44 protein-coding genes (1 of these 44 running past the window's edge) are annotated in these 57,671 nt (G+C 38.6%); 19 read left to right on the forward strand and 25 right to left on the reverse strand.

Translation table 11 applies throughout. The features are described 5' to 3' along the window. Positions 1-93 precede the first annotated feature (93 nt). From SanaruYs_RS05705 to SanaruYs_RS05715, 3 genes are all read left to right on the forward strand, one after another. Complete coding sequence (locus SanaruYs_RS05705; protein WP_127121569.1) at positions 94-870, forward strand: alpha/beta fold hydrolase; 777 nt, start codon at positions 94-96, stop codon at positions 868-870. Then, on the forward strand, positions 870-1,580 hold the full coding sequence (locus tag SanaruYs_RS05710; protein WP_127121570.1) for an SAM-dependent methyltransferase: 711 nt from the start codon (positions 870-872) through the stop codon (positions 1,578-1,580). The genes SanaruYs_RS05705 and SanaruYs_RS05710 overlap by 1 nt, the downstream gene beginning before the upstream one ends. Positions 1,581-1,828: 248 nt before the next feature. Then, positions 1,829-2,194, forward strand: a complete 366-nt coding sequence (locus SanaruYs_RS05715) for a DUF1801 domain-containing protein (protein WP_127121571.1) — start codon at positions 1,829-1,831, stop codon at positions 2,192-2,194. A gap of 123 nt (positions 2,195-2,317) precedes the next feature. Here the strand turns inward: SanaruYs_RS05715 and SanaruYs_RS05720 are convergent, their stop codons facing one another. The 21 genes from SanaruYs_RS05720 to SanaruYs_RS05820 all read right to left on the reverse strand — a co-directional run bounded on the left by SanaruYs_RS05720 (position 2,318) and on the right by SanaruYs_RS05820 (position 35,512). After that, the gene (locus tag SanaruYs_RS05720) at positions 2,318-2,782 is read right to left on the reverse strand and encodes a hypothetical protein (RefSeq protein WP_127121572.1); all 465 of its coding nucleotides are present in this window, start codon (positions 2,780-2,782) and stop codon (positions 2,318-2,320) included. A gap of 24 nt (positions 2,783-2,806) precedes the next feature. Beyond that, the gene (locus SanaruYs_RS05725) at positions 2,807-3,994 is read right to left on the reverse strand and encodes a M20 metallopeptidase family protein (protein ID WP_127121573.1); all 1,188 of its coding nucleotides are present in this window, start codon (positions 3,992-3,994) and stop codon (positions 2,807-2,809) included. A 23-nt stretch (positions 3,995-4,017) separates the two neighbouring features. Then, on the reverse strand, positions 4,018-5,406 hold the full coding sequence (gene hutF, locus SanaruYs_RS05730; RefSeq protein WP_127121574.1) for a formimidoylglutamate deiminase: 1,389 nt from the start codon (positions 5,404-5,406) through the stop codon (positions 4,018-4,020). After that, positions 5,406-6,227, reverse strand: a complete 822-nt coding sequence (locus SanaruYs_RS05735; RefSeq protein ID WP_246011853.1) for an N-formylglutamate amidohydrolase — start codon at positions 6,225-6,227, stop codon at positions 5,406-5,408. Before SanaruYs_RS05735 ends, hutF begins: the two co-directional genes overlap by 1 nt. Then, positions 6,206-6,508: a hypothetical protein gene (locus SanaruYs_RS05740; RefSeq protein ID WP_127121575.1), complete on the reverse strand. Its 303-nt coding sequence runs from the start codon at positions 6,506-6,508 to the stop codon at positions 6,206-6,208. The genes SanaruYs_RS05735 and SanaruYs_RS05740 overlap by 22 nt, the downstream gene beginning before the upstream one ends. Before the next feature lie 6 nt (positions 6,509-6,514). Then, on the reverse strand, positions 6,515-6,784 hold the full coding sequence (locus SanaruYs_RS05745) for a hypothetical protein (RefSeq protein ID WP_127121576.1): 270 nt from the start codon (positions 6,782-6,784) through the stop codon (positions 6,515-6,517). Continuing rightward, positions 6,784-8,043: a glycoside hydrolase family 3 protein gene (locus SanaruYs_RS05750; RefSeq protein ID WP_127121577.1), complete on the reverse strand. Its 1,260-nt coding sequence runs from the start codon at positions 8,041-8,043 to the stop codon at positions 6,784-6,786. Before SanaruYs_RS05750 ends, SanaruYs_RS05745 begins: the two co-directional genes overlap by 1 nt. Next, positions 8,043-9,335: a D-alanyl-D-alanine carboxypeptidase/D-alanyl-D-alanine-endopeptidase gene (locus tag SanaruYs_RS05755; RefSeq protein WP_127121578.1), complete on the reverse strand. Its 1,293-nt coding sequence runs from the start codon at positions 9,333-9,335 to the stop codon at positions 8,043-8,045. The genes SanaruYs_RS05750 and SanaruYs_RS05755 overlap by 1 nt, the downstream gene beginning before the upstream one ends. Further along, positions 9,332-9,853: a DinB family protein gene (locus tag SanaruYs_RS05760; RefSeq protein WP_127121579.1), complete on the reverse strand. Its 522-nt coding sequence runs from the start codon at positions 9,851-9,853 to the stop codon at positions 9,332-9,334. Before SanaruYs_RS05760 ends, SanaruYs_RS05755 begins: the two co-directional genes overlap by 4 nt. An 8-nt stretch (positions 9,854-9,861) precedes the next feature. Beyond that, complete coding sequence (locus SanaruYs_RS05765; protein WP_127121580.1) at positions 9,862-12,516, reverse strand: PAS domain S-box protein; 2,655 nt, start codon at positions 12,514-12,516, stop codon at positions 9,862-9,864. Between the two features lie 3 nt (positions 12,517-12,519). Continuing rightward, positions 12,520-13,287 carry a hypothetical protein gene (locus SanaruYs_RS05770; protein ID WP_246011854.1) on the reverse strand — a complete coding sequence of 256 codons (768 nt, stop codon included), beginning with the start codon at positions 13,285-13,287 and terminating at the stop codon, positions 12,520-12,522. A gap of 137 nt (positions 13,288-13,424) precedes the next feature. Continuing rightward, a complete protein-coding gene (locus SanaruYs_RS05775) occupies positions 13,425-16,070 on the reverse strand; it encodes a two-component regulator propeller domain-containing protein (RefSeq protein WP_127121581.1) in 2,646 nt (881 codons plus the stop codon). An 86-nt stretch (positions 16,071-16,156) separates the two neighbouring features. After that, positions 16,157-17,350 (reverse strand): caspase family protein, encoded by a 1,194-nt coding sequence (locus SanaruYs_RS05780; RefSeq protein WP_127121582.1) that lies wholly within the window; start codon positions 17,348-17,350, stop codon positions 16,157-16,159. A gap of 2 nt (positions 17,351-17,352) precedes the next feature. Then, positions 17,353-23,937: an FG-GAP-like repeat-containing protein gene (locus tag SanaruYs_RS05785; protein ID WP_160118593.1), complete on the reverse strand. Its 6,585-nt coding sequence runs from the start codon at positions 23,935-23,937 to the stop codon at positions 17,353-17,355. A gap of 34 nt (positions 23,938-23,971) precedes the next feature. Continuing rightward, entirely contained in the window at positions 23,972-24,715 is a 744-nt protein-coding gene (locus tag SanaruYs_RS05790; RefSeq protein ID WP_127121584.1) for a Ser-Thr-rich GPI-anchored membrane family protein, read from the reverse strand. A gap of 314 nt (positions 24,716-25,029) precedes the next feature. After that, positions 25,030-26,223, reverse strand: coding sequence for a caspase family protein (locus SanaruYs_RS05795; protein WP_127121585.1), 1,194 nt, complete (start codon positions 26,221-26,223; stop codon positions 25,030-25,032). Positions 26,224-26,226: 3 nt separating this feature from the next. After that, positions 26,227-32,796 (reverse strand): FG-GAP-like repeat-containing protein, encoded by a 6,570-nt coding sequence (locus SanaruYs_RS05800; RefSeq protein WP_160118594.1) that lies wholly within the window; start codon positions 32,794-32,796, stop codon positions 26,227-26,229. Between the two features lie 26 nt (positions 32,797-32,822). After that, positions 32,823-33,560, reverse strand: a complete 738-nt coding sequence (locus SanaruYs_RS05805; RefSeq protein ID WP_160118595.1) for a Ser-Thr-rich GPI-anchored membrane family protein — start codon at positions 33,558-33,560, stop codon at positions 32,823-32,825. Between the two features lie 93 nt (positions 33,561-33,653). Beyond that, the gene (locus SanaruYs_RS05810) at positions 33,654-34,046 is read right to left on the reverse strand and encodes a hypothetical protein (RefSeq protein ID WP_127121588.1); all 393 of its coding nucleotides are present in this window, start codon (positions 34,044-34,046) and stop codon (positions 33,654-33,656) included. Between the two features lie 45 nt (positions 34,047-34,091). Continuing rightward, entirely contained in the window at positions 34,092-35,048 is a 957-nt protein-coding gene (locus SanaruYs_RS05815; protein WP_127121589.1) for a hypothetical protein, read from the reverse strand. 140 nt (positions 35,049-35,188) lie between these two features. Beyond that, entirely contained in the window at positions 35,189-35,512 is a 324-nt protein-coding gene (locus SanaruYs_RS05820; RefSeq protein WP_127121590.1) for a Rieske (2Fe-2S) protein, read from the reverse strand. A gap of 64 nt (positions 35,513-35,576) precedes the next feature. Here SanaruYs_RS05820 and SanaruYs_RS05825 point away from each other — a divergent pair, with 64 nt between their 5' ends. From SanaruYs_RS05825 to SanaruYs_RS05860, 8 genes are all read left to right on the forward strand, one after another. Further along, on the forward strand, positions 35,577-36,881 hold the full coding sequence (locus SanaruYs_RS05825; RefSeq protein ID WP_127121591.1) for an amidohydrolase: 1,305 nt from the start codon (positions 35,577-35,579) through the stop codon (positions 36,879-36,881). 58 nt (positions 36,882-36,939) lie between these two features. Continuing rightward, the gene (tpx, locus tag SanaruYs_RS05830) at positions 36,940-37,440 is read left to right on the forward strand and encodes a thiol peroxidase (protein ID WP_127121592.1); all 501 of its coding nucleotides are present in this window, start codon (positions 36,940-36,942) and stop codon (positions 37,438-37,440) included. 185 nt (positions 37,441-37,625) lie between these two features. Next, the gene (locus SanaruYs_RS05835) at positions 37,626-38,147 is read left to right on the forward strand and encodes an RNA polymerase sigma-70 factor (protein WP_127121593.1); all 522 of its coding nucleotides are present in this window, start codon (positions 37,626-37,628) and stop codon (positions 38,145-38,147) included. Positions 38,148-38,328: 181 nt separating this feature from the next. After that, complete coding sequence (locus SanaruYs_RS05840; RefSeq protein ID WP_127121594.1) at positions 38,329-39,303, forward strand: FecR family protein; 975 nt, start codon at positions 38,329-38,331, stop codon at positions 39,301-39,303. Between the two features lie 123 nt (positions 39,304-39,426). Beyond that, positions 39,427-42,507: a TonB-dependent receptor gene (locus SanaruYs_RS05845; RefSeq protein ID WP_127121595.1), complete on the forward strand. Its 3,081-nt coding sequence runs from the start codon at positions 39,427-39,429 to the stop codon at positions 42,505-42,507. Between the two features lie 11 nt (positions 42,508-42,518). After that, a complete protein-coding gene (locus SanaruYs_RS05850) occupies positions 42,519-43,538 on the forward strand; it encodes a hypothetical protein (protein WP_127121596.1) in 1,020 nt (339 codons plus the stop codon). Positions 43,539-43,601: 63 nt separating this feature from the next. Continuing rightward, positions 43,602-44,489, forward strand: a complete 888-nt coding sequence (locus SanaruYs_RS05855) for a hypothetical protein (protein ID WP_127121597.1) — start codon at positions 43,602-43,604, stop codon at positions 44,487-44,489. A 4-nt stretch (positions 44,490-44,493) separates the two neighbouring features. Continuing rightward, entirely contained in the window at positions 44,494-45,573 is a 1,080-nt protein-coding gene (locus SanaruYs_RS05860; protein WP_127121598.1) for a phytase, read from the forward strand. Between the two features lie 35 nt (positions 45,574-45,608). On the opposite strand, the gene SanaruYs_RS05865 is transcribed toward SanaruYs_RS05860, so the two are convergent. Further along, positions 45,609-45,752 carry a DUF2256 domain-containing protein gene (locus tag SanaruYs_RS05865; protein WP_127121599.1) on the reverse strand — a complete coding sequence of 48 codons (144 nt, stop codon included), beginning with the start codon at positions 45,750-45,752 and terminating at the stop codon, positions 45,609-45,611. 78 nt (positions 45,753-45,830) lie between these two features. Between SanaruYs_RS05865 and SanaruYs_RS05870 the strand changes: the two genes are divergently transcribed. The 7 genes from SanaruYs_RS05870 to SanaruYs_RS05900 all read left to right on the forward strand — a co-directional run bounded on the left by SanaruYs_RS05870 (position 45,831) and on the right by SanaruYs_RS05900 (position 53,952). Then, the gene (locus SanaruYs_RS05870; protein ID WP_246011855.1) at positions 45,831-46,649 is read left to right on the forward strand and encodes a toxin-antitoxin system YwqK family antitoxin; all 819 of its coding nucleotides are present in this window, start codon (positions 45,831-45,833) and stop codon (positions 46,647-46,649) included. Positions 46,650-47,159: 510 nt separating this feature from the next. After that, positions 47,160-48,743: a hypothetical protein gene (locus SanaruYs_RS05875; protein WP_127121600.1), complete on the forward strand. Its 1,584-nt coding sequence runs from the start codon at positions 47,160-47,162 to the stop codon at positions 48,741-48,743. 6 nt (positions 48,744-48,749) lie between these two features. After that, positions 48,750-49,193 (forward strand): hypothetical protein, encoded by a 444-nt coding sequence (locus tag SanaruYs_RS05880; RefSeq protein ID WP_127121601.1) that lies wholly within the window; start codon positions 48,750-48,752, stop codon positions 49,191-49,193. Positions 49,194-49,590: 397 nt separating this feature from the next. After that, positions 49,591-51,153, forward strand: a complete 1,563-nt coding sequence (locus tag SanaruYs_RS05885; protein ID WP_127121602.1) for a hypothetical protein — start codon at positions 49,591-49,593, stop codon at positions 51,151-51,153. Continuing rightward, entirely contained in the window at positions 51,128-51,766 is a 639-nt protein-coding gene (locus tag SanaruYs_RS05890) for a hypothetical protein (protein ID WP_127121603.1), read from the forward strand. Before SanaruYs_RS05885 ends, SanaruYs_RS05890 begins: the two co-directional genes overlap by 26 nt. Positions 51,767-51,987: 221 nt before the next feature. Then, positions 51,988-53,502, forward strand: a complete 1,515-nt coding sequence (locus SanaruYs_RS05895; protein WP_127121604.1) for a hypothetical protein — start codon at positions 51,988-51,990, stop codon at positions 53,500-53,502. Between the two features lie 6 nt (positions 53,503-53,508). Further along, positions 53,509-53,952 carry a hypothetical protein gene (locus SanaruYs_RS05900; protein WP_127121605.1) on the forward strand — a complete coding sequence of 148 codons (444 nt, stop codon included), beginning with the start codon at positions 53,509-53,511 and terminating at the stop codon, positions 53,950-53,952. 155 nt (positions 53,953-54,107) lie between these two features. Here SanaruYs_RS05900 and SanaruYs_RS05905 read toward each other — a convergent pair whose 3' ends face one another. Next, positions 54,108-55,010 (reverse strand): DUF2279 domain-containing protein, encoded by a 903-nt coding sequence (locus tag SanaruYs_RS05905; protein ID WP_127121606.1) that lies wholly within the window; start codon positions 55,008-55,010, stop codon positions 54,108-54,110. Positions 55,011-55,242: 232 nt separating this feature from the next. Here SanaruYs_RS05905 and SanaruYs_RS05910 point away from each other — a divergent pair, with 232 nt between their 5' ends. Continuing rightward, entirely contained in the window at positions 55,243-55,704 is a 462-nt protein-coding gene (locus SanaruYs_RS05910) for a hypothetical protein (RefSeq protein WP_127121607.1), read from the forward strand. Here the strand turns inward: SanaruYs_RS05910 and SanaruYs_RS05915 are convergent. Next, complete coding sequence (locus SanaruYs_RS05915) at positions 55,672-56,613, reverse strand: hypothetical protein (protein WP_127121608.1); 942 nt, start codon at positions 56,611-56,613, stop codon at positions 55,672-55,674. The two genes, SanaruYs_RS05910 and SanaruYs_RS05915, sit on opposite strands and share 33 nt — an antisense overlap. A gap of 19 nt (positions 56,614-56,632) precedes the next feature. Next, positions 56,633-57,671: the final stretch of an excinuclease ABC subunit UvrA gene (gene uvrA, locus SanaruYs_RS05920; RefSeq protein WP_127121609.1), read on the reverse strand. The gene runs 1,826 nt beyond the window's last position; only the last 1,039 of its 2,865 coding nucleotides appear in the window; its start codon lies beyond the right edge, outside the window; the stop codon is at positions 56,633-56,635.

The raw sequence follows: 57,671 nt of genomic DNA on the forward strand, positions 1-57,671 counted from the left end.
ACATAGACGAAAACGAGAGAGAGCCCGGGATTACCCGGGCTTTTTCATTGACTACACCTTCAAGGTCTTATTTTGTTTTTGCATCTTTACAGTATGAAATTATTCTTTCGCGAATACCCATCTGCTAAACCGAATGCGCCTGTGATGATTATCATGCATGGTTTGTTTGGCTCTTGTGATAATTGGCTTACTCAGGCCAAATTGTTTAATCAGGATTATCAAGTTTACACAATTGATATACGCAACCACGGTCTTTCACCACACAGCGATGACTTTGACTATACTTTTATGGTTAAGGATTTAGTTGAATTCATTGACGATCATCAGATACAAAATCCGATTATTATCGGCCACTCCATGGGCGGTAAAGCGGCCATGAATTTTGCTATTGCGCATCCTGATAAACTTGCTTGTTTGATTGTCGTAGATATTGCACCGCGCGCCTACAACCTTGAACATTATACCATTGCTGAAGGACTTAAAGCCATTACCATTGATACGCTCACTTCTCGCAACGAAGCAGATGAACAACTTGCACGTTTTGTGCCTGAATCAGATGTGCGCCAGTTTCTACTTAAAAATTTACAACGCAAATCTGAAGGTGGTTTTAGCTGGAAATTTAATTTAAAAGTAATTACAGAGAAGCTCAGTAATGTAGGTGTTGAATTACAATACAAAGGTACTTTCGATAAAGCAACGTTGTTTGTAAAGGGTAATCGTTCCAATTACGTAAAAGATGAAGACACCAATATCATCCGTCAATATTTTCCTCAAGCTAAGATAGAGGGAATGGATACAAGCCACTGGGTACAAGCTGAAAAACCGCAGGAGTTTGTAACACTGGTTCATAACTACCTTCAATCGTTGTAATGGGTAAAGGCAAACTATACTTAATTCCTGTTGTGATTGCTGACGCAACTCAAGGCAGTGTTATTCCAACACAGGTGAGAGAGGTTTTGCCTTCTATTCAATATTTTCTTGCTGAAGAAATCAGAACAGCTCGCAGGTATTTAAGCAGCTTAAAAGTGTATGAATCTATCGAGCCGCTTCAATTCCAGGTGTTAAATAAAAAAACGAAACCGGCTGAGCTCAAAGAATTATTCAAACCAATTGAAGATGGGAAAAATTTAGGTGTTCTTTCTGAATCGGGTTGCCCTGGTGTAGCAGACCCTGGGGCTATTGCAGTTGCTTATGCGCACAAACACAACATTGTTGTTGTGCCTTTGGTTGGTCCTTCATCGCTTTTACTTTCTTTAATGGCCAGCGGATTAAACGGTCAGAAGTTTGCGTTTCATGGTTATCTGCCTATTGACTCCAAAGATCGTTTACAAGCAATACGTGAACTGGAAAAAGAATCAAAACAAAAAAATCAAACGCAGCTTTTCATTGAAACCCCTTACCGCAATCAAGCTGTCTACAACGATTTGGTAAAAGGTTTAAGCAACACAACATTATTAACCGTAGCCTACGACATAACCGGAAGTGCCGAATTGATCAAAACAAAATCAGTGGCTGAGTGGAAAAAAGAAAAACTAATACTTGATAAACTACCTTGCGTTTTCTTACTCCTCGCTGAATAACAAACACCTGCCGGCTTACTGACATAAATCATTGAATCTTCTACGCAACGCTAGTAGTTTTACTCTATGGCATTGCTGTTCCAAATGTTCCGAAGGGCATCTGGAACTCGTGATATGCCGGATTTAAATCCGGCATTATAGCTAGTTCGACATGCGCTACGCTAACATGTCGAACAGCGTAAGTAACAAATAATGACTTACTGATATAAATCATTAAATCCATTACGCTTTACTTGTACCTTTACTGCATGACGGTACAAGGCTTTATCTCTACCCTTCCTAAAAAGCAGAAAGACATAATGACCATGATGCGATTGTGGATTTTAGATTTAGGTCCCAATGTTACTGAAGAACTCATCAATAATATTCCATCCTTCCAATTAAATGGTGCCCTCTGTTATATTAGCCATGATGAAGATAGCGTAAGTCTTTGTTTCAATCGTGGTTTTGAATTACCTAAAGAATATAATTTTCTGGAAAGTAAGGGCAGGAAGCAAGTAATGTCAGCTACCTTTTATGGGCTGACTGAATTAGATGAATACGAAGACGAGGTAAAAGAATTGTTAAATGAGGCTGCAGCTTTAAATGGTTTTCTGGCGAAGAAAAGAAAATGATGAATAAATTTAGAATTTAGAATTGTTTACAAAGATGAAAAGGAACAATCTCAAATTTAAAACTTCTTTCAATTGAAATGCTGTTCTGTGAGGACACAGATCAGGGGTAAGGATAAGGATAAATTACCTTAGTTCTCTCAAGTCAAGTGAAAGTAATTCCTTAATAAAGTCAGGACGGGATTGCATAGAAGGAATTGCTTTTAGCGGCTCATAAATAATTACAACACCTTTCTGTTCATTTTTTCCATAACTCATTGTTTTCACTATTTTAGAATCATGCTTAAACAATAAAGTTGAGAATTGAGAATTACTTTCCACTTCACGAACTGTATCAACTCTCAGTAAACTATTCTCATGAATAATTCTCTGAGAAAATAAATCTATTAGCGCTTCATATTGTGCTGGCTCAGCGTAATGCCAATGAACCATATATTCCTCACACTGCATGCTTGATTCTGTATTTGATTTGCAACCCTTAGGAACAGCCTTCTTATAGTTAAAGAATGTTACCCTCCATCGCTGACTCAAAAAACCCAATACGATTAGCGTAGCAAATGCGCCAAGTATAATAATTGATCGAGAAGTCATAGCCTTGCTACTTAGTTTTGATATCTAAATCATTAACTCCTTCACCGCCATCCACGCCATTAATCCACTACTTATCTTTAGCGCATCTTCATCTATATCAAAGGTGGGGTTGTGTACATAAGACGTTATCCCTTTAGCTTCATTTCTTGTGCCCAGTCGATAGAAAGATGCGGGTATAATTTGTGAGTAGTAAGAAAAATCTTCGGCTCCAAGTGTAATATCAATATCAACCACATTTTCCTTACCCACATATTCTGTGGCAGCTGCTTTTATTCGCTTGGTTACTTGTGGGTCGTTTTGAAGAAAGGGATAGCCACGTGATATATTAACTTCACATTTACCGCCCATGCCTTCTGCTAAACTCTCTGCCATTTTCTTAATTCTCCGTAAACCTTCTTCTCTCCACTCTTCATTCATCGCACGGAAAGTACCCGCTATGTTTACTTCCATCGGAATAACATTGGTTGTAGCACCACCTTCAATTTTTCCAAAGGTTAAAACCGTAGGTTGCTTAGGGCTTGCGTTGCGACTGATAATTTGCTGCAAGGAAACAATAATATTACAGGCAATTACAATTGGATCAATGGTGAGGTCAGGCGCAGCGCCATGCCCACCTTTACCAAGTACTTTCATGTAGATTTCATCTGCGCTGGCCATGTACATTCCCTCACGAAAACCAATTTTGCCAGCAGGCAATAATGGAAATACATGCTGACCAATAATGGTAGCGGGTTGTGGATTCTGCAGCGCTCCATCACGGATCATATAAGATGCACCACCAGGATTTTTCTCTTCACCTGGTTGAAATAAAAAACGAATTGTTCCCTCAAATTCCTCTCGCAAATCATGCAGAATTTTCACTGTGCCCAACAAAGATGAAGTATGTACATCATGACCACAGGCGTGCATCACACCTGGATTTGTAGATTTATACGAAACATCGTTTGCTTCAACAATCGGCAAGGCGTCCATGTCGGCACGAAGTGCCACCATCTTTTTTGTTGGATTTTTTCCCTGTACTTCAACAATTAGTCCTGTGCCCGCTACTGCCTTTGGCGTTAGACCGAACGATCTTAATTGCTTATCAACATATTTTACTGTTTCAAATTCCTGATAGGATAGCTCCGGATGTGCATGCAAATGGCGTCTCCATGTAATTACATCTGTAGTGTATTGATTGGCGAGTACTTTAATTTTATCTAAAAGATTCATTTCTCCTTACAACTTAAAATTATCTATCTGTTCTTTATGCTTTGCATTGCCTTTGCAAAAGCACTTTGAATTACCTCATTTCTTACATGTCTATTCTCCTTAACAATCCACCTACCGTGCATGATTGTTCCCAACACCATGGCACTATCAGCAGCATATACAATGCTGGCCATTAGTTTTTCATTTGATGTATTGGCTAACAGTGGAGATGCTGCATTATATACCACTGCATGAAAGGCTTGATCAATCTCAAATGGAGATGCATCACCCAAGCCCATAGCAACTCTTCCATTGGTAGTTTCTGTTTGGACTAAATAGGCTGCTGCATTCCCTTCAAAAGTATTGCGTTGGTTTGTTATTAATCTTTGCCGGTAGTCGATCATGCGAAACTCTTCTAACGGGTTTATGCCTATATGACTATCTGTGCCAATACACCATTTTCCGCCATATCTAACATAATCTTTCATTCTGAAAATGCCATCTCCAAGATTTCCTTCGGTAGACGGACATAATACTACATCTGCTTTTGCCTGTGCTAAATTTTTTACTTCTTCATCAGATAAATGCGTAGCATGCACCAAATGAAATCGTTCATTAACAGGAAGATTATTTAACAACCACTCCACTGGTCGTTGTTGGGTATAGGCAAGGCAATCTTCAATCTCTTTTTTCTGCTCCGCTATATGCAAATGAAAGGGAATATTTTTGGGCCCCTGTTGATAGGTGCTTTTAATGTCTTCCAAATCAACTGCACGCAATGAATGTACACTAAAACCAAGCTTGGCGTGTTGATGCTGTTTAACTATTTCTGCTGAATCATCAAGCAGATGAAAATAATCTTCAATGGTTCTGGAAATAAATCTTCTTTGTCGTGCTTGTGGCTCTGCACCAAACCCGCCTTTCTGATAAAACACAGGAATAAGTGTGATATTAATACCAGCTGTTACTGCCGCTGCCACCATTCTTTCACCCATCTCTCCTAAATTATTATAAGGCTTGCCATCCTTATCGTGATGCAGATAATGGAATTCTACTACATGACTATAACCGTGTCTTACCATTTCGGCATATAACATGGCTGCTATAGCTTCCACTTCATCCGGGTTTACAGCAAGTGCACATTGGTACATGGCTTCGCGCCAAGTCCAGAAGTCATCACTAGTGCCGGGTGCATGTTGCTCTGCTAAACCAGCCATAGCGTATTGAAAAGCATGTGAATGTGCATTCTGAAATCCGGGTAGAGCAATGCCATTTACATACTCAATAGCTGCTGCCTCTGTGGGTGTTTCAGAGGAAATAGAGAGAATACAACCACGCTCGTCCAAACAAACAAAGGCTGGTGCAAGCCAAGCTTGATTATACCAAAGTTGGTTAAAGCGAAATGTTTTATATGGTATAGGTTGTGTTTCCATTATTTCAACGCTATAATCAATTTGGTTAATACTGCTTTTAAAAGGTCTCTCATCTTATTGGCTCTTGCTTCGCTATACCGTTGCTCCTGATCATCCATATACATCGTCTTGCTCATTTCTAATTGCAATGCATGTACTTGATGAGCAGGCTTTCCAAAATTTCTGGTAATATAACCACCTTTAAAAGGATGATTGTGAAAAACTGAGTAATCACCTTGTTGTAGAGAGTTCAACGTAATATTAATAATTTCTTCTGAAGCAGAAGTACCATCAGCATTTCCCAAAATCAAATCTGGAAATTTTTCTTTGTAGATGGTCGGTACATGTTGACGAATGGAATGGCAGTCCCATAACAGTACCTTGCCAAATTTTTCTTTCTTCTCTTCAATCAGTTCTGCCAGTTTGCTATGATATGGTTTGTAGTATTGTTGCACCCGCCTGTTTACTTCTTGTTGCTCTACTTCTTTTCTTTCATCATTGTAAATCGGAGCGCCAAAAAAGGTTGTTGTTGGACAAAGGGCAGTAATAATTCGGCCGTCATTATACAGCGGTTTACTTTCCGGATCGCGATTTAAGTCAATTACCCAACGACTATAATTAGCGTGAATCATAGTAATACCTAAGGCTGGCGCAAAATCATAGAGCTTGTGCACAAACCAATCTGTATCGTCAGGTGCATGGGTTAGTTCTTTCTTAAAATCATTCTTTAATTCATGCGGAAAGGCTGTACCGCAGTGAGGCACACTCAATATTATAGGGACTTCAGGAGCAGTGGTTTGCTCTATAAAATAAGTTTTGTTCATTTCCTTTTTTGCTGGCATGCTTGCAATGCCTGGTTGCACATCGTTTCACTTTTTGCTGCCAAGTCTCTCTGCATCATAGCCTCAAGTTGAGCTTTTTCAGCCACAGCTCTTACTTGTTGCAAATCTTCCATTAGCTTTTCACTTAACACTTTTTGAAGCTTGGCTTCACGTCTTTGTAAATAAGCAAATACAGTTGAGCACAACAACAATACAAACAGTGACAGCAGTATTATTTTGTTCCGTTTAGCAGAAATCTTCTGTTGTTGGTTTCCATTAAGCAAACTTTGTGACCTGTTCATAAATACTTATTTAGTGTTTGCTTTTTTACATTCATCCAAAGCTTTTAGTGCAGTGGCAAGTCTCATGTTAGCTTCTGCTGCAATCTGCTCGGCTTCTAGTCTATACTTTGCTGCCAGCGTTACCACCTTATCTGCATCCTTTGAAATTCTTTCAACCTCTTTTTTGCTTGTAAATGCATAAACAATGGAGATAACAGAAATTACTATTGAAGATGCTAATATGATGGCCGTGATTCTGGCTCTTCTTACTTGTTGTTTATCAAATGATTTCTCCATTATTGTTTCTTCTTTGAGCGTTTTTTCTTCTTCTCATTTTCCGGTGCCGCTTCGGGTATGGTTGTCTTATTTATCTTATTGTAGTTTTCTTGCGCTTGTTTGAATTGCTTTTCCGCTCTTCTTAAATTTTGTAAAGCATAATGTTTCTGGCTTAGCACTTCACGTTGATAGTAGGCCTTATCATAAGCAAATGATTTTTTCAAAGTAAGAATGCGCTGATACGATTCATTAATCCGCTCCTCGCTTATAGTACCATTCTGAACAAGTTTTTTGATAATGCCATGTACTTTATCAACAGTTCGTTCTTCACTGCCTGATATATTATTAGAAAAAGTCATAACATCAACACCTGCTAGAATAGCCAGCTTAATGGCCTCCTCTAATCCATAGTGTTTAGTGATAGCGTGCATTTGCATATCGTCTGAAAAAACAACACCTGTGTAACCAATTTCCTTTCTAAGTATATTCCCAAGAATACTGTCTGACAAAGTTCCCGGTAGGCCTCTTGCATCCAATTTTTTATTCACGATATGTGCACTCATTATGCCGTCAACGTAGCCGGCTTGCAATAACTTTTTATACGGTATCAATTCTTTTTCATGCCAAGTGTTAGTAACATCTGCAATACCCAAATGTGTATCGGCTTTGGAGCTACCATGACCAGGAAAATGTTTTAGCACAGTGATAACACCCAGTTTACGGTGCTCTTCAATAAAAGCTTTAGCCATTATACTTACTGTATCGGCATCTGCTGAATAGGAACGCTCCACTTTAGCAATAATAGGATTGTCAGGGTTACTGGCCAGATCCACTGTAGGTGCAAAATTTACATTAATACCCAACCCTGCGAGTGTTGCCGCTGTGGCTTGTGCATAGAAACGAACTGTGTCGAGTGATTTACTTTTACCAGCATAAGCAGCCGAAACAGATCTGGGAAATCCATACTTCTCTTTCAACCTATTAACACGACCTCCTTCCTGATCAATAGCAATAAAAAGTGGGGTTATTGCTGCCTGCTGATAAGTCCAGATAATCTTTTTCAAAGCCATGTATGAGTTTGACCTTGGTATATTTTTTTCAAATATGATAATGGAGCCAACCTTTCCATCTCTAATCTCCTTTAAAACTTTCTCATCAACTTTTGTATCGGCAAAGCCAATTAAAAGCATTTGACCTATTTTGATAGATAGACTATCAATCTGTGAGTATGATGTACTGATAACACCAATACTTAAAAGGCATGTAAAAAATAATTTCATTACTTATAATTGTCGCGAATGTATTCTAATATGCTTTGCATATTTCTCCGGATATCCGAAGTGGATGCAAGATAGTGACTGTTCATAAAAGAAAAGATCAGGGTTTTGCCAGAACGTGTAATTAAATAGCCACTCAAGCTGTGGTTATTAGCTAAAGTGCCCGTCTTGCCATAAAAATAGGGCTGTTCCGACTTATACCAGTTTGCAACTGTACCATTTACTCCCCCTGTTGCCAGTAAAGGGAACAATCTTTCTCTTGGCACTTTCTGATATATTTTCTTCCAAACAGCAACTATACTTCTAGGTGTAAATAAATTGTAGCGCGAAAGTCCTGAGCCGTCAACCCAGCGAAGCTTGTCAGGCAAATCACTCAAATAACTTTGCTGCATTAAGCGCATTGCCGGCCCAACACTTAATGAATCACTAATTGTTGCTGAGCACATTAATAAAAGTTGTTCAGCTAGAAAATTATCACTTTCCTGCATCATCACTTTGTAAACACTATCTACTGGTGTATTGAAGAAAGTTTGTACATCGAAAGGCATCGCTGCATTTATATATGCCACTGGTTTTTTTAAGGTATCCTGCAAAAGCAGTCTCGTCAGGCTGTCGCTGGTGCGAAAGGGTGTTTCGAAGGTTTTGCTTATAATCCGTTGTGAGGGGTGAAAGGTAAAATGATTAGTATCTTTTTCACGAATAAATTCAGGATTTCTCTTCTCTTCTGCGATGCTTACGCTATTAGCAAAGTAAGCTGGCTCAATGAGTAATATTGAAGAATCGAAAGTTGCAGTTACTAAATTACTGTAAATTGGAAATGCGGATTTCTCTGGCTGGTAAGAACCATTGAAATCATCCCACGCCCAACCACTACCAAAAGCTTCTTCATAAAAATTAGTTGATGACAAATATAGACTGCCTTCGGTGTTCTTTAAAAAATCAAAAGATGCAGGATTGTTGTAAATCTTATTGTTTAGAAATGTAGGATCGCCCATTGTCCAAACAATTAATGAATCAGTTGATTGCTTATATTTAAATGCTGGCAATGAATCATTCAGTATAGTAAGGCAGGTATAAAAGGTAAGAATTTTAGTGTTAGAGGCCGGAGTAAAATATCGATCTGCTTTATATTCAAAAACGGTTTTACCCGCATCAATATCATACAATGAAAAACCAGTATGATCCTGAAATTTTATTTCAGTATCGCTAAAATTCCGCTCGAGTGTATTTTGGAAACGCGGAGAACATGAAAAGAGTAATGTGGTAATGAAAAAAAGAGCGATGACTTTTATCATATTCCATCCGAGAGATATCGTTCCTGAAGTACAATGCGGTGATGTGTTTCGTGGCCCGCTACAATATAACCCAAAGCTACTACAGATATTTGAGTGTTGTTAGCTTTGCCGATTCGGTTAAGCATTTCAGGTGTTAAATTTCTAAATAAGTCGAGGGTAACAATTCTAAGGTTATGTACTTCTCTGGCAAGCTGAGCAATACTTCTACCGTGCGCATTCGCTTCAGGGGCGTAGGTATTTTCATCGAAGCCATGCAATTCCGTACTATCATTTCTCGAAAAACGAAGTGCTCTGTAGCAAAAAATTCTTTCTGTATCCATCATGTGACAAAGTAATTCCTTGATGCTCCACTTACCTTTATCGTAACGGAACTCACCTTTTGTTTCAGGGATGGAAGTCAATAGCTCTTGTAACAGCTGCTGACTTTTCTGGAGGGCATCCATTAGCGGAGCATCACAAACATGTTTCACATATGTTTGATAGAATGAAGGGACTGAATCAAGGTTAATATACTGCATATCTCTGCCTAAAGATTAGGTATTACTAATTTTATAGTTGTGCCTTTCCCGTATTTACTTTTAATATCAATTTTACCATTCAACTTATCAACCGCTTGTTTAACAATGTACATTCCCAATCCAGATCCTTCAGACTTCTCAGTTGCGCGGAAAAACATATCAAAAATTTTGTCAAGATACTCTTTCTGAATACCTATTCCATTGTCTTCAAAAGTAACCGAAGCCCTAAGCGTATTGACATCAATTGTTACTTTAAGGTAGCTCTTCGAGTTGATATTATAGTATTTAAATGCGTTAGAAATAATATTGCCAAATATCAGTTTCAGTGTCATTTCATCTGAGTGAAACTTTGCTTTGCTTTTACATTTAATAGCAATTTTAAGTTTCTTGAAATTTTCAAGGTACTCTAACTCTTTAATATTTGCAGCAATGAGTTCATCTAATACTACTTCACTAGTGCTAATTTCAGCCCTACTTACTTTTGCATAGCTAAGCATGGAGCGAACAAATTCATCTAATTTTCTTACACGTCCCTCAATTTTCTCTAAGTAGTCATTTACTCGTTCCTTCTCGCTATCAAACTTTGCGAGATTAATAAGGCCTAACACAGAACTAAGTGGAGACCGGAGGTCGTGTGAGGTTTTATACATAAACTGGTCGAGTTCGAAGTTACGTTCCGACAACTCTTCCATGGTCATTTTTAAATCTTGTTCACGTGCTTCCAGCTTCCAATTCTGGTTTATCAACTCTTCATTAAGCGCCTTGATTTTTTGTTCATTTTGTTTTCTAAGTGTAACATCTCTTATAAAAGCTGCCGCGCCTGTTATATTGCCGTCTATATCTTTTACCGGGCTATAGGAAACTTCCACGGCTCCTTTTGAGGGTAGGATCATTTCGATGTTAAAGTATTCACCCTTAAGTGAACGTATTAGATTTCCCTCCAGGTTTGGATAATCAGACTTAGGGAAAACTTTAAGAACATTATCACCCACCTTAATTTTTTTTCCCGTTGATTTAAGAGCCCGTTCCTCATGCGACTTATTAAAAATCAGGTATCTTAGGTTTTGGTCTACTGCAAAAATTCTGTCTTTGGTGCTTTCTAGCACTGCTGTCAGATTAGAAAGCAGTTGCTTAGCCTTTTGCTCTGTTCGCTTTTGCTCAGTTATATCCACCACAAACATTGCGGCCCCCTGAAGTTCATTCTTTTTACCTTTAATCGGATTAAAAGTTATTTGGATAATTCTGTTTGGATAGTTCTCATAATTAACCTTATATTCTTTAATAAAGCGATCTCCTTTGATGGCGCGTTTTATTTCTTCAGGGTACCAGTTCTCGTCAACTGATCCTTTTAGGTAATCTCTTAAGTCTCCCCCAATCATAATTTCTTTATTGTAGAGGAGCTTCATAACCTTTTTATGATTCTCATTAAAGGCTAAATACCGAAACTGTTTATCTAGCGCATAAATAGATTCTTGAGTGCTCTCCATAATAGCGCGGAGATTAGAGTGTAGTTGAAAAAACTCATCCTCCTTGCTTTTTATTTCCGTTATGTCGCGTACGACACCATCCATGATATAGGTGCCGTCAACCGATCTAAACATTGTACTATTGAGCGAGCCCCAAAATGTGCTACCATCTTTTCTGCGATAGAGTACTTCAGCATTGCTTACTTTCGTTGACTTCTTTTGACCATCAATTAGCTTTTTACGATCAGCAGGATTTGCATAAAATTTTACAGGAGAGACCTTGAGTATTTCTTCCAGACTGTTATAGCCAAACATTTTTACGTAAGACTCATTTACGTAAATCAGTCCCTTAGTGGGAGAACTCCTAAAAAATCCTTCTTGAACATTATTACTAATAGAGGAAAGGAGTTGTTGGCTCGCCTGAAATTTTAGTTCGGATTTTTTTTGCTCTGTTATGTCCTGTACGGTGCCAATGTATTGGGTTCTCCTATTAGGAGACGACAATAAGCTAATTGTCATTTTAACCCATATTTTCTTTTTGTTTTTTTTGTAGAATTGAAGTTCCTGATTTCTTACAACCTTTTGTTGTGCCATAAGGCTTAAGATGTATAGGCGTTGGGCATCATCAACATAAAAATCTCGAGGTCTTGTTTGAGCTAATTCTTCAAACGATTTGTAGCCCGACATTCTTAAAAATGCCTGATTAGCATATAAGAATTTATCTCCGAATTCACCTAAAAAAATTCCTTCTTCAAGATTTTCATTGATGATTTCTAAAAGTTCCTGAAACTGCTGTGATTTTTCTTCCGCCTCCTTTCTCTCACTAATATTTCTGAAATTAGAAATTACACCATTTACCTCAGGAAGGTGTAATTGATTAGTAAGTGTAGTTTCTCCCCAACGGAAGTAACCTTTTTTATGTAATAGTCGCTGCTGAAAGGTAATTGACTCCCCTGGCTTTAGACTGAAAAAAATTTTGTGAATTTTATCTGCCTCATCAGGATGAACAAAGTCTGATCCCTTCCTTCCTAATAAATCTTTATCGGTATAACCACCAAAACGTTTTAAGGAAGGACTTGCGTAACGAATAACACCTTTTTCGTCATATAAAACTATGGCATCATGGGCATGTTCTATAAGCGCTTTAAAGCGGGTTTGCTCTAAAACACCTGACGTAGTATTATTCTTTTTGGCCATGCATTAAAATTCTGTAAATAATGCATCAGGTAAAGCATCACTTACACTTACTTCTTTAGGTCCCTTTCCATCTGAGCGTTCAGCTGATAGCAGGATTTTTCCATATTTTTTATAGTTATCAAAAGGCCAGATTGCTGATGCTGTATCTTGAGTTGCCTTTTCAAAGTATGCCCACTGTTTTACCAGGTTATCCTTTCGATCTACATAAATGTGATATTTATTTTCTGGGGTTGAGCCCACATTTTCAAAAGTGAGTTGCAATACATTACAAAAGCCTCCCGTCTGCAGCGTATCCTCTCCCAAATATTTTAGTGTAACACCTGAATCTTTTAGTTTAAAAGGCATCACCAACCAATACGAATCGTTTATCCAGATTCTCTCTGCTCTTTTTAGCATTGAACTTAAAGTATCTTGCTCAGTCAGCTCTGTGTTTTTAATACGTACTCTTCCCTTACCTGTCTTCATGTCAAGTAAGTATATGGTACTGTCCGGTATGGATTCAATTCTTACCCTGCCATCTTGTTTGTCCCACACCAGGTTTCTGCGACCGAAAAAATTCCAGCTGATAAAACGCGTCTGATCCCAGGCAGCTCTACCTCCCTGGGCACGCATAACACTGTCTGCCAATTCCATGGCAGCGGGGTCAGACAATTCGATATTAAAACCATCGGCAGGAGGATTTTCCAGGCCTGATAATTTGCTATTGTTTTGCTGTTGCTGACAGGCCATAAACAATAAAGCTAAAGCCAGCTGAGCGTAGATATGTTTCATGAGTTACAATTATAAAATAATGTCAGATCTTAGCCTTACTGGCATTTACACATCAAACATGCAACATCTCAGTAAACAAAAACGATTAAGCTAAGAATTTACTTAGGCATTGCATGGGTGAATTTTAAACTAAGATACTATTTATCTACGGTTGTAGGCTTTCTTATTGTTGGATTTATAATCTGATAAAGTTTGTTTTTTTCGCTTGTTGAAAACATCACTTTTCTCAGGAACATCTCTACCGGAAGTACTAAAAATGCAATACCTACTTGCAAGCCAAAATCCATAACTGGGCTTGTGGTGACGAAATAAGTGCCTACAGCCGCTTGAATTAAGGTGATTAACAAAACAATGGTAAGCATTGAAAGCATTTGCGCAATTAGCCTATACCGATTGTTTAAAGCCTGAAGACGCATCGACAATACCACCAACACACTAAAAACGGCAAACTCCATGGCATAGAACCATGGGGTTTTCCAGAATGGAGGGTTAATGCGCACACGAATACTTTCCAACTCACTAATTCTTCCCAGGGCATCTCTTGTTTGAAACTTGAGTGTATAATTGCCTAGTGCCAGGTAGGGGAAATTAAAAACATTATTGCTAGTCCAGTCTGACCAGCCTCCTTCAGCATCTGAACCTTCCAATGAGTACCGATACTGGGCGCCCAATTGAGAACCAAATGTTGCTTGAACAATTTCTACATTTAACTGCCCTCCATCTTGCTCTAGTTTATAAAAGGGCAGATTAACAGGGAAATAGGATTGCTGATTGCGGATGGATCGAATCAAAAAGGGATAAGTAGTTGCCTGCTCTAATGATTTGTTAGAATAGAAGCGGAATAGCTCATTGTCTTTAGTAACAACCCATAAAGCATCAGTACCTTCTTCAGCATCAATGTAGCGCAGTTCAGCAAATACATTCAGGTATTCCAGGTTTTGATTGTCTTCAAAAGAGCCAAGGCATCTCCACATTTCTTTATACCGATACCAAAGATTGTCGCCTGTTGCAAAAAATTGAGAAGGCTTTCCTAGTGAATCAATTACGCGAACAGCACCACCATTTACTGTGTAGAAACCATTTGTGTTTACCAACACCATGGCATCGTCATATCTAATTGATTCGCTATGGTCCAATGCCGGATTGGTGAAAGCATATGTTTTTAATGTTTTATTTTCTTCTAAACTGTAAAGTGTTTTGGATCCTGTAATCCATAGAGTTCCCTTTGCATCTTCAACGAAGGAACTAATGTCATCATGTATGTCTTCGATCAGGGTGCTTTCTCCGGCTTCTGTCCACGAGAATACTCTGCCCCTGTAGGTTTCACCAACAATTCCGTACTTATCACTGGATGCAATAACTTCTACAGGTTCTTGTACTAATTGCTTTCCTTTAAGATCTTCAATTTCAAACAAGCCTGATAAACCTGACGCATATAAAGTACCCTTATGATCGACCAGTTTTTCGATTTTTGTTTGTATGCCCTCTACTTTTTTAAATGAGAAAGTGCTCCCCATTAATATTTTCCGCACCTGTCTGATTTTCGCTACTACTGTTTCTGTTTTTTCTTCTACTAATGGTTGGTTTTCTTTTTCTGGTTCGTTCTTCTTTTTCCTTGATCGAAAAAGCCCTCTACGTTTTGCCGGCTCTTCTTCTTCCTCCTGTACAGCTATAGCTACCTGCTTTGTTACAGTGCCTTTCTTTTCTATAAAATATACTTCGTCCATATATTGATCTTCTTTTACCAAAGTAAAAAGACCAACAGATGTTCCCACATACACTCTGTCTTCGAAGGTTTTTGCACAAAGTATGTTTCCGCTAAGGCCAGTGTAATGATTAAAAGAACGGAAAGGTAATTCAGGTGCAATACAGCTAAAGCCATATTCATGACCAACCCATACATTTCCTTCAGAATCGCGCCTCATGCAAAAGACTTCATTATCGGGAAGGCCAGAGTAATAGTTTATAATTTCTTCGGTTGCACCATTTTGCGGGTTTATAAAAACCACACCGCCATTAAGGGTACCAAGTGCTATTAGTTTATCATTGACCCATGCACCACTTACCACTACACCAGATTGCAAATATTTAGCATCTTTCAGCACAACCTCTTTTAAAGAAGTGGATGCATTAGCCAGGTAATATTTTTGATCTTCGGTGACTACAAAATAATTGTTATTAAAAGAAAGCACCAAGTCAACACCCTTTAAAGATCCCAAGTCGGTATTTACCAGACCGGCTCCTTCAACTTTATAATTATTGCCGCTAAATGTAGCTGCATAGATTTTCCCAGATAACTCAAATAAATTTGAGAAGCCTTCTTCGCCTTCTGGTAACTTTAATCTGTTTATTTTTTTATCGCTTATCTGATAACTAACCAGTTCATTTTCTGTGATGAAGTATAATACACCCTTATCACTTACACTTTCAAAATAATCGTGGCCTGGATTGGATAAAATAGGTCTGAGTTGTAAACTGTAATCAGTTGCAGTGATAACCTGACCGATCACACCTTCACCTCCGGCAAATATCTGACCGTCCTCCATGCTCAGGGAGTAGATAATAGAGGGTGTAGCTATGGTTCGCCAATTATGACCATCAAATTGTGTAAGACCCTTACGGCTGGCAAAATACATCAGTCCACTTGTATCCTGAGTCATATCAAAACTAAGTGCCCCTGCCTGTGTGTCTTGTGAGTAGTGGGAAATGTAGTAGTGGCCTGGTTGAGCAAATGCAGGCAAGCCAATTAGCGTGAGGATAAATAAAAGTAGAGTGATCTTCATGACTGGGGAATGATAAACCCAAAGTTAAGCTTTAAAATAAAAAAGGTGGACATTTCTGTCCACCTCTATGCAAAAGGTTCGGTATACTATTTGGCTACAAACACAAAATCGCTGCCGGGAGCATTGTCTCCGAATTCACCAAATCTAGGTTGAATCTTCAATTTTTCAACGTATGAGTATATTTCTGGAAGGGTTAAAACACCATCTCTCCCTCCTCTACTTCTTAATGCCTCAATTAAGTTTTTTGCAAATGGTGAATGCTTACCCGCAATACCGTCAGATACATAGGTTTTACCACCCGAGGTTAAAAACCTTCTCGTTTTATAGGTGAGCTTTCGGGTGATAAACTCTGCAGTGTTCTGCTCCTTGTATACCTCATCCCCAATACCCCTTGATGAAGCCAAGGCTGCATCAAAAGTTCCGCCAAAGCAAACATCCATAGCCAGAAAAATATGCTCACATGGAATGTTGTTGATGATAGAACGAAGTCGATTGTGCGACAGGTAAGTTGTTTTTGCTTCATCGTTAATCAACGATTCACGTGTTACCACAAAACCTTCACCAAAGGTTTGATCATAATTACCGTGGCCAGCAAAGAATATTAAAAGCTGATCCAGTGGTTTATATTTTTTCTCTGCATACTCACGGATCTTTTTTAGTACATCAGCTTGTGTGCCATTTTCAACAACATCGACTTGAAATCCGTAGGTCTTTTTCAATTCAGCTGCAATCGTGCGTGAATCAAATACAGGGTTTACTAAATCTCCCCAGTGGTCGTATTCATCTGTTGCAAAAATCAGGGCATAATCGGTACGGTCAAGTTTAGTTGCATCTGCAAGTGCTGCCGAGCCAATCGTAACCTTTCTATAGCTAACTGTTTTTTGTCCATCGATGTTCTCTGCTATAATCTCCAGCAAATTATCACCGTCCATTAGTGTAATGCTGCGCTCTACAACAGTATGAAGCTTTTCTTCATCTGTGGGTTGTATGGAGGAACTGCCACGGGACGCGGACTGTTCACTTTCCTTTACATTAATAATAATGCTTTTGATGGGTTTGTCAGAATCAATTTCTACCCTGATCTTAAACTTGTTCTCCTGTGCATAGTTTGTTTCTTGCACAGGCGTGATCCAGTTAATAACCGGAATGGTAGTACTAGCAAGTTTTTTAGGATCGCTGAAGTCCACCTCGAAATCATTTGTACGTGTACTCACGTTTTGAGCCATGGCAACGGCCACACTCAAAATCGTTAACGCTAATGAGAAGAGTCTTTTTTTCATATTTATTTTTTAATCAGTACTCTGGATTGTTGTATCTGCTTACCCTGTTTGTTGTCTACTGCTACTTTAAAAATATAGAGCCCCTCCGTATCTACAACCTGTGCTCCATTCCATTCAAAAGTATAATAACCAGGTGCAAATGCTTTACTAAGTATCGTACCATAACTTTTTCCCATTGCATCAATCACTTCAATCGACACTTGCTGCCGGGCCCCTCCTGCTTCAGGCAATGAGAAGGGAAGGGATACTACATCAGCGCTCGGATTAGGATATGCCTTGCCCAATTGGACCATGTTTGGTAACATTTCATTTATAATGTTTTCGCCATAATAAATCCTGAAACGTGAGGACTCATTAGGATTAAAAACATATGAAGATTGTGAAAGCATATCAACTGGTTGTTGAAGCGTTTCGTCAAATAAATAAATTTCTTGTTTAAGGTTTGCCAAATCTGCACTATTCCATTTAAGCGTTGCAGAACCACTTTGATTAGAAGCTACTGTAAACTCCCATACATACTTATCTGAAGTAGGCACTACATCTCGCGAGAAGTTTTTTGCAAAGTGCTCAGGGTGCGCGAAATTCAATTCCGAATACTCGAAAAACCGTGGTGGATTTACACCATCAAATTGGTCAAAGGAATTGTCGGCTAACTTATGCATACCTATGCCTCCAAAAGTATTTTCAAATTCACCATTGCTGATAGTTAAAGGCATTAGCCAATCACCCTCACCAAAAACAACATCGTTTGTTCTTACACCGGCATTAGTTTGTCCGGCAAAAGGAACTGAAATAGTTGCTGCTGCGCTGGCAAACACCAAGCCACCTTCAAATGGAGAAAGATTCTGATTTGTTTGAGCATATTGACCAGAGGTGTATTTCACCAAAACTGCATTTGTTCCTGTTAATGCATTGTAAGCTGATACATCTGCCCAGGAAATCGTTGACAGGTAGGGGTTGCCTATCATATTCCAACCTTGCTTTAGAGATATTTGAAAAAGGTTATTTCGGTCATTAGAAGGGGCAAGTATTCCTTCGCCTATTTCAATATCCTCTGCGACTTTAATGTTGATAAAATATCCTTCCCCTCGTTCAATTGTAGAGAAGTCTGTGGGAAATTCGCCCCAGCCAGTTTGATCTTTATATTTCAGGAAACGATAGCCAATTTTATTTTCAAGATCTGAAAGCTCATCAAAAACAGCTGTTATACTATTGCTATTCCCTAATTCAAATGGAATGGAAAATATCTTCCAGCCATTTTTAGTGCCGCCTAATCCGAGCTGAGCAGATGGTATTTTACTGTCAATTAGTGAATAGCTGACAAAAAGTTTATAGGTATTGGTTCCTGCCGGTGAACGCACTTCATTGCCTGATAAATCTGTTGCAGTAAAGAAGTATTCAAGACCTGTCTCGTCAAAAAATGTAGCAGGCACATTAAAATCATATTGATTTGCAATTCCTGAATTTAAAACTCCTTGTAAAGTACTAAAGGATACTGCTGCGATTTTTCTGTAATGCAGTACTGCATTTTCAACTTCACCAGAATTATCTGTAACAATTGGTGAAAAAATTGTAGCAGCACCTTTATTCACGCTTGTAGGTGCAGTAAATGTGATTACTGGTGCTACGTTATCTATCGTAAGGAAGCTCCAGGTAATTTCATTGCTTGCATTACTGAAATTATCAATAAAGGCACCAGCCTCAACTACTACATCATATAAGGTTTGAAACTCAAATGCTGAAGGAGGTGTAAAGGTAATTTTGTTGCCCGCAATAATTCCAGTGGCTGCATCGATCGAAAACTCAGGTTCAGGGCTTCCTTGGATAAATACATCTAATGTTTTTCCAGCCACACCTGTTACAGCCTTATTAAAGGTGATTTCAAGCGTTGAGTTAATCGCAACATCTTCAGCATTGTTTGCAGGACTTAGCAATGTTGTAGATGGCCCCGCAGTGGTTGTGAACTGCCAGGAAGATGCTTCAAGACCCGCAAAGTCGTTTCCATAAATATCCTTGAAAGCACCTACTTCAATTGCAACTGAGTAGCTAGTGCTATTATCAAGCGGTTGTGCAAGAGTAAAAGTAAATGTGTTTCCCGTTTTTACAGCACTTGTAACTGCAATGACTGATACAGGGTTTACTAAATCCGTTGTTTTAAAGATTCTTAAATTGCGGGCAGCTACAGCCGTTGCCTGCTCATTTAAAGTTATGGCCAATGTTGTGTTGGCGTTAACATCCGTAGCATCAGTGATCGGGGCCAATTGTGTAAGTACCGGACCGGTATTGTCTTCAATTACCGTTAGCAATTGATTGACAGTAACATTTGCAAGTGTTTGTGTTATACCCGATGGCCACTCAATTATTAATTCATCGATAACTGAAGAGGAACCGAAACCAAAGTGAACGATAAGACTATTTTGTGAAGCAAGAGATGAGTGACCTGTAACTTCACGATGCTGTGTTATTGACCCTATGCGCGCTTTTACTCTGGCGCCAATACCAGAACGATTTGAGACTGTACCGTTAAGTTTAAGTTTTAACCAATTATTTAACCCTCCGCTATTTTTAAAAAGATGACGGTTTGGAGGAGCCTGAGCATTTTGTGAGAAAAAGGCATTCAAGCTGGTAATGGCAATATCCAAGTATCCATCGTTATCATAATCAGCTAAAGCAAGGCCGCCATTAATAGCCGCATTATCACAAAATTTTTCAGTTGTTAGTTTGGTAAAGGTTGTGCCATTTTGGTTTAGATAAATTGTGTTGCTTCCGAATCTGGAGGTTACTAAATCAAGAAAGCCATTATTATCTATATCACCCCAAACCGCTGAAATTGTACTAGCTGGCTGTGCCTCCATAAGAACGCTTGCTTCTTGTTGGGAAAACGTAGTTCCTGCATTATTGCGAAATAATTTATTAGGTGAGGATGCCTCTTGCTCGGTAACATATACATCAATAAATCCATCATTGTTGTAATCACCGGCTGCTCCTGCCAATGTTTCTGCTAATAGTGTAAAACCAGGATTAGGCAATTCGGTAAATGAGCCTGTTCCGTCATTTTCAAAAACCAGTGCTGATGTTACTGATTGGGCGTCTATAACAAAGATAGCATCCATGTCACCATCATTATCTTTGTCAAGCCAGACAACATCATTTACAGCCCTTCCTTCTATTGTTAAATCACCTGAATTGGTAGCGGCAATAAATTCTCCTGAATTGGTTTGGAGATATAAAGCATCTTTAACTGTGCCAGGATCATATTGTGAAAAAGTAATATGTAAGTCTAATAAACCATCACTATTCACATCAATCCAACTAGTATAAAATGTGCCGTCATCGTCTGAGCTCGTATTTTGATTTACAATTGAATTTACTTTTGTAAATGTAAAGTTTCCATTGCCGCGATAAAGCGCGTGGGGCTCACCTGATGATGCAAAAAAGATGTCCAGATTACCATCTTTATTATAATCAGCAATACTAGCTGTTATATATCTGTTTGATTCAAACACGTCATTTAGCGGAGTGAAAGTGCCATTGTCATTTCTATATACAAGTACTTCCTGTAACTCAAGGGAAAAAATTCCGAAATTGGTTATTATCAAATCTTCATCTCCGTCATTATCAAAATCTCCCCAAAGCGTACCAATGGTATTAGTTAATGGCGTAGTGGTTACGCTTTCCTGTTGTAAAAAACGTGGAACTGTAAACGGTATACTTACTTCACTACTTGGCGAAGAGTCACCCGTGCTATTCCTGGCTATTATTCTGTAAAAGTAGGTTGTGCCTGGCGTTACAGTATTGTCTATATGGGATGATGTAGGATAGTTAACTTCAGCAATTTGAGTAAATCCACTACCGGAAACGGTAGAACGTTCAACAACAAAAGAGGTTTCAAATGCGGTTGGGGTCCAACTAATTTCTACTTCTGTGCTGCTGAATGCAAATACTCTTGGAAGCTGCGGTGCGGCAGGAATAGGATCTGTTGCATTTAATGTAAGCTCCACTGTACGACTTACTGAAGGAGCAACACTCGGATTGGATATCCAATGCAGGGTTAATACGCTAGTTACGTCATTCCATGAGCCATTTTGTGTCGGATAAATATCTGGTGAGCCCTCAGCAAGAAACTGATCGCGAATATAGACAGTCCCGCACGACTCCTCGATTACAGCAGGTTCGTCAACACTAACAAGACCGGCCGTAACATCACTAATAGAATAATATCCATCTGATTGTTTTCTTACAACAACATTTAAAGCTGTTTCTTCAGTACCTACTATAAACAGTGACCAACTTCTATTGTCGGGAATTGTTGTTTCGCAAACACTTAAAGTGTTTGCTACCACCTGTTCGAAAGGAGAGTTTCCAGAAGCGTTTATGGCCGCCACTCTGTAAGTTGTGGCAGAGCCTGGTGTCCTGTTGCGATCAACAAAGTATATTCTTCTTCCTTGTCCATTAGGGGCAGGCGAGGATAAAGTATCCAGAGAAACAAAACTTGTTCCATTGAAATATTGTACAACAAATGCATTCTCATTAAAGGAGTCATCGGTCCAACTTAATGTAACCTCTTCTGTACCCGCACCTGCAACATCAAAACTTAAAACTGGCGAAGGAGGTATTACTGTTTCATTTGTATAGTATAGCCCGCTAAATGGAAGCAACGCAAAAGCTCTTCCACTTTGAATATTACCTTCTACAACAAGATTAATGATCTCATAGAAGTCACCAACATTCCCAAATGAAGTTATAGTTGTATAGGTCTCACCTAAATCCCTGGAAACTAAAACTTCTTTTCTATCACTTCCATCATTTCGGGTAATAAAAATATGCCCTTGATCTGAGACAAACATTTGGCCTCCTGGAGGTGCATCTTTTATAATCCAGTCATTATTATTTTGGAATTGAAATGCCAATTTGTGGATGCTCGATCCCACATCTCCATAAACAAATGTTAAACCCTCTTTAACTTGAAGACTTTTTATATTGTCAATTGCGTGTTCTGTTACAAGAGTAGCTGAAGCTGCAAACGGAAGTGTGGTTAAATCAATTTTATACACTTGGTCGTTACCGCTATCATAATCGTACCATAACAAATATAACTCGTTAGTTACATCATTACGAACCATTAGTTTCCGGGGAAATCCATCAAGTAAAGGAAGATTCGTAACTGTTGTTGCTGCAGACCAAGTTAGTGCCTGGTCAGACGAGTAATAGAGTTGGCCATTGCCATAATCAAGTCCATATAGTTTCTGAGTGTTGCTGCCCATAGCAACCAAACCAACATCAGTGGGAGGCATGATGCCGCGTTCTGTTATAGAATTATTGGATGAATTGTATAGATAACTTTTTTCGCTACCAATTATTAAAGCTGTTTCGGAAAGCTCAAGTGGTAAAATGTGTCTGAATCGTTCGCGTGTATGCAGTATATCTGACCAAGTATTATTTACACCTTCAAGTGCATGAACGTTAAATTGGCTTGTTACTAAAACTGTCCCATCTGATAAATGTTCCATATCAGTTGGTTCCAATCTGTCTATCCCATTATTCGCAACCACAAAAGAAGTGCCTCCATTAGTTGTCCTGATTACACCACGCGTTTCAGTTCCTAGAATAAAGCTTGAAACACTACCTCCGGCCAGACATCTTACATCAGCCGTGAGCAACCCTCCTACTCTCTCCCAGAGGAAGCTTCCGTTAAAGTCTTTTAAGTAAATTTTTCTATTATAATTGTCAACTAAAATCAATTTATCTCCTAGAGAAAGTATAACTTCAGTGCCATAGTTATCTTCAAAATTGAGATCCTCTAAACCTGTATTGTCTACTAGCCATTCATCTCCTACTCGAAAGTCAGTACCTGCTCCATCAACATCATTAGAATAAATAAATCCAAAGTCTCTGGTAAAACAGTACATCTGGCTTTCTTGATAATTGTACTCCAGATCAAGCACTACAAAGTTGCCTACGAGGTCAGTTGTTACCTCGATTGCTGATTCACCACCATCTATAGAGCGCAGAAGTCCACCTGCCGAACTACTTGCTGCTATAATAATATCACCAAATTCACTTATCTCGATGTCGCGTAATACACCAGCAAATGGTTGACCCGTATCAAAACCAAGGTTCCATGTAGCACCCTCATCATCAGAGTAATGAAGGTTACTATGTCCCATACCAATTAATCGACCAGATGGATGTCTTTTTATTCTTCTTGATTGATGAGAATTTTCATCAGTGTTTTGTTTAGTAAATGTCACCCCGTTATCTATAGAGCGATAAGTATCATTATATGTGAGGATGTATATGTTGCCAGATAAAAAATCATATTCAATATCTAATACAACTTCTTTTGCGCTAGATAGTAAGACAGGTGTCCATGTTGTTCCATTATTAGTAGATACGTATGGGTAACCCTCTGGGTAGAAAGGGCTACTACTTGAGGCTGTCGCGAACAGCTTGCCAGTTGAAGTTCTTTCTAAATCAACTATTGTTCCTCCAAATGGGCCAGGAACAAAGGACCAAGTGTTTTGGGCATTAGCAACAGATATTGAAGCTAAAAGAAGAATGAGGGTCTGTAAAAGAATTTTTTTCATGCTCAGATAGGTCATGTCAGTTTTAAGCTATTTTCTAATTGCCAGGAAGATCTGGGACAGGAATTTCTCCATTGGTGTTTCCTGGAGGATTATCGCCTCCACCTCCACTACCAGCTAAGGCTACCGCTACACCGCCAATTGCTAACACGGGTACAATTTTAAGTAGCAAAGGAATTTTAGGTGTAACTGCAAAAGGTTGAGAGATGGCTACGTCTTGCGAATTACGTGAGTCTGTAATTCTAATAATGTAATCCTTGCCTTTGCTTTGATGTTTTGAAATAAAAAGTGTGTAGCTGCCATTATTGGGTTGATTAGCAACTGCATTAATTTGTTGCCCCCCATTCAAAAACTCAACGGTAACAGGATTGCTATTACCTGGTTTCCAGGTAATAGTATGATTTTTACCACGCTTCATTTTTGTCGTAGCCTTTATGTTTGTGAACTTTGCTACTGGGACAAATTGTTTTCCGCGCACTTCAAGTGAAAGCCTGCCTTTATAAGGCCCCAACTCCTCACGGATACTCCATTCGATTTTTCTGTCGCTTCCAGGCTTAACCTCATTGCCAACATCACCTTTTACTTTTGTTAAAGCTGTGTTGAAATTGCTCTGGGAGCTGTAAAGCATTATTTGATACTCATTATTGGGGTTACTGTCTTCCAAATCGTAATGCACGATGATTTTCTCACCGGCTAATTCTACTCGTTTAATTGTAACCTTTTGGGCAAAAGCACAAAAGGGAAACAACAATAATAGAATACTAAGTAATTGTACTCTCATTGGGGTGGGGGCTAAATGATACTTGAATTAAAGTTAGCAAAAAAGCAAACTATATACTTCAATTTAGGTACATGTAACTTACACCAAAGAAAATTCTGCAAATAACATGGCGAGCGTATTATCATCGAATTTTCAAGAATTTAAGGTAATCAGCGTAGTAAAGTCTATTTTGAGCTGCCGAAATGTATCAATAAACTGTATGGCTATATGTTTAAGACAGTTTTTTTGAGTAGTTCTACTTTTTGTAATAAGCTAAATGCAATAAAAAAGGTGAGCCATTTGACCCACCTTCTTTTTGGAGTAAGATATTGCCATTACCTGGCTACAAACACAAAATCACTGCCGGGAGCATTGTCTCCGAATTCACCAAATCTAGGCTGAATCTTCAATTTTTCAACGTATGAGTATATTTCTGGAAGGGTTAAAACACCATCTCTCCCTCCTCTACTTCTTAATGCCTCAATTACGTTTTTTGCAAATGGTGAATGCTTTCCCGCAATACCGTCAGATACATAGGTTTTACCACCCGAGGTTAAAAACCTTCTCGTCTTATAGGTGAGCTTTCGGGTGATAAACTCTGCAGTGTTCTGCTCCTTGTACACCTCATCCCCAATACCCCTTGATGAAGCCAAGGCTGCATCAAAAGTTCCGCCAAAGCAAACATCCATAGCCAGAAAAATATGCTCACATGGAATGTTGTTGATGATAGAACGAAGTCGATTGTGCGACAGGTAAGTTGTTTTTGCTTCATCGTTAATCAACGATTCGCGTGTTACCACAAAACCTTCACCAAAGGTTTGATCATAATTACCGTGGCCAGCAAAGAATATTAAAAGCTGATCCAGTGGTTTATATTTCTTCTCTGCATACTCACGGATCTTTTTTAGTACATCAGCTTGTGTGCCATTTTCCAGTACATCAACTTTAAAGCCATAAGTGTTTTTCAATTCGGCTGCAATGGTGCGTGAATCAAATACAGGGTTTACCAAATCTCCCCAGTGGTCGTATTCATCTGTTGCAAAAATCAGTGCATAATCGGTGCGGTCAAGTTTAGTTGCATCTGCAAGTGATGTCGAGCCAACCGTTACCTTTCTGTAACTAATTGTTTTTTGTCCATCGATGTTCTCTGCTATAATCTCCAGCAAATTATCACCGTCCATTAATGTAATGTTGCGCTCTACAACAGTGTGAAGCTTTTCTTCGTCTGTGGGTTGTATGGAGGAGCTACCACGTGAAGCGGATTGTTCACTTTCTTTTACATTAATAATGATGTTTTTGATGGGTTTATCAGAATCAATTTCTACCCTGATCTTAAATTTGTTCTCCTGTGCATAGTTTGTTTCTTGCACAGGCGTGATCCAGTTTATAACCGGGATAGTGGTATAAACGAGTCTTTTAGGATCGCTGAAGTCCACCTCGAATTCATTTGTTCGCGTACTCACGTTTTGAGCCATGGCAACAGCCACACTCAAAATCGTTAACGCTAATGAGAAGAGTCTTTTTTTCATATATTATTTGTTTATCATAACCTTTACTTGTTTCGTGCTTCTGCCTGTCTTATTGAAAACATTAACTGATATTAATAGTAAGCCCTCGTGATCGCTTAGTGTTGATGCATCAAAAGAAAGTTCGTGGTAACCTCCTTTAAACACTCCTCTTGCTACTGTACCCATGCTTCTGCCCATAACATCACTTATTTCCAACGTTACTTGTTGTTGCTCTCCTCCATTTTCCGGCAAAGAGAATCTTACTGTTGTTTCTTTATTAGTTGGGTTAGGATAAGCACTACTTACAGCAAAAAACTCTGCACCAATTTTCTCTAGCAGATTTACACCAAAGTAAATCTTAAATGTTGAAGACTGTTTTGGATCGAAAATATATGTGCTTGTTTCACGCATGTTAATCACTTGCATGCTACGTTTATCAAGGAGCATAATCTCCTTGTCGTTATTTCCAAAGCCGGTATTATTCCAGCGCATGGTTGCCAAACCGGTTAGGTTCGAGTTAACAGAGAATTCCCACTCTTGATATTGAGCGGTAGGTACGATGTCGCGTGTAAATCTTTTGAAAATATGTTCAGCATGATCAAAATTAATTTCAGCGTAGTCGAAAAATCTTGGAGGGTTAACATCATCAAACTCATCGTAGCTGGCAGAAGCAGATGGATGCATACCTACGCCTGCAAATAAATTATTTATGTGATTGTGCTCCAAAGCTAAAGGCAGATGCCAACTTTCGTCATCAAGGTTTGTTGAAAGGTTATGCTCCATTATTCGTGCACCGGAAGTTTGGCCGGGGAAGGGTACTTGAAGGGTTACCGCGGTCTGCACATTTACAAAACCTCCTTGACCAGGCTGTAAAGTATTTCCATCAGTATATGAACCATTTGCAAATGTTTTGAGTGAACCTACATTTGAAGTTGCGTTATTAAAACTTCTTACATCATCCCAATTAATGGCTACACTATATGGATTGCCTATCTGGTTCCAACCTTGTACAAGATTCATGGTAAATAGGTTTTCCCTATCGTAATCAGGTGAAGTGGAATTAGTGAACAATACTTCTTTGGCACCTATAGCGTTCATGAAATAGCCTTTTCCTCTTTCAATAATTGCAAAGTCAGGATATTCCTGCCATACTTCTGTATTGCCTGATTTACTATAGCGTAACATCCGCCAGGTATCATCTGCTGCTGCTCCAAAAGTTGAAAAGACATCTGCTATGTTAAAGTTATTACCATTCAATTGGTAGGGAATCGCTACAATCCTCCAATCTTGAGCGGTTCCGCCTCCACTCAGTGTAATTCTTGGTGCGTTTGATGTATTAAAAAGAAGTGTTGTTTTATAGTAAGTGTCTGCAACCTCCGGGCTTCTTTTTGTATTGCCTGCCAAATCGGTTGCTACAAAATAATACTCAACACCCATATCATCAGCCATGGTATTAGTGAGTTGGGCAGTCCAGTTATTACCACTAGTATTCGAAGCAGCCACCTGATTAAAATTATTATCAGCAACTTTTCTGTGGAAAAACGTAAGTCCGGTTACCGCTTTATTATCTGTGGCTACAATATTTAAAGTTGCTGGCGAAAAGCCTTTGTCAAGTGTGTTTACAGAAGAGGGGTCATATGTAATAGAAGGTGCAGTTACATCTGGTGCTTCAACAGTTGTAAATGTCCAATTGCCTGATGCAATACCTGCATACTCGTTACCAACGTTATCTACAAAAGCTCCAGCATCAAGTGTTACAGTTAACAACCTCTCATATGGCCAGCCTTCTGCAGGTGCATTAAATGTAATAGCATTAGCCGCAACGGTACCAGTTGCTACATCAACATCTAATACAGTTGTTGCGCCATCTAACACAATAAGTTTTTTACCAGCAGTTGCTGTGACTGTATTGGCAAAAGCTACGGTTAAAGCCTGGTCTATAATAACGTTAACAGCTGCATTGGCGGGGGAAAGACTGGCTAGCTGTGGTCCATTGCCTACGGTGAATGCCCATGCAGTACCTGTAATAACATTGGAAAAATTTCCATAAACATCACTAAAGGCTCCTTCTTCAATGCTTACCGTATAGTTAACTCCCAACTCTAACTTATTGGGAAGGGTAAATTCATATTTGTCACCTGTTTTAACAGCCATTGTAACATCAATTACAAAGAGTTGCGTGGCAGGGTCACTGCTTTTTACAACAATTAGTTTTTTACCAGCTATTGCTATAGACTCTTCATCGAGTGTGATTTCGAGCTTTGTGGATGCTGATACATTTGTAGCACCATTGGCTGGAAGCAGTGTAAGTGTTTGAGGGCCTGTTCCATCCTCAACCACAAGTAATGTTTGATTAGCTGCCACATTGGTAATAGTCTGCTGAAGACCTGAAGGCCAGAATACCCTTACCGTAGCACTATTTTGATTTGCCAAACCAAAGTGAGCCGTTAAACTACTCGTGCTTCCATAACCTGATAGTGACTCAACAGCGCGCATCTGCGTTTTAGCATTGGGTGTTGTTATCTCTATTCGCGCCCCAATGCCTGATCTGTTCGAGTTTACGCCTTGCAATTTTACCTTAAGCCAACGTGTGCTCGTGCCAGGTACTAACGAGTTTTTTAAGAGAATTGTAGGGAAGTTTGCATTCTTACCTGTTGCAATATCTAGGGTTCCGTTATTGTCATAATCAGCAAAGGCAAAGGCAATATTGGTTCTGCTTGCATCAGCCGCTACAAGGTATTCTTGTGCGGTATACTTACTAAAGTTACCAGCACCGTCATTAATATAAAGAACTGCCTGTAAAGAATTCGCTACCACCATATCTAAGTCCCCATCATTATCAATATCGCCCCAGGCACTACCAAAGGATTGGACAGTTTTAGCCTCTGACAAAACGCTGCCTGTCATCTTTGTGAATGTGCCATCGCCATTGTTACTATAAAGCATACTTGGGTAAAAAGGGCTGTTTTCTACTACATAAACATCAAGATCAAGATCATTATCATAATCACCCCATGACAAAGAACGTGACCCCATAAAATAATCTTGTTCAAACACAGTTCCACTTACAGGAGTAAATGTGCCATCTCCGTTATTGCTATACAATTGATCAAAATCATTCGCTGTTGTACTAAACCTACTTCTGATAAAATCCTGATCGCCATCTTTATCATAATCTGCCCAGCTTCCACCCCTGGAGATAGTTGCTTCAGCCGCTATCTCTCCTAGTTCATAGGTTTCAAACTCACTACTGCTATTTTGGGTAAAAAATCTAAAAAAAGTAGAGGATGATGAAACGTCATCTGAAAATACGGCATCAAGTTTACCATCATTATTAAAGTCTGCCATGGATGCAAACCAGTTTAAACCAAAGTTATTGGGGGGCACAAGGTTAGTTCGTGTAAAAGATTTATCACCATTATTAATAAAAATATCTCCTCCGGAAAGGGATCCATTGACAGCAATGTCACTAAACCCATCATTATTGATGTCCCCAACCGAAATAACTCTTAAGGTGGAGGTTTCGAAATCAGATAGTCCTGGAACGTTAATTTTAGTCAGATTTCCAGTTCCGTCATTTTCAAAAACGGTAATGCCAGTAGCTCCAACAGGTGCATTAAACGGGGTTACCAATAAGTCATCGTCATCATCATTGTCAATGTCTATCCAGGCAATACCTTGTGTAGGAAAGTCGTATCCTACTAAACTAATAGCGTCAAATCGCGGTGTTTGGTAAGCTATTGAAACTTCAGCAGAGCTTGTTGTTGCACCACCCAGGCTGGTTGCCACTACTCTGTAATAATAGGTCGTTCCTACAGTTAGGGTACTATTATCAATATATGAAAATGGAGCTGTTGTAAATGCAGATCCAATATCTACAAATCCAGTTCCGGCAGTAGTTGACCTCTGCACTTGATATTGTTGGGCATAGAGTGAACTACCCCAGGTAACCACTACTTCATTCGTACTTTTTACGTAGGCACCAACATTAGTAGGTGCACCAGGAGCAGGGTCTGAAGCATTGAGCGTATACACAGTTGTTTCTTCTCTGTAGGGGGTATAGTTAGGTCTTGTTTTCCAATGTATCGTTAGTGTATTGGTAACTGCGTCCCAAGTGCCATTTCCATCTCCGTAAACTACTCCTGGCAAGAGGTATACATTACCACAAACCTCTCTCATTTGAAATTGAGAAGTAGGTGAAATTCCTGGGCTTATGCCGCTCACAGCGTTTGGATTGAGTAGGCCTGAAATGATATAATTACCAAATCCACCTGTGATACTCACTGGATTATTACTTCCAGCTAAAGTCTGTGTAGTCGCTGTCCAACTCCTATTAGTTGGGATAGTATAAGTTTGACAATTTTCTATAGTTGTTACAGATGCTTCGTTTGTATAGGCAGAATTGCCTGCAGCACCCACAGCCCTCACCCTATAGAAGTACGTGGTGTTATCAAGCGGTACGTTGGTGTTTAGAATTACAAAGTTTAGGCCATTCGGGTTAGCGAAACCCACGCTGTCAAAAGCAGTATTATTGTCTTGTGACCGCTCAATAACAAAATAGGATTCATTATTTGAGTTGTCACTCCATTTCAGGGTTAGGGAAAAAGCCGAATAGCTTTCAACAGTTAAATCAGTTGGGGCAGCGGGTGGTATTACCTGTGTATTACTCTTGTAAACCGGTCCGTAGTGAATAGCTAGATAGGAGAAATTAGCAGGAGAAATAAGAACCTCTAAAGCATAATTGTTTATACCAAAATTGTCATTTTCTACCCAGGCATTCCCACCATCAGTAGAAATATACACTCTGCCATTCGATCCAAGCAGGTAAAGTATATTCTGATTGATTGCCCGTATACGTCCGTAAGAATAAGGAATGCTTTTCTCTTCCCATGTTTGTCCACCATCTGAAGATATCAATAGTTTATATGTATTTGTAATGGCCGTTGCAAAAATCTTATCTTCAAAAACTGTAAAAGCATCAGTTAACTCATAGCCAGCCGGGCTTATATCTGTTGCCTGAAAAGTGGTTGAGTTTATCTTAAAATGTTGCTGCTTGTTAAGTGCATAATTATAAAGATTTATAATAAGGCTTCCGTCAGGCATACTATTTATGCCCGATGTACCATTAATGTAGGTGTCGTTAGGTGAGGGTAACCCAGTGATTAAATTAGTTGTCCATGTAAGACCGGCATCTACTGATACTGTAAGATTAAACTGAGGCGTACCAGCTGTGCAATTGTATGAGGTTACTGTGTAAAAGGTACTAGCATCCAGGTTTTCAAAGTTATTCATATAACTACCACAACCCACCAAAGCCCCTTCAAATACTAAATTCCAGGTGCTCCCATTATCGGTGGATCTTACCAGTTTTTCGCCATAGGCATAAATGGCAGAACCTATTTTTTTTAGACCTATAAAATTTGCATTAAGTGGTGTGTTGTATAAAAAATCCCAGCTCTGCCCATCATCTGTTGATAAAAATAAGCCGAGACCAAGACCTGAAACTCGGATTAGTCTCCCATTATCGGTCATAACGAGGGAGCCCGGCTCATATCCGCCCAGGCCTGTTATACCATTATTTATTTCATTCCAATTAAAGCCACCATCACTTGATTTAAACATGCCCTTTCTCTGACTTACATAAATGGTGTTTACATCAAAAAGAAAGATGCCTTTTAATTCTGAGTACAAGTTGCCATAAATACTCATTGGTGAGGCAACACTTGTCCAGGTTAAAGCACCATCAGTACTTTTCCAAAAAGTACTTTCATTCCTTCCAAGGATATTGTTATAACCCTGCCCTCCATAATAAACAGTACTACCTGCCGCATAAATACGTCCATTATAAAAGTTGGTATCAGAAATAGTTGATTTCACCGATGTCCATGTGTCCCCATTATTGGTTGATTTAAAAGGACCTTGAAAAGTATTAGCATAGATGTCAGACCCACTAAAAGATATAGATGACACTTGGCCATTAACGCCATCAGTCAGCCCTCTGGAGCTGTTTAATTGTGTAAAGCCTAATACACTGTTGGGAGAGTTCGATCTGTAGATAAGATGAAAATCTGTGGCAACGAATAAATAACCTGTATTACTTATCTTAAAGTCGATAACATAAGGCGATGAAGGCAATTGCGTTACATCACCTATCGGCCAACTGGTACCAGCATTGGTAGATCGGTATACAGTACCACCCTGACTTGCAATAAAAAGGAAACCATTAGGGGATATGCGCAAAAATTTAGCATCATTGAATCCATTTGCAGAAACCAATATCCAATTGCTACCCCCATCGGTCGAAGAATATAATCGTGAGTAGCTTACCGCGTATAATTTTCCTGAAACCGGATCTCTTTCAATATTGCGAAGATTATATGGATCTGTGATACCGGTATTTGAAGTTGTCCATGTTGCTCCGCCATCGTCACTGATAACAATACCTTGAACATTGCTTAGACCTACCAATCTGCTATTAGAAAAAACCATGGCCTCCAAACCACCTCCGTAAGGGCCATTTAATGCTGTGTAATTAGTTTGAGCAAAACCACTTAAAGATAATGCTGTCAAAAAAATCAGTATATATTTTTTCATATACATATGCTTACTCAATACAAAAATTAATTACCTGGAAATGGAGGATCCGGAATAGCCGGACCATCATTGGTATCGGGGGTGTCAGTTCCGCCACCACTAGCCAATACCGCTGCAACGCCCACTATTGCTATTGCCGGTATTACTTTTAGCAACATTGGAACGGCCGGTGTTACCATAAAAGGTTTTGATACTGCTACATCTTGTGTGTTACGTGTATCTGTAATTCTTATAATATAATCCTTACCCTTACTCTGCTTCTTTGGAATATACAGCGTATAAGCTCCGTTATTTGGCTGATTTAATGCAGCAACGATTTGCTGTCCGCCATTTAAAAATTCAATGTTGATTGGATTACTATTGCCAGGCTTCCAGTTAATGACATGGTTTTTACCACGCTTCATTTTAGTGGAAGTGGTAATGTTGGTAAACTTTGCTACAGACACAAACTGCTTCCCTCTTACCTCCAATGAAAGTCTGCCTTTATATGGTCCTAGCTCTTCGCGAATGCTCCAGGTTATTTTCCTATCTGTGCCTGGTTTTACTTCATTACCCACATCGCCTGTAACTTTTGTTAAGGCCGTGTTGAAGTTGCTCTGCGAACTATACAGGGCTATCTGATATTCATTATTGGGATTGCTGTCTTCTAAATCGTAGTGCACGATTATCTTTTCACCGGCCAACTCCACGCGTTTAATCGTTACCTTTTGGGCAAATATTGGTGTAGCGGCTAGCAGCAGTAAAGCTATTGCTGTTACTCTCATAGGGGGCATTGGTTTTAAGTAACAATAAAGATACTATAATCACCCATAATACCTTATAAAAGGTACATGTAACTACCCCCAATAAAATTTTGTTTAGCTGTGTTGGCCTCTGGTATAAAGACCATAGTCAAGGAAGTAACGAGAATAAATAGGATAACGCCTCATTTGAATCAATTTTGGCACTTTTCCTTCTTCCTGTTTAATTTCATAGTAATACTCAAAACCCTTCGAAATTTTGATGGTTTGAACAATTTCCTGCCTTTGTCGGGTATGAATATCAAGTATTTTTACTCTAAGGTGAAAAGTGCCTTGAGTACTTTTAATGCGTATGAAGTTTGATGGCGTTTTGTTGTAGAGTTTACCATTTACAAAAACCTGCACAACCTCAGATTTTCTTACAGCACTAATGGCAATACCGGAGGTATAAGCCTGAACCGTTATGCTGACTAAAAAAGCGAAAAAAAATACTATCACCCCTCTTTTCATACCTATTTCTTTACACTTTTTAATAGCAATGCTTATGCCAGAGCTTTAACGAACATTGAGCTCTTTGCGAAGATTAGCGAGCGTATTTTTAAGAGCATCCTGCCAGTTTGCAGCTGCATCCCATTCCTTACCCAAATAAACATTGTCAAATTCAAGCTTTTTAAAGTAGAATTTATAAACACTCTTTTCATCAACAATCTTGATTGGCCTTTTAACTAAGGTATAACCTAATATTTCCAGTGCCTGCTTTTCGGGCAAATGAACTGATTGTAACACATACCAAAAGCCCTTTAGTCTCAATTCTGCATCACTAATGCTGTCGCCAACAAATTCTAATTTAAACGGATAGCTGCTCAATTCATTCTTTAATGCCTCATTATCTTCAACTCTATCAGAAAGTCTCACGGCTAATCTATCTACTCGCAAATCTGAACTGTGTGATTCTATTCTGCTGCCTCGTATTATGCTTATTTTCAAATCAGTTTCAGGCTGATCGTTCACCAAAAAATTTTGCTTTGAAAGTGCATTTTGCGCATCGCGACCTAATTCAAGCAACAGTTCGCCTAATGCAGATTTACTGAGTTGCCATGCAGGCTGTAATGTATTGACAAAACTAAACTTCTGGTTAAATTTTGTCATGGTACAACGGTATTCTTGTTGATCTTTTTGAACAAAAACCAAGTTGCTTATTTCTCGTTTTTGTATTGCCTCAAACAAAGCTTTTCGTACGTCATGTCCACCAAGCAGTTTCTCAATTGCTATAGCCAGTACAGCATCAATTCCAGTAGTAGAAAATGATTCTTGTATTCGCTCAAGCTCTTTCTGAGTCAGGCTACTGCTATAGAATAATAAAGTGCGTCCACTCAAAATCCGCTCAGGCATTTGATTTACAATTGTAAAGCGTTGGAAAAAAAACTCCTCTGTAATTGGCAGACTCTGCGCCTGCAGCGAATAATTAAACAGCAAGAAAAAATTCAATAATAAAATGTAAATCAGTCTCATGGTTTGCTATTGCAAAGAACGAAAAAATGTCGTTTAGATTGTAAGTCTTGTTATGGTAATTTAATATAGTTGACAGTAAGCAGGACAAAATGTGTTTGTCTCAAATAGTTGAATCTATTGTCAACTGTCAATTTAGCATCCTAATCCGGCAATTCAATAAACAAACCTTCATCATTAAGCTTAACGGCAAAAGTTGTTAAATCAGCAGATCGTTGCATACTTTCTCTTCCTGTTCGCAAATCAAAACAGTAGTTATGCCAAGGACAAATGATTTCGTTACGATAGTTAACATGTCCCTTACTCAAGGATTCTTTATTGTGTGTACAAAAATCATCAACTGCAAAAAACTGCTCTCCTTTGCGAACCAAGGCAATTCTATACTGATCTACTAATACCCGTCTTGGCTTACCCTCAGCCAATTCCGCAAAAGCCTGCTCCGGTTGTGTAAAGATTTTTACCCACATAACGATTTACCTTTGCTTACCATGCCCATTTTTCTACCTTCGGTTTTAGTCATAACCTAAACGTATGAAAAATTTATTAATGAGTGCAGTGCTTTGTATGCTAACACTTACAGTTACTGCACAGGTAAGCCCTAAACTGCAAGCAAAAGTGATGCAGCAGGCAGCCACTATAGAACCTCGCATGATTGAATGGAGACGACATATCCATCAATATCCTGAATTATCTAACCGAGAAGTTAAGACTGGTGAGAAGATTGCCGCTCATCTTAAGTCACTCGGTATAGAGGTACAAACGGGTGTGGCACATACCGGTGTAGTGGGCATACTAAAGGGCGGTAAGCCAGGGCCGGTAATTGCTTTGCGTGCCGATATGGATGCATTACCAGTAACTGAACGCAATAGCCTCCCCTTCGCTTCTAAAGAACGTACAACTTTTAATGGACAAGAAACAGGAGTAATGCATGCTTGTGGTCATGACACCCATGTAGCTATGCTAATGGCAACTGCGGAAATACTTGCCCAAAACAAAAGTGAGTTAAGGGGAACAGTGAAATTTATTTTTCAACCTGCCGAAGAAGGTGCGCCAGCCGGTGAGGAAGGTGGCGCTAGTTTAATGGTAAAACAAGGTGTGCTTGAAAATCCCAAAGTAGATGTAATCTTTGGTGCACATATTCAATCTATAGCTCCACTGGGACGCATTACTTACAAGCCCGCTGGTTTAATGGCTGCTTCGGATTGGTTTAAAATCAAAGTTTATGGTAAACAAGCACATGGTTCAGCTCCATGGGGTGGCATCGATCCAATTGTTGTGTCGGCTCAGATCATTAATAGTTTACAAACCATTGTTAGCCGATCTGTTAACTTAACACAAGAACCTGCAGTAGTCACTGTTGGCCGCATTAATGCTGGTATTCGTGAAAATATTATTCCTGAATATGCAGAAATGGCAGGCACCATCAGAACGCTTGATACAAAAATGCAGGACGAAATCCATGAGAAAATGAGAGTGATGGTAACTAAAGTTGCGGAAAGCATGGGAGCCAGAGCTGAAATTGAAATTCAAAAAATGACACCTGTAACATATAATGATCCGGCACTTACTGAAAAAGTAGTAGCCAGCTTACAGAAAGCTGCAGGTGAAAGCAACGTTGTAAGAATCCCCTCTGTAACTGGTGCTGAAGACTTTGCGTTCTATCAGCAAAAGGTTCCTGGTTTCTTTTTCTTCGTTGGTGCTTGTCCTCCAGACAAAGATCCATTGAAGGATGCAGTAGGTCATCATACTCCTGACTTTATAATTGATGAACGCGGCATGCTGGTTGGACTGAAAGCAATGCTTAATCTGACGCTGGATTATATGTATGCTAAGTAAATCTTGATGAACTTTATTGAAGCCCTTTTGTTAACAAATAGAAATTAAACCAACAATCATGTCAAAAATTACCTTGGGCGGAAAGCCCACCAATACCAATGGAGAGCTGCCAGCTGTAGGCAGTGCAGCCCCTGATTTCATCCTTACAAATGCTGCCGATATGAGTGAGGTGTCATTGAAAAATTATGCAGGCAAAAATGTCGTTATGAACATTTTTCCTAGCGTTGATACTGGTGTATGTGCAGCCTCTGTGCGTAAGTTCAATGCAGAGGCAAGCAAACTTGATAATACAGTAGTGCTTTGCATTTCTAAAGATTTACCGTTTGCAATGAAGCGCTTCTGTGGTGCCGAGGGATTAAATAACGTAGTAACCCTCAGCGATTACCGCAACAAAGGCTTTTCAAAAAACTATGGTGTTGAAATTACTGATGGCGCTTTTGAAGCTTTAGATGCACGCGCTGTAGTTATTGTTGGCACTGATGGTAAAGTGAAGCATACTGAGCTCGTTCCTGAAATTGGTCAAGAGCCTAATTACGAAGCAGCCATCAAGTCACTCTAAAACTATTACAACTTCTTGTATCCTAAACTCCTTGAACGTAAACGTTCAAGGAGTTTTTTTTGATCGCTTTAAAAAATTAACTATTTGTTAACATCTCAGACCTAAAGGAGTAATGGCAAAAGAGAATTTTTACATGAATTCTTTCCTTGCCTACACCAACACAAGATATCGCACTTTTTCAATCAATGAAACAAGGTAATCGCCTTGCTTTCAACTCACTTTTTCTGGCCTATTATAAAAGCCTTTGCCAATTCGCCTATCAATACACCAGAAATAAAGAAGAAACAGAAGAGATCGTAAGTGATGTTTTCTTCTCCCTTTGGCAAAATAAAGACCGGATAAACATTGAGCAGAGCGTAAAGGCTTATTTATACACGTGCGTAAAAAATGCTTCCATTGCGTTGGTTAAAAAAAGACAGCCACTTTTTAATGACCTTGAAGATGTACTGCATAGCTATGCAGCGCGACACCATGAACCAGACCGCATACATGAATACATTGAACTTAAAGAGTATTTCAATCAAGCCGTAGAAAGTTTACCCATCCGTTGCAAACAGATTTTTATCCTCAATAGGTTTGATAATTTAAAGTATAAGGAAATTAGTGTGCTTCTGAATATTTCTGAAAAAACTGTTGAGAATCAAATTATCAAAGCGCTTGTCGTACTCCGAAATGCATTAAACAGATATACAACCAAGCACTATTAAATCTTCCCAATTTCCTTACACTTTCTTACAGTAATACTCAGACAAATCCATTCAATACATTTTAATTGTGCTTTCTTTCCCCAGATTGCTCCTCCCTTAACAAAGAGGTAATGTATTCTTAACACCACAACATAGTGGTACTGTGCTCCCATTTCACTCTAAGCATATAGTAACAAATGCTATGGAGGAAAATATCCCAAAAGAACTTATTGTCAGGTATCTATCAAATGAGGCAAATTCCGATGAACAGATTCAACTGTTTGACTGGATTTCGCTTAATGTCGAGAATCAAAAGAGATTCAATGAGTTTTGCGAAGTCTGGAATAAAAACTATACCCACCCCGAAGAGTTTAAAGAGCAACAAGCACTTTATTCATTAAATAATAAAATCGATAGCCTTGCACCAATAGCCAAGAAAAAAACAAACTGGCTAAAGGTTGCAGCACTAATAGGCATTCTTGCCTTAACCGCCACTACGCTTTTTGTATATTCTATAAAGTCAGTTTCGTCTGAAATAACTTATGTTGTTAAAACTAATCCGCCTGGGCAAAAATCCCAGCTTCAACTAAGCGATGGTTCAATAGTCTACTTAAATGCTGGCAGCAGTATAGAATTACCTGAACAATTCAATGATAAAATTCGCGAGGTACACTTGCTGAAAGGGGAGGCTTTCTTCGAAGTCCAAAGAGACTCACTTCGTCCGTTTATTATTAGCACAGGTGCTGTACAAACAAAAGTATTAGGAACATCCTTTAACATAAAATATGATGAGCTAACTACAGAAGTAGCAGTTAGAAGTGGACTCGTTAGTGTTTCTAACAATCAAAGCGCTGAGCTACTCACTGTAAATGAAAAACTGACTATAACAGGCAATCAAATTATCCGAGAGCAGGCAAACCTGGAATCAATTCTGGCCTGGAGAAACAATACTTTAATTCTAGACAATTTAAACCTTGCTGATGCCGCTGCAAAAATTGAGATGTGGTATGGAGTTGAAATATCCTTTGCCAACAGCGCAATTCTAGATTGCAAAATAGCAGGCAAGTATAAAAACCAAACACTTGAAAACGTACTAAAGGCAATTGCCTATGCTACCGAAATTGAATTTGAAATCAAAAATAAGGAGGTGAAAATATCTGGAAAAGGATGCCACTAAAAGAACCAGAGCCATAGTGGCTCCGGCTAAAAATTGAATAACACTGTCCGCTTCTTCCAGGAAATAGAGCAGTGCATTCAACAGCTAAGTCAATCTGTAATCAACTTAAACTATTTCAAAAATATGCAAAAAAGATTACCCAAACTTATCCGGGTACTACACATGACAACCAAATATGCCCTGACAATACTGTGCATACAGTGCCTGACCCTAAACTTGCTTTTTGCAAATAATGGGAATGCCCAAAATTTGTATGCAGTGCCCCTTTCACTTAATGCTAAAAACAAAAGTATAAGCGAGGTTTTTACACTTATCGAAAAGGAAACAGACTTTACTTTTACCTATAATCCTAAAAAAGTTGATTTGAGCAAACTTATCACGTTGGCTGAAACTGATAATTCTTTAGGTAAAGTCTTGGATAAAATATCAAAAACAAATCAGATAAGTTTCCGACAGATCAATACCATTATTGTTGTAAACGCTGTCTCTGCAAAAGAATCATCAGCGTTAGGAAGCGTAAGTGGAAGAATAGTTGATAAACAACTAAATGAAACTTTGCCCGGTGCCAGTATTAAAGTAGTTGACAGTAATGTAGGAACAGTTACAGACCTCAATGGAGAGTTTACTTTACGTGTTCCAGAAGGCGAAATAACACTTGAGTTTACTTACATCGGCTTTAAGAAAGAAGTGCAAAAAGTTAATGTAGTCGGTAATGCTAATATATTTATTGAAGTAAAAATGAGCAGCGATATTCAGGAACTTGAGAATATTGTTGTTACAGGAACACTACAAGGGCAACAGCGAGCTTTAAACCAGCAAAAATCTGCAGATAATATTAAGAACATCGTCAGTGCTGATCAAATTGGTCGTTTCCCTGATGTGAATGTGGCCGAAGCTTTACAACGATTGCCTGCAGTAAACATTGAACGTGATCAGGGAGAAGGTCGTTACGTATTAGTACGTGGTCTTGCTCCGCAATTTACCAACATCAGTATCAATGGTGAACAAGTTCCCTCACCTGAAGCGGGTGTGCGTTATGTTGCCTTAGATGCAGTACCTGCAGACCAGCTTGCTTCTATTGAAGTTTCAAAAGCCATCACACCAGATATGGATGGTGATGCTATTGGTGGTAGCGTTAATTTAATTACAAGAACAGCGCAAAGCGAAGAAACGTCCATTAGGGCATCTGCACTAATGGGTTATAATGATATTGTCGGAAGAGCAAACCTCCAAGGTTCACTTGAAGTGAGCAAACGTTTTTTAAATAATAAGCTTGGTGTGATGCTCAACTCCAGCTATTATGAAACAGACAGAGGCTCAGACAACTGGGAACGCGATGGCGATGAAATGGAAATTCGTGATTATGAGTTGGTGAGAACAAGATTGGGGCTTAGCAGTACCATCGATTATAAAATTAATAATCAAAATGAGCTTTACTTCCGCACGCTCTACAACAAGTTTACAGATCGTGAGCAACGCAGAACGTACTTATTAGTTCCTAATGTTGATAACTCACCATTTGAAAGCAACGAAATAGAGCGTGCCACAAAAGACAGACTCGAAAAACAAATTGTAAGCAGCTTTAACCTAGGTGGTAAACATACTTTCGCAAAGCTAAATCTCGATTACGAAGTAGCATATGCTGAAGCCATTCAAGATACACCCTTTGATATTGAAGTAAATACTGTAGGCGAGTTCGATGACATTCAAATCGATTTTGCAACCAATCCTGAGTACCCAACCTTTACCATAAATGGAGTAGGTAACCTTAATCCAAACAACGATTACCTTAATAATGCTAACTATGAATTCGATGAATTTGTAAGTGGTCGTACGTATGCGCTGGATGTAAACAAAACTGCAAAGTTTAATATCGGCATTCCTTATCAACTTGGAAATGGTGATGGCCTTTTCAAATTTGGTGGTAAGGCCCGTTTGAAAGAGAAAAGTTTTGATATCACTGAAAATGTTTTCGGCTGGGCTGGTGGTGATGTTGTTTTCGGAGATTTAGAAGGTGATTACACATTAGAGAAATTTCAAGGTGGTCCTGCGGGCGAATTCCTTAACGGCAAATACTTGATCAGGCCAAATATTGATGTTAGTCGTGTGATGAATCACTTCAATAATAACCGCAACGGATACGAGCTGGATGTAGAAGGCAAGTTGGCAACAGAGGCAGTAGAATCATACAAAGCCACTGAAGATGTGTATGCTGCTTATGCTATGACTAAAGTTCAATTGAAAAAACTAATGGTCTTAGCTGGTTTACGTTATGAAACTACTAAAGTGGGTTATCAATCAGAAGAAGTATACTATGATTTTGAAGGTGACTTAGATGAGATCGTTCCCGTATCTGGCGAAACAGACTATGCATTCATACTCCCTCAAGTTCATGCCAAGTACCGTATTAATGAAAGCACCAACATCCGTTTTGCTGCAACACGTAGTTATTCTCGTCCTAACTTCGAGAGCATCGTTCCTGCACAGGAAATTGATTTGAATGCACGAGAAGGAAGTGTTGGGAATCCTTTGTTAAAACCCGTATCAGCAACCAATATTGATCTTTTAGGTGAAAAGTATTTCGGAACTGTAGGTATCCTTTCGGGGGGTGTTTTCTATAAGCGTTTAGATGATTTCATTTTCAATAAACGTTTTGAAGTAAGCTCTTATAATGGCCGCAACTTCGGTACTGATATTCAACTTACACAGGCGCAAAATGGCGAAGAAGCTAATTTACTGGGTGTGGAATTAGCCTACCAACAAAACCTGCTTTTCCTTCCCGGTAAATTAAGCGGACTCAGTGTTTATGCTAACTACACCTTTACAAAATCCGCTGCCAATATTCAGTCACGCGAAGACATAAACGAAACAGAGGAAGTTCGCTTGCCTGGTCAGGCTAAGCATGTTGGAAACTTCTCATTGGGATATGATCTGGGTCGCCTTAACATTCGCTTGTCCAGCAATTTCAATGGAGAATACATTACCGAACTTGGTGATGATGCTAGCGAAGACCTTTTCGTAAAAGATCGCGTACAGTTAGATGCTACGGCAACCTTTACCATTAATCCAAAATTCCGTGTGTTTGCTGAGTTTCTTAACATCACCAACCAGCCATTTGAAGTATATCAGGGTACCGAGACTCGCTTCATTCAGCGCGAATTCTATTCGTGGTGGACGCGCATCGGTGTAAAGTTTGACTTTTAATACCATAAGACATGACTAAGAAAATTTATCAGATATTAATCCTTGCCAGTATGCTTACACTGGCCGGCTGTGCGGATAATGAATTAGACGTAACACCCAACGACAGCAATTTCCCATTTCAATTGATTGTTGATACCGATGAGGGAGGCGATCTGGCAGATGCCGAGGACTATGGACTTGAAATAAAATTTGCAGATTATTTGGGCGAATTACCTTCAGAAACCATCACATTGTATTACGATATTGAAGGCGAGGATAGTTTCGAAAATGCAGTAACAATTGACAAAGTGGTTTACGAAGTGGAAATTGATGATTGCGTGTACGAACGTGAATTAGATTTCGACCCCATCGCAAAAACCATAACCGTTGTAAGCGATGAGGATCTTGGTTCTTTGCCAGAGGCTTTTGAAGTAGTGTTTCTCTTACCGGGAGCCGATGACACTGAGGGTACTTTCGAGTTTACGATAACCGATCTGCAATCAACTAATAAAAATATTATTGTTGGTGAGTCTTCCGTTTTCGAATATGAGGTGTTGGATATCGATATAGCCGGTCAGTGGATCTGGGAGCTCTCTTCCGAAGATGATCTCGAATCATTTAAAGAAGTTTTTAGTGTAATCTCTCCTGATCTGGCTGATCTTGCCTTCGAAGATATTCTTGAGGACGATGGTGTTAGAATTATTCGTGTTCAGTTTGAATACGGTGAAATGAAATTTGAAATAGAATTAGCCAAAGAAGAAATTGTTTGTGAAGAAGGAGAGTCAGAAATAGAAAATAAGCAATTAGAAATTGAGGCCGAATATGATGCGGAAGACGGAGAACTCATCTTAGAAGGGAGCCATATTATCCTGAACGAAGGTGATGGAGAGATAGAAGACGAACTGGATTTCATGGTTATTGCAGTCTACGAGATTAACGAAGAAGATCAAAGCATCACCTTTACCTTCCAAAAGATTATCGATGAAGATAATTATGAAGAAGGTGACGAGCTTTTTTCTGCTACCAGCGTTTTCACCTTTGTAAAGGACTAATAAAGTAAACAAAAGAGCTTCCTGAAGTCGAAAGGAAGTTCTTTCTTTGCAAAATTTTATTCCATGCGCCAGAACATCATCTTACTTTCCCTTGTGTCTCTTCTCTTTACTGCCTGTAACAAAAAACCAGGACAACCAGTATCTGACAATACCCTTTTTACTAGTGCCAACGGTTCGAATAATCTAGACAATCCTAAGATTAATGAAGCCTCTGGCTTAGATGCCGGGATTGTGAATAAAGGTAAATTCTGGACACACAATGATAGTGCCGGTGATCCTGAAGTTTACCTGATCGATAGCCTGGGTAAACATGTGGGAACCGTTGTGCTTGAAGGCTTAGTAAACAGAGATTGGGAAGACATTACTGTTGGCTCTGGCCCTGAAAAAGGTAAGAGCTACGTTTACGTAGCTGAAATTGGAGACAACAATGCTGTACACGATGTTAAATATATTTATCGTTTTGAAGAACCACTGCTGCAGCAAGATCAAGTACTCAGCATCACTGATATTGACACAATCGCCTTTCAGTTTGATGACGGCAAACGGGATTCAGAAGCCTTAATGATAGATGATGTGACAGGCGATTTGTATATTTTCAGTAAGCGTGAAAAACAAATCAGCCTGTATACCCTTCCATTTCCACAACGCACCGATACATTTTTAATAGCCACCAAACAGCTTACCATGCCGCTTACTCAAATTGTAGGGGCTGACTTTAATACCATTACAGGTGAAGTGCTCTTAAAAAATTACGATTCGGTGTATTACTGGAAAAGAAATGAAGCTGAAAGTATTGTAGAACTTCTTCGTAACAAAGCACAAACTTTACCATACGAACCCGAGCCTCAAGGAGAATCCATCTGTTTCGATTCGCATGGCAAGGGCTATTATACAGTTAGCGAAGAAGCGAAAGGCGTAAAACCTGCCTTACTCTTTTATAAAAGAAACTGAATTAATGAAAACCTTAAATAGCATTTTCAAACTAAGTACACTAAGTTTTTTAATCATCCATTGTTCTCCTAAAACTGAGAACAAAACAATTGTAGAAAGCGATACCACCGCCATTATACCAGTGGTGGTTACACAAAAAGTAAAACACGATAGCGATGATCCTGCCATCTGGATTAATCCGCAAGACTCCACACAAGTACTTATTATTGGTACTGATAAAGGTGGTGATACAGGGGATGGTGGTTTGTTTGCTTTCGACTTGTCTGGTAACGTTGTTGATAGTGTTCGTCCGCTTAAAAGACCTAATAATGTTGACATTGCTTATGGTTTAAACATAAATGGAAAGCGTGTTGACATCGCAGTTTGTACAGAACGCAATGCCAAAAGTATCCGTGTTTTCAGTTTGCCCGATTTAGAAGCACTGGACAACGGAGGTATATCGGTTTTTGATGGTGAGGCAGATTCCTTGCGCGACCCGATGGGAATAGCCTTGTACACCAATCCGGCTGATCAAAAAATATATGCCATTGTTGGAAGAAAAACCGGGCCACAAGATGGTACTTACCTTTGGCAATATTTATTGGAAGATGATGGAAGTGGTGTTGTGAAAGCCAGCTTAAAAAGAAAATTCGGTTTCTTTAGTGGTAAAAAAGAAATCGAGTCTATTGCAGTCGACAATGAGCTTGGCTTTATTTATCACTCAGATGAGCAACACGGCATTCATAAATCATATGCCCACCCCGACAGCAGCAATGTAGAGCTTGCCCTTTTCGGCACATCAGGTTTCACAGAAGACATAGAGGGGATATCCATTTATAAAACTGATAATAAAACCGGTTATATACTTGTATCCGATCAACAAGCTAATATGTTTCGTGTATTCCCCCGCGAAGGGAGCCAGGGTAAGCCACTCGAACATCCAGAAATTTCTTTCTTTCTTGCCTCAACTTCAGAAAGTGATGGGAGTGATGTAATCAATGCAGCACTGCCAGGGTTTCCAAGAGGAATATTCATAGCCATGAGTGACGATGCCACCTTTCAATTTTATGACTGGCGTGAGATCAGCAAAAAAATAGTTCGATAACGTTACCGGGCAGGTCTTTGATCTGCCCGGTTCTTTTAACATCTTGCTTCTTTCCGGCATCGGTCACTGCAGTATTTAACTTCTTCCCAGTTCTTCTCCCACTTCTTGCGCCAGGTAAAAGGCTTTTGGCAAACCACGCATACTTTCTGGGGTAAATAGGACTTATTGCCTTTACTCATATTCCTTAAACACAATTTTCTGGGTAGGGTTAAAGCATTCCTTAAAAAATAAAATTACCGTATCTTCGTTTTATGTTCATGCGCACAATACTGCTTGGTTGCTTTCTATTCCTTTCTTTTTCACTGCTGGCGCAGGAAGAGACAGGCGATGCTGAAGATAGACCTTTTACTATAGATGGTGCCTATCAGTTAGACCTGAGTCAAAAAGACGATTCTATTGCCAGTCCTAAAAAGAAGAAAGTAAAGAAGCGGGTCTTTTATGGTATTAAAACCAAAAAAGGCATGACCCGAAAAGGCACCGGTGAGCGCATTGTTTTTGAGAAGTTCTTCATACTTAAAACACCTGAGAATCCACAGACTTTCGTCAGGGATGTCTATTGGTTTGATTATGAACGCACAGAAGTTCGCAAGACAGCCCCTTCAAAGTTTGATCCCAAAAAAGGTATACTCTTACATGGCCCTTATGAAAAGTTTATGCTGGGTGGTGTAACGCTAGAGAAAGGCATTTTCTACAAAGGCACTAAGCACGGTCGCTGGATGCGCTACAACCGTGATAGTGTGCTACTCGATAAAGAAAAATATTTCAGAGGATGGCCTAAAGAATCACAACTTACATACTATGATCCATTTGAAAGAAAAAAGCTAAAAGAAATTATTCCGATCGAATATGGTGAAAGAGAAGGTTACTATTACCTCTTCCACGAAAATGGAAAACCTGCTGTGGTAGGTGAATATAAGTTCGGTAAAAGAATAAACGACTGGATTGAATACTATCCTGATGGCAGACGTAAAAAAATAATTTCCTTCCCAAAAGAACCCTTTGATCCTGAAACAAAAGCTTTTGTACGTGTAGAGTGGAATGAGAAAGGAAGGGAGATTTACAGGAAGGTGAGATAAGTTTATTTGAATACTCTCACGTGAATCTCAAATTCAAAATTTGAAATTCGGAAGCACTATCCCAAGGTCTGCGACCTTAACTTTAGTAGGTTGCTTCACTTCCAATAAGTTAGAAGGGGGAATTAAAAATTCTTTGATACGGCTTCCGGATTGTAAATCCGGAAGAGCTATGAATTTACAATTCGGAAGTTCTATCCTAAGGTCTGCGACCTTACCTCTTTCATAACGATTTTATAGCGATAAATTCTAAAAGCTAATTAAAATTTCTTTATAGGATTTCCGGTTTTTAAATCCGGAAGAGTTAGCAGAGCTAACTTATTGGAATAAAAATAGAGTTGAACTTTCTGAATGATTTTATGGCTTTTTTAAGATATAAAAAAGCAAAATTTTACGATCTGTAAGGGCGAAATTGAAAGAAAATGTGTGATCCGAAAAAACTTTCGAAAAATAATATTACATTCTTTTACATTTAAGAATTCAACTCTCTGTGCAGCATTAAAAAAATAATTTATGAGAAAGATTTTTTTGGGCATTTCCACGCTATTCCTGTTATCTCTTACATCCTGTTTAGATGAAAGTGTGTATGAAAAAGAAACTGTGTATAAAGAAGATATACTCGATTACTTCGATGCATTAATGGTTTCAACTAAAGGAGAATTCAATGATGAGATATCCGAATTTAAAAATTCAATAAATTTTCGAAAAGTTGAAACATATGATTTGCGAACAACTGAGAAAATTATTTCAGCGGAAATTACAAGTTTAAATTCTTTCCAAGATGCTGAGAGAGTAAAAGCCATATTTTTTCTTAATAATGGTAAAATTGTACGATCGAATATTGTGACTTTCGATCATGAAATGCATTTTGATAAACATGATGATATTATTGTTTCCATCTTAAATATGGATGCAAGCACACAAATATACACAGGTCGCATGACTGTCTATAATGCATTTCAAAAACTATTAATGTATAACATTTACGAAAGCGGTAAACTAGTAGAAAATGCAATGGCTCGTATAGACGCTGGTGCTAACCCTACTTCAGGCAAAACAAATGGTTGCACAAATTGGTATTTAATTACAACAACATACTATTCTGACGGTAGCACTACCACAACGACAGAATACCTTTATACCAGTTGTAGTGGTGGTAATTGTGAAGAACAAGCCTCGAGGGGTAGTAAAATAAATTGTGGCGGTGGACCTTGGACTGGTGGTGCCGGAAGCCCAGCGGGTAGTAATCCTAGTTTTCCAAGCCTCCCAGCAAATGGAGATGTTTATGAATTCACTAACGCGAATGGAGAATACACAAAATATCAATTTGATAGTCAGAAAGGTATATGGGTAGTAATAGAACGTATACTTCCACCCATTACCATTATATTAGAACCAGAAAATTATCCGTTTTTAATGATTCAATGGCCAGTGCATAATCAAAAGGTATTTGGCACTGATCTATTTACTTATACCTATGATGGAGGTTCTGGAAATTGGAACGGAGAACCTACAAATGTTGTAATTTCTCCAGATCGTCCTATAAGTAACATGACAGACTATCTAAAGTGCTTTACATCAACTCAGAGTGCTACTGTTACAATCTATGTGGATCAGCCTGTTGAGGGATCAAATGACGCATATGCCATAACATGGGGAGGTGCAGTTGTTGGGCACACTTTTGTTTCAATTACTCAAGGTTCTAACAGAAGTGTATTCGGCTTTTATCCATCTACTGATGAGACAAGCCCCACAAGTCCGCCAGAACCAAGCGTGATGGGGGATGATAGTGGTGAAGGCTTTGATGCAAGTATATCAATTACTATTTCTGGACCTATTCTTCAACAAATTCTTCAGTATGTTATAAACTATAATGCAACTTATGATTTAGATAACTACAATTGTTCAGATTTTGGGATAAGTGTCGGTAATCTTGCTGGTCTAGCGTTACCTGATTCCTATGGTTCATGGCCTGGTGGAGGGGGATCTAATCCGGGCGCTTTAGGTCAGCATATAAGGAGTAGAAGTTCCTCTGGAAATATCAGTGTTAATAAAGTTGGAGGAAATGCACCAACTAACAATAGAAACTGTAATTAATAGTTTATGAAAATCATACAAAAAATATTTATTATAATGCTGTTAGGCAACATAGCTTGTTCTTTTAACAACAAAGAACAAGTTATAGAAAAATTTATCACTGATCTGAAAAACAATGATATCTCTAACGTTAGTTTAATTACAAAATACTATGAAAATCAAGACAAAAGTCAAAATGAAATATTACACTTGCTCTCACATCAAATTGATTTGCTACGGACTAAGTTATTAAATGATTGCCCAATGCTTAGCATCCAAAGGCATGATGGTAACTCTGATCTTGTTAAGTCTTTCAAGCTGAAAACTGAGGGGTATGATGTTGATAATATTTTCTACATTATCTGTAATGATGTAATCATCACCCCTGTTTTACTGGAAGCAGAGAAAATTAAATCCATTTCAACATACTCTAAAACCGAAACCGGTTCAAGGATTTTTGTTATTCTCTAAATATAACTGCTATAGCGAAATGCTTGCGCCTATCCCTGCTCCCTGCCCTGCTCTTCCGAATTTGCAATTCGGAAGTTCCATCTTAAGGTCTACGACCTTACCTCTTTCACAACGATTTTATAGCGATAAATTCTAAAAGCTAATTAAAATTTCTTTTATAGGATTTCCGGTTTTTAAATCTGGAAGAGTTAGCAGAGCTAACTTATTGGAATAAAAATAGGGTTGAACTTTCTGAATGTTTTTATGACTTTTTTAAGATATAAAAAAGCAAAATTTTGCGATCTGTAAGGACAAGATTGAAACAAAATACATAATCCGAAAAAACATTCGAAAAATAATATTACATTCGTTTACATTTAACAACTCAACTCTCTGTGCAGCATTAAAAAAATAATTTATGAGAAAGATTTTTTGGGGTATTTCCACGCTATTCCTGTTATCTCTTACATCCTGTCTCGATGAAAGTGTCTATGAAAAAGAAACTGTGTATAAAGAAGATATACTCAATTACTTCGATGCATTAATGGTTTCAACTAAAGGGGAATTCAATGATGAGATATCCGAATTTAAAAATTCAATAAATTTTCGAAAAGTTGAAACATATGATTTGCGAACAACTGAGAAAATTATTTCAGCGGAAATTACAAGTTTAAATTCTTTCCAAGATGCTGAGAGAGTAAAAGCCATATTTTTTCTTAATAATGGTAAAATTGTACGATCGAATATTGTGACTTTCGATCATGAAATGCATTTTGATAAACATGATGATATTATTGTTTCCATCTTAAATATGGATGCAAGCACACAAATATACACAGGTCGCATGACTGTCTATAATGCATTTCAAAAACTATTAATGTATAACATTTACGAAAGCGGTAAACTAGTAGAAAATGCAATGGCTCGTATAGACGCTGGTGCTAACCCTACTTCAGGCAAAACAAATGGTTGCACAAATTGGTATTTAATTACAACAACATACTATTCTGACGGTAGCACTACCACAACGACAGAATACCTTTATACCAGTTGTAGTGGTGGTAATTGTGAAGAACAAGCCTCGAGGGGTAGTAAAATAAATTGTGGCGGTGGACCCTGGACTGGTGGTGCCGGAAGCCCAGCGGGTATTAATCCTAGTTTTCCAAGCCTCCCAGCAAATGGAGATGTTTATGAATTCACTAACGCGAATGGAGAATACACAAAATATCAATTTGATAGTCAGAAAGGCATATGGGTAGTAATAGAACGTATACTCCCACCCATTACCATTATATTAGAACCAGAAAATTATCCGTTTTTAATGATTCAATGGCCAGTGCATGGACAAATCGTATTTGGCACTGATAACTTTATTTATACCTATGATGGTGGGTCGGGGAATTGGGAGGGTGTGTATTGTATTCAAAACCAACTTACCAACCCTTGCCTATTTAGTGTGGCAGCACATGTATTAGATCCGAATGTAACAAGCACATACAACGGGCTGATTCAGCAGGTTTTTAATTCAAGTGATAAAGTTAATTGGATTTTAATTGAAGGAAGCATAAATGGAGCGGCACAAACCCCTCCCGATCTAACGAATGATGGAATTTTTACGGTTATTACAACGCTAGATCCTGCAGACTTAACAAACAAGTCACGTGAATACATAGCTTCGACAATATATCACGAGGCATTTCATGCCTTAATGCATAAATACACCGGGGCTTTTACCTATACTCCAACTGAGCATCACTATCAAATGATTACTAACTTTATCGTTGATATTAGTGAAGCTTTACAAGAGGCGTATCCCAACCTTTCGACTATTGAAGCAAAAGCACTTATTGCGAAGCAAATTTATGAATTTCATGGCCCCGTGCGGTCTCAGATTCTTTTAAGGATAGGACTTACGGAAGACCAAATTAATGCAGCTTTAATAAAATTTAGTGGTAATGGACCAGGAACTACAGGTTGTTAAATTGAAGTTACAGACTTCTCAAATAGCTATTTTCGTGCTTTTAGTTTTTATGAGTTGTGCACCTTTTAGGGATCCGCCAATTTCTGATGAAGAAACTTTTTTTCGCTATTTTATTGAGTATAACGAGCGAACTGCTTCAGGCTATCATGAGTCGTCAAATGATATTATGGTAGTCAGAGCCGAACATAATGATTGGGGATTTAAAGAAGGTCTTGCACTGCTTCAGCAAGATACAATTCGCGATAACTGGAGAAGAAATGCTTACGTAGTTTTAACCGAAGCAGAAAAGCATCAAATCATTAACCAGATAGATTCGACTGCACACCTAAAGAGGCTAGCCAAAACAGGTCTGATAAAGCTCATTCCAAAAAAGGAGATTGACTCATTGGACCGGGAGTTCGCTAAGTTACCGATTGATTTTAGCAAGACTTACGGATATTATTCTTTGTACTCGCTGAGGAAACCCATATTCCTCCGTGATAATTCTTTGTGTGTCTTTTATTATAATTATCGCTGTGGCGACCTGTGTGGCGCTATGGAGTTTGCTATCTATAAAAGGGATGAAAGCACTAAATGGAAAAAATGGATTATAATTTATATGTCAGTCAGCTAAGATTTGTTTTAAATCATGAACGAATTCGGATGAACTAAGTTTGATTAATTAATTATTCAGTAGTTCGCTTACTTTAACATTGAAGAATATTGTTAATTTCTATTTTTATCAAATTGCTACACACAATTGTTTACTAGAAAAATGAATTTATGAAATGATTAAGTATCTGTTACTCCTCCACGCTATTCCTGTTATCTCTTACATCCTGTTTAGATGAAAGTGTGTATGAAAAAGAAACTGTGTATAAAGAAGATATACTCGATTACTTCGATGCATTAATGGTTTCAACTAAAGGGGAATTCAATGATGAGATATCCGAATTTAAAAATTCAATAAATTTTCGAAAAGTTGAAACATATGATTTGCGAACAACTGAGAAAATTATTTCAGCGGAAATTACAAGTTTAAATTCTTTCCAAGATGCTGAGAGAGTAAAAGCCATATTTTTTCTTAATAATGGTAAGATTGTACGATCGAATATTGTGACTTTCGATCATGAAATGCGTTTTGATAAACATGATGATATTATTGTTTCCATCTTAAATATGGATGCAAGCACACAAATATACACAGGTCGCATGACTGTCTATAATGCATTTCAAAAACTATTAATGTATAACATTTACGAAAGCGGTAAACTAGTAGAAAATGCAATGGCTCGTATAGACGCTGGTGCTAACCCTACTTCAGGCAAAACAAATGGTTGCACAAATTGGTATTTAATTACAACAACATACTATTCTGACGGTAGCACTACCACAACGACAGAATACCTTTATACCAGTTGTAGTGGTGGTAATTGTGAAGAACAAGCCTCGAGGGGTAGTAAAATAAATTGTGGCGGTGGACCGTGGACTGGTGGTGCAGGAAGTCCAGCAAATAGTAATCCTAGTTTTCCAAGCCTCCCAGCAAATGGAGATGTTTATGAATTCACTAACGCGAATGGAGAATACACAAAATATCAATTTGATAGTCAGAAAGGTATATGGGTAGTAATAGAACGTATACTTCCACCCATTACCATTATATTAGAACCAGAAAATTATCCGTTTTTAATGATTCAATGGCCAGTGCATAATCAAAAGGTATTTGGCGCTGATCTATTTACTTATACCTATGATGGAGGTTCTGGAAATTGGAACGGAGAACCTACAAATGTTGTAATTTCTCCAGATCGTCCTATAAGTAACATGACAGACTATCTAAAGTGCTTTACATCAACTCAGAGTGCTACTGTTACAATCTATGTGGATCAGCCTGTTGAGGGATCAAATGACGCATATGCCATAACATGGGGAGGTGCAGTTGTTGGGCACACTTTTGTTTCAATTACTCAAGGTTCTAACAGAAGTGTATTCGGCTTTTATCCATCTACTGATGAGACAAGCCCCACAAGTCCGCCAGAACCAAGCGTGATGGGGGATGATAGTGGTGAAGGCTTTGATGCAAGTATATCAATTACTATTTCTGGACCTATTCTTCAACAAATTCTTCAGTATGTTATAAACTATAATGCAACTTATGATTTAGATAACTACAATTGTTCAGATTTTGGGATAAGTGTCGGTAATCTTGCTGGTCTGGCGTTACCTGATTCCTATGGTTCATGGCCTGGTGGAGGGGGATCTAATCCGGGCGCTTTAGGTCAGCATATAAGAAGTAGAAGTTCATCTGGAAATATCAGTGTTAATAAAGTTGGAGGAAATGCACCAACTAACAATAGAAACTGTAATTAATAGTTTATGAAAATCATACAAAAAATATTTATTATAATGCTGTTAGGCAACATAGCCTGTTCTTTTAACAACAAAGAACAAGTTATAGAAAAATTTATCACTGATCTGAAAAACAATGATATCTCTAACGTTAGTTTAATTACAAAATACTATCAAAATCAAGACAAAAGTCAAAATGAAACATTACACTTGCTCTCACAGCAAATTGATTTGCTAAGGACTAAGTTATTAAATGATTGCCCAATGCTTAGCATCCAAAGGCATGATGGTAACTCTGATCTTGTTAAGTCTTTCAAGCTGAAAACTGAGGGGTATGATGTTGATAATATTTTCTACATTATCTGTAATGATGTAATCATCACCCCTGTTTTACTGGAAGCAGAGAAAATTAAATCCATTTCAACATACTCTAAAACCGAAACCGGTTCAAAGATTTTTGTTATTCTCTAAATATAACTGCTATAGCGAAATGCTTGCGCCTATCCCTGCTCTTCCGAATTTGCAATTCGGAAGTTCTATCCTAAGGTCTGCGACCTTACCTCTCGTGCAAAGATTTTAGTGCGTTACTTCAGTTTCGCTAAGTTTTGAAAGCGAATTAAAAATTCTTAATAGTATAAACCATAAGCCCTAACACCTCTCTTGTTAAACTCAATAGCCGGAAAAGGTATCTTTAAAAGATTTAAACTACCTAACACACGCTTTAAAAAAATACTTCGCGTAGGAATTTTACTCAAATCAACATCCAAACTTAGCAGCACTTGTCTGTAACGATCATAAGACGGAGCTGGTTGACCATTAATAAAATCAGGATTTTCAAATTCCCCAAGCATACCATTGGCACTATAACCAAGGCCTACATTTAACCAGGCGGGTAGGTTGGAATTTTTTGCAAATGATTTTAGATTAACTGAAAGCCAATAAGTATGTGAGTTGTAGTCCAGAAAAAGTTGTTCAAAAGCATTTTCTCCGAGCACACGTGGCCTTACTTTCGCATAGGGGGAGGGTGAAAAAGAATATTTCATTTTTATTCTCTGCTCATTCCAACGCCACTCCTGCACCGTAAAAAGTAAACTGCCAGAAGCATTGGCCGCAACATCGCCCACTGAAAACCCATAGCCCTCATAAATACCGTCAAATATTTCAACCGGCAGTTGCAGTATAAAGCCAAGTGAACCTCCCCAAAGCAAGGCTTTGTTTTTTGGAACACCCGCCCATCTTAAAGCATGATAGCCCGCACGACTCTCTTGATACGCAATAAAACTGTGTGCAAACTTATCCATTTGCAGATAGCCCGAATTATCATTGTACCAATGGAAGGGCACACGTTCATGGTCTCTGTACCAAATTTCATTCAGATAGAGCATGCCACCTACGTAAAAGCTTGCCTCCGTTCCGGCAACAAGCCAAAATCTTCTCTTATTAATTGTACTGGTTGTTGAGTCAGTATTTTCTTGTGCAAAAGCTCCTGTTGAAATAACTAGAGTAAGGCAAAAAAGAATTTTTCTCATTTCAAAAAAATCATAATTAAATAAGTATCCTGCAAAAATATACTCACATACTATGGGGTATACTTTGGATAAAGAAAAGCCAATTTAAACTTAGTATGCTACAATTACTTCTCTTCTACATTGCATTTGCTAAAATAAATATCCTTCAAACCTTACAACTTTTTATGGTTTATTGGTGTCAATAAATTCGAAGAGTCTAAAATGTCCCGAACCCGACTTAAATCAATACACTATGAAAAGGCACATTCTTATCATATTCCTACTAGTCTTCATTGTTTTTACAAGTTGTCAATCAGAAATTTCCAATGAAGAACTTTGTGTTGCAAGATTAAGGGGCCGCATTGTAAGCAGTAGCCCTGCCTGTGCAGGTGTTGCAATTCAAATTCTTTCAGGTTCCTTTCAACCAGACCATGTTGATGCAAGTTGGCAGAATGCTTTTCAACCTAACTCAACAGTATATCAAAATGTATTTAAAACTTACCCATTCTGCCAGGCAAGTGAAGAACAGCTAAAACGTTTTGAGAGCATACTCGAAGAAGGAGATGAATTTTATTTTGTTTTTAAGAATAGCGAAGCTGGTTTTTGTGGCTTCGGTGATTGTACCATTTGCGAACCATTGGTTTCGCTTCCTGAGAAAGTTAACGAGATTGAAATAGTTGACTTAGCGTGTACGGACGTTTTCATTGTTGAATAAGTAATCGTAGCGCAAAAATTTGGTTGTATTGTCATACGCTGAGTAATCCTCAATCATTGTAAGTAAATTATCAGTGTATTTGTATTTCTTACGCTTTTCAGCAGTTCTGCTGTTAGTAAACAACAATAGCTCTGAAACTCTTCCATCATCTGTGTAGGTTGCCTCAACCGAAAAATTGAAAGGACTACCAAAAAGTTCTTCAAAAATTAATTTTCCGTTTTTTGAAAACCTTTTCAAACTAGACTTAATTCCATCTGCTCCATAGAAAGTCTTAGTCAATGCCCCATTTTCGTCATACCTCCATACTGCTGAATCATTCCTGCTTCCTTTGCTAACTTCTGTATAGATTCGATCATACATTAAATTCGCTTTGGTTATCGTAAACCGCAGTCTGTCATTTCTTGAAATAAGAATGCTTATCCGACTGATTTTTTGATAATCTTCTACTTGCGCAGTATCTAGAATATTCCGGGTAAGGGATTTGATTTTTTCAAATAGGAACTTACTAGTATCCATTTTAGCCATGCTTAACACTTTAATATCTATATCATGATACGAAAGATTTACTTTTTGCATTGACGATTTACTTCCTTCCCTTTGTTCAGTTTCGCTTATTCCTGCCGAATCATAATGATAAAATTTGTTAAGCTGGTGCTGAAATGGTTCCTGATAAAAAAGCTTCGATTTTCTGATTCTCCCATTACTGCTGAATTCGTGAATGGCATTTAGGTTAATAATAGAGCCATCCTCAGCCAATTCAACGATCCGTATTTCCTGGATTGTTGAATCCCTTAGGTTTTTTAAATAAGTTGATGCTGTGCCAACCAATGAATCTTGTGCCGCCAATGTCATTTTGGTTCCAATCAATGCTGAAATGATTAGACAGAAAAATGAACTGAATCTTAGCATTTATCTCTAAAGTAATTGGTTACAATTTGCCTCTCAAAAACTCTGCAGTAAAACCCTTGCCTTTCTTCGCCATCTCTTCTGGCGTTCCTTCAAATACCAATTGACCTCCTCTTTTCTCTCCGCCTTCTGGTCCCAAGTCTATAATCCAATCGGCACACTTAATAATTTCAAGGTTGTGTTCGATCACAATTACACTATGTCCTTCATCAACCAGAGCATTAATGGCTTTCAACAACTTACTGATGTCATGAAAGTGCAAGCCTGTAGTGGGCTCATCAAAAATGAAAAGGATATTACCATCCGGTGAGTTCTTTCCTAAGAAAGAGGCGAGTTTTACGCGCTGTGCTTCACCACCACTTAATGAATTGGATGACTGACCTAGTTTTACATAGCCCAATCCTACCTCATACATTGGCAACACTCGGTCATAAATGGCCTTGCGCTCTTTAAAGAAATCCAACGAGGCCTCTACTGTCATATCCAGTATATCGGCAATATTTTTTCCGTTCACCTCCACCTCCAGCACTTCCTGCTTAAATCTTTTGCCATGGCAACTTTCGCATTTCAAAAAGATATCTGCCATGAACTGCATCTCAACCTTAATTTCTCCTTCACCTTGGCAAGTCTCACAGCGTCCGCCTTCTACGTTAAATGAAAAATGAGATGGCTTATAAGCACGCTGTTGGGATAAAGGTTGGTCAGCAAATAAATTTCTTATCGCGTCATACGCCTTAACATAACTTATAGGATTGGAGCGTGAGGATTTACCAATTGGATTCTGATCCACAAACTCAACTTGTGTAATTCTGCTAAAATCACCTTCAAGCTTATCATACTTACCAGGAGTTTCTGCTACGTTGCCGGTTAACCTTCCCATAGCAGGATATAAAATTTTTGTAACCAAGGTTGATTTACCTGAGCCACTTACTCCAGTAACTACTGTAAGGGTATTGAGTGGAAACTTAACCTTCAGGTTCTTCAAATTGTTTTCACGCGCACCCACCACTGTAATGGAGTCCTTCCACTTTCTGCGTGTCTTCGGTATCTCAATCTTATCT

Source organism: Chryseotalea sanaruensis (assembly GCF_003990915.1).
GTDB classification, from domain to species: domain Bacteria; phylum Bacteroidota; class Bacteroidia; order Cytophagales; family Cyclobacteriaceae; genus Chryseotalea; species Chryseotalea sanaruensis.

Excerpts from the sequence above, each read along its gene's own strand:
- SanaruYs_RS05805 (WP_160118595.1), bottom strand. The coding sequence starts at position 33,560 with ATGAGAGTAACAGCAATAGCTTTACTGCTGCTAGCCGCTACACCAATA.
- SanaruYs_RS05880 (WP_127121601.1), top strand. The coding sequence starts at position 48,750 with ATGAAAATCATACAAAAAATATTTATTATAATGCTGTTAGGCAACATA.
- SanaruYs_RS05845 (WP_127121595.1), top strand. The coding sequence starts at position 39,427 with ATGCAAAAAAGATTACCCAAACTTATCCGGGTACTACACATGACAACC.
- SanaruYs_RS05705 (WP_127121569.1), top strand. The coding sequence starts at position 94 with ATGAAATTATTCTTTCGCGAATACCCATCTGCTAAACCGAATGCGCCT.
- SanaruYs_RS05915 (WP_127121608.1), bottom strand. The coding sequence starts at position 56,613 with ATGCTAAGATTCAGTTCATTTTTCTGTCTAATCATTTCAGCATTGATT.
- SanaruYs_RS05785 (WP_160118593.1), bottom strand. The coding sequence starts at position 23,937 with ATGAAAAAAATTCTTTTACAGACCCTCATTCTTCTTTTAGCTTCAATA.
- SanaruYs_RS05855 (WP_127121597.1), top strand. The coding sequence starts at position 43,602 with ATGCGCCAGAACATCATCTTACTTTCCCTTGTGTCTCTTCTCTTTACT.
- SanaruYs_RS05740 (WP_127121575.1), bottom strand. The coding sequence starts at position 6,508 with ATGAACAGGTCACAAAGTTTGCTTAATGGAAACCAACAACAGAAGATT.
- SanaruYs_RS05710 (WP_127121570.1), top strand. The coding sequence starts at position 870 with ATGGGTAAAGGCAAACTATACTTAATTCCTGTTGTGATTGCTGACGCA.
- SanaruYs_RS05860 (WP_127121598.1), top strand. The coding sequence starts at position 44,494 with ATGAAAACCTTAAATAGCATTTTCAAACTAAGTACACTAAGTTTTTTA.
- SanaruYs_RS05810 (WP_127121588.1), bottom strand. The coding sequence starts at position 34,046 with ATGAAAAGAGGGGTGATAGTATTTTTTTTCGCTTTTTTAGTCAGCATA.
- SanaruYs_RS05725 (WP_127121573.1), bottom strand. The coding sequence starts at position 3,994 with ATGAATCTTTTAGATAAAATTAAAGTACTCGCCAATCAATACACTACA.
- SanaruYs_RS05820 (WP_127121590.1), bottom strand. The coding sequence starts at position 35,512 with ATGTGGGTAAAAATCTTTACACAACCGGAGCAGGCTTTTGCGGAATTG.
- SanaruYs_RS05815 (WP_127121589.1), bottom strand. The coding sequence starts at position 35,048 with ATGAGACTGATTTACATTTTATTATTGAATTTTTTCTTGCTGTTTAAT.
- SanaruYs_RS05890 (WP_127121603.1), top strand. The coding sequence starts at position 51,128 with ATGGACCAGGAACTACAGGTTGTTAAATTGAAGTTACAGACTTCTCAA.
- SanaruYs_RS05750 (WP_127121577.1), bottom strand. The coding sequence starts at position 8,043 with ATGAAATTATTTTTTACATGCCTTTTAAGTATTGGTGTTATCAGTACA.
- SanaruYs_RS05770 (WP_246011854.1), bottom strand. The coding sequence starts at position 13,287 with ATGAAACATATCTACGCTCAGCTGGCTTTAGCTTTATTGTTTATGGCC.
- SanaruYs_RS05835 (WP_127121593.1), top strand. The coding sequence starts at position 37,626 with ATGAAACAAGGTAATCGCCTTGCTTTCAACTCACTTTTTCTGGCCTAT.
- SanaruYs_RS05825 (WP_127121591.1), top strand. The coding sequence starts at position 35,577 with ATGAAAAATTTATTAATGAGTGCAGTGCTTTGTATGCTAACACTTACA.
- SanaruYs_RS05885 (WP_127121602.1), top strand. The coding sequence starts at position 49,591 with ATGAGAAAGATTTTTTGGGGTATTTCCACGCTATTCCTGTTATCTCTT.
- SanaruYs_RS05870 (WP_246011855.1), top strand. The coding sequence starts at position 45,831 with ATGCGCACAATACTGCTTGGTTGCTTTCTATTCCTTTCTTTTTCACTG.
- tpx (WP_127121592.1), top strand. The coding sequence starts at position 36,940 with ATGTCAAAAATTACCTTGGGCGGAAAGCCCACCAATACCAATGGAGAG.
- SanaruYs_RS05775 (WP_127121581.1), bottom strand. The coding sequence starts at position 16,070 with ATGAAGATCACTCTACTTTTATTTATCCTCACGCTAATTGGCTTGCCT.
- hutF (WP_127121574.1), bottom strand. The coding sequence starts at position 5,406 with ATGGAAACACAACCTATACCATATAAAACATTTCGCTTTAACCAACTT.
- SanaruYs_RS05755 (WP_127121578.1), bottom strand. The coding sequence starts at position 9,335 with ATGATAAAAGTCATCGCTCTTTTTTTCATTACCACATTACTCTTTTCA.
- SanaruYs_RS05905 (WP_127121606.1), bottom strand. The coding sequence starts at position 55,010 with ATGAGAAAAATTCTTTTTTGCCTTACTCTAGTTATTTCAACAGGAGCT.
- SanaruYs_RS05865 (WP_127121599.1), bottom strand. The coding sequence starts at position 45,752 with ATGAGTAAAGGCAATAAGTCCTATTTACCCCAGAAAGTATGCGTGGTT.
- SanaruYs_RS05720 (WP_127121572.1), bottom strand. The coding sequence starts at position 2,782 with ATGACTTCTCGATCAATTATTATACTTGGCGCATTTGCTACGCTAATC.
- SanaruYs_RS05735 (WP_246011853.1), bottom strand. The coding sequence starts at position 6,227 with ATGCCAGCAAAAAAGGAAATGAACAAAACTTATTTTATAGAGCAAACC.
- SanaruYs_RS05800 (WP_160118594.1), bottom strand. The coding sequence starts at position 32,796 with ATGAAAAAATATATACTGATTTTTTTGACAGCATTATCTTTAAGTGGT.
- SanaruYs_RS05910 (WP_127121607.1), top strand. The coding sequence starts at position 55,243 with ATGAAAAGGCACATTCTTATCATATTCCTACTAGTCTTCATTGTTTTT.
- SanaruYs_RS05850 (WP_127121596.1), top strand. The coding sequence starts at position 42,519 with ATGACTAAGAAAATTTATCAGATATTAATCCTTGCCAGTATGCTTACA.
- SanaruYs_RS05840 (WP_127121594.1), top strand. The coding sequence starts at position 38,329 with ATGGAGGAAAATATCCCAAAAGAACTTATTGTCAGGTATCTATCAAAT.
- SanaruYs_RS05795 (WP_127121585.1), bottom strand. The coding sequence starts at position 26,223 with ATGAAAAAAAGACTCTTCTCATTAGCGTTAACGATTTTGAGTGTGGCT.
- SanaruYs_RS05790 (WP_127121584.1), bottom strand. The coding sequence starts at position 24,715 with ATGAGAGTACAATTACTTAGTATTCTATTATTGTTGTTTCCCTTTTGT.
- SanaruYs_RS05780 (WP_127121582.1), bottom strand. The coding sequence starts at position 17,350 with ATGAAAAAAAGACTCTTCTCATTAGCGTTAACGATTTTGAGTGTGGCC.
- SanaruYs_RS05760 (WP_127121579.1), bottom strand. The coding sequence starts at position 9,853 with ATGCAGTATATTAACCTTGATTCAGTCCCTTCATTCTATCAAACATAT.
- SanaruYs_RS05765 (WP_127121580.1), bottom strand. The coding sequence starts at position 12,516 with ATGGCCAAAAAGAATAATACTACGTCAGGTGTTTTAGAGCAAACCCGC.
- SanaruYs_RS05900 (WP_127121605.1), top strand. The coding sequence starts at position 53,509 with ATGAAAATCATACAAAAAATATTTATTATAATGCTGTTAGGCAACATA.
- SanaruYs_RS05745 (WP_127121576.1), bottom strand. The coding sequence starts at position 6,784 with ATGGAGAAATCATTTGATAAACAACAAGTAAGAAGAGCCAGAATCACG.
- SanaruYs_RS05875 (WP_127121600.1), top strand. The coding sequence starts at position 47,160 with ATGAGAAAGATTTTTTTGGGCATTTCCACGCTATTCCTGTTATCTCTT.
- SanaruYs_RS05715 (WP_127121571.1), top strand. The coding sequence starts at position 1,829 with ATGACGGTACAAGGCTTTATCTCTACCCTTCCTAAAAAGCAGAAAGAC.